The following is a 55,087-nucleotide window of genomic DNA, read 5'->3' as shown; positions in this document are numbered from 1 at the left end:
ATCCCCGTCGATTCCGAAAAGCAATGAACCGCTCTAAAGGCTCTTGGCCAGTCGCGCTTCTTCATGATGCTGCCGGCAAAGTGAAATGAGCTGGTCGTAGTCAAAGAAGACCATCCTGTTTCCGTTATGCCGCACGCGATGGTGGACAACAGTTGCCGGCTCGACTGTTTCGGTCTCAAGACAGATCTCGCAGAGCGACTGATGTGTGATCTTTTTCCGGCGTATCCGGCGCCACTCCGACGTTTGATATAGCCTTCGCGCGAAGACGCGCTCCGGCGTGAGTTCAGCCACTTTGGCGAGCCTCCCGACGCTCTTCTTCCATCCTTCTTATAGGTAATGCGCCGGCCACCGTGGTTCGATCAGCCGTGCTAACACTGTTGTGTATCCGCACGAAAGTACCATATATGGTGGGACGGCCCAGGTGCGCCCGTATGGCGCTCAGTCCTCGCCGCACAATCCAACGGAGAAATGTCATGACCAAACTAGAAGACGCTTCGGCGTCTGCGGAACCCTATGACGCGAAGACGCTAGCTAAGAAGCATCGCATCGACATCAAGGAGGCCGAAAAGATCATTGCCGAGCACGGCTCAGATCGTAAAGCCTCGGATAAAGCTGCCCGTCGCATCGCAGCCTGATAAAGCAAAAGCGGCGCGCCAACCTGCCTACGCTGCTGTGGCAATGCGCGCCTCAAAAGCCTCGATGCGCATCTTGCCGGCGAACAGCTCGCCGGATCGATAGGCCGGATCGCGACACACAGATATCTCGATGAGGTCGCAATCGGTGATGATGCGCAGTCGACCGTTCACGGTGTCCCGCCAGCTTGAAACGGGTCGCTCAAACCCAACGGAAGACCGGCTCGCGCACGGCAACGAGCATCGTGTATCGCTTGGTCGCCGGCGTCGGTATGGTTGGCCCATGCATCGACATGCAAGCCGACATCATCCTCGATAGCAAGAGGCTGCTGTTTGATTGGCTGGCGACGATGGCTCTCCGATCGTGGTCGCTGCAAAGGTTAGTCCGGCCTGCCGCTATCGATTTTGTGAACGCGCCACGTTCGAAGCGCTCCTCAAAGGATGTACCGCCACTACTGATGAAAGCCGGTTGCCGCCATTTGAGAGCGTATCCGACCATTCGCCGGCCGGTTACGGATAGGCCTTCATCCATCAGATGTCGCGCTTGCGCGCCGCAACAACCATCTTTGCGCGCGCCTTGGCCGGGCTTTTTTCATTGTTACCGGTAGAGGATCACCATTTTCTTCGCCGCCGACCTGCTTTAAGTCTGCCCGGTATCGGCAGGAGGAGGTGCAACATGAGCAGACCCAGTATTCTCGTTACCCGGCGCTGGCCTGTTGCGGTCGAGGCGGCGCTTTCCGAGCGTTTTGATGTCACGCTGAACAAGGCTGACATTGCGCTCGATACGGGGCAGTTGCGTGAGGCGCTGCGGGCTTATGATGCGGTTCTGCCGACCGTTTCCGACAAGCTTCCGGCAGCACTTTTCGAAGATGAGGCGATCAGGACGAAGATCCTCGGCAATTTTGGCGTCGGCTTCAATCACATCGATATCGCCGCCGCTCGGGCGAAGGGTATCGTTATCACCAATACGCCCGGTGTGCTGACGGATTGCACCGCCGATATCGCCATGCTGCTGTTGCTGTCCGTCGCCCGCCGTGGCGGGGAGGGCGAGCGGGAATTGCGCGCTGGCGCATGGACCGGCTGGCGGCCGACGCATCTGGTCGGCACTAAGGTTACCGGCAAGACCGTCGGCATCATCGGCTTTGGCCGCATCGGCAGGGCGTTCGCGCAGCGCTGCCATTTCGGTTTCGGCATGGATGTCGTCTTCCATAATCGCTCCGCCATCGATCCGATGGAGGCCGCGCGCTATGGCGCCATGCAATTGCAGACGGTGGAAGACGTGCTTGCAGCCTCCGACTTCGTCTCGCTGCATTGCCCCGGCGGCGCGGAAAACCGTCACCTGATGAATGCCGCCCGTTTCGCCGCAATGAAGCCGAGCGCCTTCCTGATCAATACTGCGCGCGGTGATGTTGTCGATGAGGCAGCGCTGATCTCGGCGCTCGAGCACGGCACGATCCGCGGCGCCGGTCTCGATGTTTATGAGGCAGAACCGAACGTGCCGGAGCGGTTGAGCGCGATGGACAATGTGGTGCTTCTGCCGCATCTCGGCAGCGCCACCGAAGAGACGCGCACTGCCATGGGCATGAAGGTGGTGGACAATATCACCGCCTTCTTTGCGGGGCGCGAGCCGCCAGATCGGGTGGCCTAGCTCCTTCGCCCAGTAATGCGGGAGAGGGGTGATCGCATCTAGATCTCGTGCAGCACATGGGCCGCCTTGACGGCGGCGGACGCCCGGTTTTCGACGCCGAGCTTCACGTAGATCTGCTCCAGATGCTTGTTCACCGTGCGGGCTGAAAGCCCAAGGATTTCACCGATGTCGCGGTTGGATTTGCCCTTGGCGATCCATAGCAGCACTTCGGATTCGCGTTGCGTCAGCGAGAAGTGCTGGCGCAGGATCTCGTCGTCGGCGCGTTGATTGGTTGCCGTCAGGCGAAACAGGTATTCGTCGGGGCCGATGGCGCCGAGGAAGGCGAATTGAAGGGCGGCCTGGCCGCCATTGCTGATGGAAACGATGTTGTCGCGCGCCGGGCCGAGCCGCTCGCGTTCGAGCATGAAGGCTGCAATGTGTTTCGACGCGAGATCGAGGCCGTCGTCGCTGCCGGTGGCGGCGTTGATGAGGCGGGTTGCCTGCGGTGTCGACCAATGGATCGAACCATTGCCTTTGACCGCCAGGAGATGACGGCCTGCGGCATCGAGCGCCACTCGCGCACTCTGCGCAGAGCGGGCATTGCGCAGGTGAACGCGGATGCGGGCGCGCAGCTCGTCGACATTGATCGGCTTGGTGAGATAATCGACGCCGCCGGATTCCAGCGCATGCACCACATGCTCTGTTTCGGTGAGCCCGGTCATGAAGACGACGGGAATCTGGGCGATTCCCGCATTGGCCTTCAGCCGGCGACATGTCTCGAAACCATCCATCGACGGCATGACGGCGTCGAGCAGGATGAGGTCGGGCGTGATGCGTTCGACGATGTTCAGCGCCGCCGATCCCGAGGTGGCGATCAGCACCGAGAAGCCGGATTGTTCGAGAGCATCGGTCAGGAAGCCGAGCGCCTCCGGCGAATCGTCCACCAGCAAGACTATATCGCGGGGCAAGGCGGGCTCAGCCAATCTGTTCTACCTTTTCGTTGTCGAAGGTGCGCAGCGCTTCCAGGAAACCGCCGAGATCGAAGGCCTGGACATAGGTGCGCAAAGCGTCGGTGAAGGGCTTGTTTTCGTCCAGCTTGGCGAGATCGGCAAGCTTTGCTTCGATGCCCCTGACATAGCCGATCTCGCCGAGCCGCATCAATTCGTGCACATGCTCTATCCCCGGGCTCTTCAAGGGGGACGGTGGTTTCGGGGCGACCGGGGCGGATGCGTCAGTATAGGCCCACTTGAGGCCGAGATGCAGGGCAAGCTTGTCGCGAAGCTGGCGGATGTCGATCGGCTTGGAGATTGCGTCATTGTGGCTGTCGTCGCTGTCGGCCGCGGCGGCGGCGTCGCCGATATTGGCAGACAGCATCAGGATCGGCGCCGTCTGGCCGCTTTCTCTCAGCCGCGACACCAGTTGCCAGCCGTTCATGCCGGGCATGGAGATATCCACCAGGAAAAGGTCCGGCTTGATGCCCTCGATCAGCGTCAGGCAATCGGGACCGCCGGCAGCGGTCAGCACGATAAAATCGAGCGGCGACAGCACTTCGCGCATCAGCTCGCGATGATCCTCGTTATCATCGACGACGACGATGGTGCGGCGCGGTCCCTCATAGCCGACGATGCGTTGCTCCTGTGGTGGCGGCTTCATCGGGCGGAGCACGGCCGACAGCATCAGGCGCACACGGAATGTCGAGCCCTTGTCCTTCTCGCTGGCGACCGAGATCTCGCCGCCGAGCGTATTCGTCAGCAATTGCGTGATGGTCAGGCCGAGGCCGAGGCCGGGCATGGGTCTTACGCTGTCGGCCTCGCCACGCTGGAAGGGCTCATAGATGCGGGTGAGATCCTTTTCCGCGATGCCCCGCCCCGTATCCGAAACGGCGAAGGTGGCGACCTGGTTGCGGTAGCCGACCTCGAAGCGAACGCTGCCCGTATCGGTGAACTTGATGGCATTGGACAGCAGGTTGACGAGGATCTGCCGCAGGCGTTTCTCGTCGGTGCGGACATAGTCCGGCAAGGCGCCGGAGCGCTCGTGGATGAAGGCCAATCCCTTTGCCTGCGCCTGCGGATGGAACATATCGATGATCTGGTCGAGGAAGTCGTGGATGTTGATTTCGTTGGAATAGACCTGAAGGCGGCCGGCCTCGATCTTCGATATGTCGAGCAGCCCGTCGATCAGGCCGGAGAGATGCTCGGCGCTGCGGCGGATGACCTTCAGGGAGGATTGGCGTGGAGCGGGAATGGTCTCGTCGCGCTCGAGGATCTGCGCGTAGCCGAGCACGGCATTGAGCGGCGTGCGCAATTCGTGGCTCAAGCCCACGACATAACGGCTTTTGGCGCGGTTTGCGGCTTCCGCCACTTCCTTGGCGCTCTGCAAGGCGGCGTCCGTCTTCTTGTGCGCGGCGATTTCCTTCAAGAGAAGCGTGTTCTGACGCGAGGATTCCTCCTCGGCCACCACGCGGCTGTCATGGGCAAGCACGTAGAACCAGCAGACGACGCCGGCGATGACGGCGAAGACGAAGAAGACGATGAGGATGGTGCGGTTGACCACAACAGCCGTTTCGGGCGAGGCGGCGCCGACCTGATGCGCGATCATCGCCAGGATGGCGCCGACGGCCGTCAATGCCACGGCGACCGCAATGCCATAACGACCGAGACGCGTGGCGAGCTTGGCGACGATGCTTTCGGGCAGCAGCGTCTTGGCGACGGTGCCGACTTGCGTGTTGAGCCGCGCTTTCGGCTTGCACATGTCGTGACAGCGGCTGTCGAGCGAGCAACAGAGCGAGCAGATCGGCGCGGCATAGGCTGGACACCAGGCCATGTCCTCCGGTTCGAAGGGATGCTCGCAGATCGAGCAGGTGATGCTCGTGAGATTCTTCCAGCTCTGGCGCGGCTTGCGGGCCAGATAATATTTGCCTTTGGTGGCCCAGGCGATGGTGGGCGACGCGATGAGCGCGACAATCAAAGTGATATAGGGCGCAAGCGAGGCGGCGAGAGTGCCGAAGGCACCGAAATGAGCGATCAGCGAGATCGTCGCCGAGAGTGCCATGGCTCCGAGGCCGACCGGATTGATGTCATAGAGATGCGCGCGCTTGAATTCGATGCCGGGTGGCGCCAGCCCAAGCGGCTTGTTGATGAAGAGATCGGCGGAGATCGTGCAGAGCCAGGCCATGGCGATGATCGAGAAGATGCCGAGCGTCTCCTCCAGCAGCTTGTAGATGCCCAGTTCCATCAGAAGCAGGGCGATGGCGACATTGAAGACGAGCCAGATCACACGGCCGGGATGGCTATGGGTCAGTCGCGAAAAGAAGTTCGACCAGGCGAGCGAGCCGGCATAGGCATTCATGACGTTGATCTTCAGCTGCGAGATCATCACGAAGGCGGCCATCAGCAGCAGCGCGGCATTGTGCCAGGGGATCATGTAGCCGAAGGCGGTGAGATACATCTGGGCGGGATCGGCGGCGCGATCGGCCGGTACGCCCGAGGTCAGCGTCAGGACGACGAGGAAGGAGCCGGCAAGCAGCTTCGGTGCGCCGATGATCACCCAGCCGGGGCCAGCGAGGAAGATCGCCAGGCGATGGCGCAATTTGCGGTGCCCTTCAGGCGGCAGGAAACGCAGGAAATCGGCCTGTTCGCCGATCTGCGACATCAACGCCAGAATGACGGCGGAAGCCGCACCGAATTCCACGAGATCGAAGGGCGCAGCACTTCCCGGCGCGCTCGATGCGTGATGGATGCCGGCAAAAGCCCGCCAGAGATCGAATTTCCCCCAGTCGGAAAAGGCGATGAAGACGAAGGGCAGGATGTTGAGAACGATCCAGAAGGGCTGCGTCAGCAGTTGAAACCGGCTGATCAGACGGACGCCATGCGTCACGAGCGGGATCACCATGACGGCGCTGATGATGTAGCCGATCCACAAGGGTATGCCGAGCGTCAGCTCCAATGCACCCGACATGATCGACGCCTCGATCGCAAACAGCATGAAGGTGAAGCTGGCATAGATCAGCGAGGTAATGGTCGAACCGATATAGCCGAAGCTCGCGCCGCGCGTCAGAAGGTCGATGTCGACGCCGTGGCGGATGGCATAGCGGCTGATCGGCAGACCGATCGCCAGCATGACGATGCTGGCGACGATGATGGCGTAGAAGGCGTTGGTCGTGCCGTAGGAAAGCGTGATCGCGCCGCCGATCGCCTCCAGTGCCAGGAATGAGATGGCGCCGATCGCCGTCTGCGAGATGCGCTGCGAGGAGAATTGCCGGGCGCTCTTGGCGGTGAAACGCAGGGCGTAGTCTTCCAGCGTCTGGTTCGCGACCCAGCGGTTATACTCGCGTCTCACAGGAATGATGCGTTGCCGCGCAGCCATGCTTACCCTTCAGCAGTCCTGCCCATCGTATTCCGGCAGTCTAGAGATGTCGTAACATGGATCGATACCGTGCTTAAGGGCATGAGAGCACCATAGACTGCACATTTCGCCCCGGCGCCTACGTCATATTACGTATGTGGTTTCCCCAGGGGCTGCCGGATAGTCGCTGAAGGCAACGGTTAATCTTCGTTACCGGCCGTTGCAGCAGACAAAAAGAGGGGAACCACAAATGAAACTGAAGACTCTCGTCTCCGGCGCGCTGCTTAGCGCCATCATGTCCACGACCGCATTCCACGGCGCCTTTGCCGCCGACGACACCATCAAGGTCGGTGTCCTTCATTCCCTTTCCGGCACCATGGCGATTTCGGAAACGACGCTCAAGGACGCCATGCTGATGCTCATCGACGAGCAGAACAAGAAGGGCGGCGTTCTCGGCAAGAAGCTTGAGCCCGTCGTCGTCGACCCGGCTTCCGACTGGCCGCTGTTTGCCGAAAAGGCCCGCGAGCTGATCCAGAAGGACAAGGTCTCGGCCGTCTTCGGCTGCTGGACCTCCGTGTCGCGCAAGTCAGTCCTGCCCGTCTTCAAGGAACTGGATTCGATCCTGTTCTACCCCGTTCAGTTTGAAGGTGAAGAGTCCGAGCGCAACGTTTTCTATACGGGTGCCGCTCCGAACCAGCAGGCGATCCCCGCCGTCGATTACCTGATGAAGAACGAAGGCGTGCAGCGCTGGGTGCTCGAAGGCACCGACTATGTTTATCCGCGCACGACCAACAAGATCCTCGAGGCCTATCTGAAGTCCAAGGGCGTCAAGGACGAAGACATCATCATCAACTACACGCCGTTCGGCTTCTCCGACTGGCAGACGGAAGTCTCGAAGATCAAGGCCTTCGGCGCAGCCGGCAAGAAGACCGCCGTCGTCTCGACCATCAACGGCGATGCCAACGTGCCCTTCTACAAGGAACTGGGTAACCAGGGCGTCAAGGCCGAAGATATCCCGGTCGTCGCCTTCTCGGTCGGCGAAGAGGAACTGGCCGGCGTCGACACCAAGCCGCTTGTGGGACATCTGGCCGCCTGGAACTACTTCCAGTCCGTCGACACGCCCGCCAATGCCGCCTTCATCAAGGAATGGCACGCCTACACCAAGAACGACAAGCGCGTGACCAACGACCCGATGGAAGCCGCCTATATCGGCTTCAACATGTGGGTGAAGGCCGTGGAGAAGGCCGGCACGACCGATCCGGACAAGGTCATCGACGCACTCGTCGGCGTCTCGGTTCCGAACCTGACCGGCGGCTACGCCACCATGATGCCGAACCACTACATCACCAAGCCGGTTCTGATCGGCGAAGTGCAGGAAAACGGCCAGTTCGACGTCGTTTCGCAGACCCCTGCGGTGGTCGGCAAGGAATGGTCCGATTATCTGCCCGACAGCAAGGACCTGATCTCGGATTGGCGCATGCCGATGAACTGCGGCAACTTCAACGTTTCCACCGGCAAGTGCGGCGGCAAGGGTTCCTGATTTTCGCCGACGTAACGCAAGACAGCCGCGGGCAGGCTTTTCTGCCCGTGGCAGCTTGAGGGGACAAGCCCAATGTTTGACAAATTCGTCTACCGCATGGCCTTGGCGCTCGTCGCCTGCTTCTGCCTGGTGCTGGCGTTCACGGCCACGGCCTTGCGCGCCCAGGAGGATGCCCACGGCCTCGTCAACTCGCTCGGCCAGGCCAATTTCCAGCAGGCGGCCGGCATCGTCCAGAACCTTGCAAAGACCGGCGACCCCAAGGTCGTGCCGGCATTGCAGGCCTTCTCCGATGGCGATCTCTATATCAGGAAATCCGACAACCAGGTCTTCATCGCCAAGTCCTCCGGTGACATGATGGCGCTGGTGGATCCGCTCACCGGGCAGGCGGCCGGCCAGGAAGCCACGGACAATCTCGGCAAGATCAAGATCAACAACAACCTCCGCCGCGCGGTTCGTGCGGCTCTCGGCAGTTTGACGCTGATGAGCCCGGATCGCGGTGTCCGCCTGGAGGCGGCGCAATCGGTGTTGAAATCGCCGAGCGCGGACTCGCTGGAGGCCGTCGAGACGGCGCTGCAGAACGAGAAGGACGGAGAGATTCGCACCGTCCTTGAACGGGCGCGAGCTGTTGCGGTACTCAGCTCCGACCGCCCGGTGCAAGACAAGAAGGCTGCGATCGAGACGATTAAGGTCGAGGGCGGCCGTGATGCCATCGGCATCCTCTCTTCGGTTTCCGTCGACGACAGTCTCAAGCCGGATGTCGCAGCCGCCATTGCCGGCATCCAGGAACAGTTGAAGTTCTGGGATGCCGTGCAGAATGTCTGGTACGGCCTATCGCTCGGCTCCGTGCTGCTTTTGGCGGCCATCGGCCTCGCCATCACCTTCGGGGTCATGGGCATCATCAACATGGCGCATGGCGAGATGGTGATGCTTGGGGCCTATTCCACCTTCATGGTCCAGAGTGTCATCCGCACGTCCTATCCGGAACTCTTCGACTGGTCGCTGGCGATCGCCTTGCCCGTTGCCTTCATCGTGACCGGTGCCGTCGGCCTCGTTATCGAGCGCGGTGTCATCCGCTTTCTCTATGGCCGGCCGCTGGAGACGCTGCTCGCCACCTGGGGCATCTCGCTGATCCTGCAGCAGGCGGTACGCTCGATCTTCGGGCCGACCAATCAGGAAGTCGGCAATCCCTCCTGGATGTCCGGTTCCTTCGATCTCGGCTATCTCTCCGTCACCTGGAACCGTCTCTGGATCATTGTCTTCGCGCTCGGCGTCTTCGTCGCGCTGCTGCTTCTCCTCAAGCGCTCCGCCTTCGGCCTGCAGATGCGGGCGGTGACGCAGAACAGGCGCATGGCCTCCTCCATGGGCATTCGCACGCCTTGGGTCGATGCCTTCACCTTTGCTCTTGGGTCAGGCATTGCCGGCATGGCGGGTGTCGCGCTTTCGCAGATCGACAACGTCTCGCCAAACCTTGGTCAGAGCTACATCATCGACAGCTTCATGGTCGTGGTCTTTGGCGGCGTCGGCAATCTCTGGGGCACGCTGGTCGGCGCCTTCTCGCTCGGCATCCTCAACAAATTCCTTGAGCCCTATGCGGGGGCGGTGCTCGGCAAGATCCTCGTGCTCGTCCTCATCATCCTCTTCATCCAGAAACGTCCGCGCGGTCTCTTCGCGCTCAAGGGAAGGGCGGTGGAAGCATGATTACGGCCTTCATCCTTCGCTCGCTCGACCGCCGCATCAGCATCGCCATCGCGATATTGATCGCCGTCGCCTTCCTCGTGCCGCTGTCGAACCTGTTGTTGCCGGAGACCAGCGCGCTGCATGTGCCGACCTACCTGATGTCGCTGTTCGGCAAGTATCTGACCTATGCGCTGCTCGCCTTGGCGCTCGACCTCGTCTGGGGCTATTGCGGCATTCTCTCGCTCGGCCACGGCGCTTTCTTCGCGCTCGGCGGCTATGCGATGGGCATGTATCTGATGCGGCAGATCGGCTCGCGCGGCACCTATGGCAATCCCATTCTGCCTGACTTCATGGTGTTCCTGAACTGGAAGGAGCTGCCATGGTTCTGGTACGGCTTCGATCATTTCTGGTTCGCGATGATCATGGTCCTCGTCGCGCCCGGCCTGCTTGCCTTCATCTTCGGCTGGTTCGCCTTCCGCTCACGCGTCAATGGCGTCTATCTGTCGATCATCACCCAGGCGATGACCTATGCCCTGCTGCTTGCCTTCTTCCGCAACGATATGGGCTTCGGCGGCAATAACGGCCTGACCGATTTCAAGGATATCCTCGGCTTCAACATCCAGGCTGATGGCACGCGCGCCGTGCTCTTCGCCATCACAGCGCTGATCCTGGCGCTGGCGCTGATGCTGTCCTCGGCCATCGTGCGGTCGAAGTTCGGTAAGGTGCTGGTCGGCGTGCGCGACGCGGAAAGCCGCACGCGCTTCCTCGGCTACCGCGTCGAGCATGTGAAGCTCTTCGTCTTCGTCGTATCGGCGATGATGGCGGGTGTTGCCGGTGCGCTCTATGTGCCGCAGATCGGCATCATCAACCCTGGCGAATTCGCTCCCGCCAACTCCATCGAAGTGGTCATCTGGACGGCGGTCGGCGGCCGGGCAACGCTGATCGGCCCGATCATCGGCGCCATCCTCGTCAACGGCGGCAAGACTGTTTTCACCGGCCTGTTCCCCAGTTTCTGGCTGTTCGCGCTCGGCGGCCTGTTCGTCGCGGTGACGCTGTTGCTGCCCAAGGGTATCGTCGGGACGGCGGCGCAATATATCGGCAGCGGCCGCAAGCCGGTCAGCCCGAAGCCCAAGGCCGAGGAAGATGATGCCAGCAAGACGATTCAGGCGGCGGAGTGAGCCATGATCCCGGATATCAAGCCCAACAGCATGCTCTATCTCAACAACGTCTCGGTCTCCTTCGACGGCTTCAAGGCGCTGAATTCGCTGTCGATCGTCATCGAGCCGGGGGAGCTTCGCGCCATCATCGGCCCGAACGGCGCCGGCAAGACCACGATGATGGATATCATCACCGGCAAGACGCGGCCCGACGAGGGCGAGGTGTTCTTCAATGGCCAGATCGACCTCACCAAGAGGGACGAGGCCGATATCGCCCAGCTCGGCATCGGCCGGAAATTCCAGAAGCCGACCGTCTTCGAAAGCCATACCGTCTGGGACAATCTCGAACTGGCGCTCAACCGCAATCGCGGCGTCTTCGCGACGCTGTTCTATCGCCTGACGCCGACCGATCGCGACCGCATCGACGAAATCCTCGAGACGGTGCGTCTGTCGCATCGCCGGGACGAGCTGGCGGCCAATCTCTCGCATGGGCAGAAACAGTGGCTGGAGATCGGCATGCTGCTCGCCCAGGAGCCGAAGCTGCTCTTGGTCGACGAGCCCGTTGCCGGCATGACGGATGCAGAGACGGCGGAGACGGCAGTGTTGCTGAAGGAGATCGCCAAGACGCGCTCGGTCGTGGTGGTCGAGCACGATATGGGCTTCATCCGCGACCTCGGCGTCAAGGTGACGTGCCTGGCGGAAGGCTCGGTGCTGGCCGAAGGTTCGATCGATTTCGTCAGTAGCGATCCGAAGGTGATCGAGAATTATCTGGGGCGATGACAATGCAATTTGCGCGTTTATAACGGTGCTGCCAAAATGATCGAAAGTATATTCGATTCCAGCAGTATGGGGATAACGCAATGCCTATTTTGGGGGTTCTTGTCGCGGCCATCGTCGGCGCGGCGGTTTGGTACTGGCGGTTGAAGATGGTGCGAGAAGCAGGCAGTGAAATCATCGATAGCGTTGAGCGGATGCGCGGGGCCTTTAAGCGTCGGCAATTCCGCAAGCGCGCCGAAGCCGCTCCCCTTGCATCAATCAAGGATCCGGCGATCGCTGCGGTTGCCTTTTTCTCATGTCTCGCCAACGAGAAGCCGATGTTTGTTGACGCGGCCAGGAATGTGATCCGCTCACGAATGAGCGGTATCATCGCGGCAAAGGACATGGACGAGGTCATCATCTTCGGCGATTGGGCCGCGAAGGGCGTGATCAATATCGAGGATCCGATCCGACGCTTCCGCGATTTATGGTTCAACGCACTGACGACCGATGAGCGCAGCGAGTTGATCGGCATTGCCGAACAGGTTTCAGCTGTCGGCGGAGAACCAACGGCCGAGCAGTCAAAGACGCTTCAAACTCTGAGGCGTAGCCTGTTGAATTGAGAGGGTGGTGAGTTCATGCTGACAGTCGAAAACGCAAATCTGCATTATGGCGCCGCACAGGCGCTGCGCGGCATCTCCGTCAAGGCCGAGATGGGCAAGATCACCTGTGTGCTCGGGCGCAACGGCGTCGGCAAGAGTTCGCTGTTGCGAGCCGTCACCGGCCAGCATGCGCTATCGGCGGGCACGGTCGCTTTTAACGGCGTGACGCTGAACGGCATGGCGCCCTTTACCCGCGCCAGGCAGGGCATCGGCTATGTGCCGCAGGGCCGTGAGATCTTTCCTCTGTTGACCGTGAAGGAAAACCTGGAGACCGGCTATGCGCCGCTCTCTCGCCGCGACCGCAATATCCCCGATGACATCTACAGCCTGTTTCCGGTGCTGAAATCCATGCTGTCGCGACGGGGCGGCGATCTTTCCGGCGGGCAGCAGCAGCAATTGGCGATCGGGCGGGCCATGGTGACGCGGCCGAAAATATTGGTGCTGGACGAACCGACGGAGGGCATTCAGCCCTCGATCATCAAGGATATCGGCCGGGCGATCCGCTATCTCAGGGATTCCACCGGCATGGCGATCCTGCTGGTCGAGCAATATCTCGATTTCTGCCGCGAGCTTGCCGATTACGTCTACATCATGGATCGCGGCGAGATCGTGCATGAGGGCCTGGCGGAGTCGCTGGATACGCCGGAAGCCCGTAGACATCTGACCGTCTGAGGCGAATGCCTTTCTTTTCGGCGTCTGGCGAAAAATGCAGCTGACGCAGCCTATTGCAGATCGCCATTGCAGGCGATTGCATAAGGCACAGAAATTGCTTGCCTTTATTTCCTGCCGGGTTTCAATGCCTAGGCATTGGCATGGTGTGTTGAGCGGAGAGACGGAATGGCAATGGCAGCGGCGAGCACAAGACCGCAGAGGGCGCGGGGTCGCGGCCATCTGGCGGCCAAGTCGCTTGGCGGTCGCACGCGTCTTGCTGAGCTGTTCCAGGAAGGGGCGGCGAAGATCCGGCTGCCCGAGACCTTCGACAGTTCCATGGAAGCGGTTATCATCAATACGGCCGGTGGTCTTACCGGCGGTGACCGCATGGATTGGAGCGTCGTTGCCGGGCTGGGCACGCGCATCGACGTGACCACCCAGGCCTGCGAGAAAATCTACAAGGCTTCGGCCGATACCGCCGTGGTGGAGACATCGATCAGGGTCGGTGCCGACGCGCGTGTCGATTGGCTACCGCAGGAAACCATTCTGTTCGACCGAGCCTCGCTTTCGCGCAAGCTGGATGTCGAGCTTGACGAAACAGCCGAATTTCTCGCCGTCGAGGCGATCCTGCTCGGGCGGAAGGCCATGGGCGAGACGATGGCGCAAGGGCTGTTCCACGATCGCTGGCGCATCCGCCGCAATGGGCGCCTGATTCATGCCGAGGAACTGCGGCTTGATGGCGATATCGCGGCTTTGACGGCCGAGAATGCCGTGCTCAGCGGCCAGGTCGCCTTTGCGACACTGCTTTATGCCGGGCCGCTGGCGGAAACCTATCTGCACCAGGTCAGGCCGCTCGTCGAAAGCCATATGGGAGGCGTCAGCCACTGGAGAGACAAGCTCGTGGTGCGGCTTGCGGCCTCCGATGGTTTCGCGCTCAGAAAAATCCTGATCCCGATCATTTCCGCCTTGCGCAATGGAGCGCCTGTGCCGAAAGTCTGGAACCTGTAGTCCGAGAAAACAGCAATTACATAGGTAGGCGATGAACCTCACTCCGAGAGAAAAAGACAAGCTGCTGATTTCCATGGCGGCAATGGTGGCGCGGCGGCGATTGGAGCGCGGCGTCAAGCTCAATCACCCCGAGGCCATCGCACTGATCACCGACTTCGTGGTCGAGGGTGCGCGGGATGGCCGTCCGGTTGCCGAGCTGATGGAGGCCGGCGCCCACGTCATCACCCGCGATCAGGTGATGGAGGGCATTGCTGAGATGATCCATGACGTACAGGTTGAGGCGACGTTTCCGGACGGAACCAAGCTGGTGACCGTGCACGAACCAATCCGGTGAGGTTGCGATGCTGGAACTCAGACCCAATTGCGAATGCTGCGACAGAGATCTACCGCCGGAAAGCCGCGCGGCAATGATCTGTACTTTCGAGTGCACGTTCTGCGTTAATTGCGTCGGTAATGTTCTCGGCGGCATCTGCCCGAATTGCGGTGGCGAATTCGTCCCGCGTCCCATTCGCCCGGCGGCGCTGCTCGCCAAATACCCTGCGTCGACCAAACGCGTTCTGAAAACTGAGGGATGTGCGCCCGTCCGGGCTGCATAAGGAGAGAGACCATGATCCCAGGCGAAATCATTGCCGCAAGCGGCGATATCGAACTCAACGTCGGTGCACCCACAGTGACGCTGGAGGTTTCCAATACCGGCGACAGGCCGGTGCAGGTCGGCAGCCACTATCATTTTGCCGAAACGAACGGCGGCCTGTCCTTTGATCGTGACAAGGCGAGGGGCATGCGGCTGGATATTCCCGCCGGCACCGCCGTGCGTTTCGAGCCTGGCCAAACGCGCTCGGTGACGCTCATCCCACTTTCCGGCAAGCGGGAAGTCTACGGCTTCCGCCAGCAGGTCATGGGCAAGCTCTAAGCTCGCGGGGGGAGCGACATGTCTTTGAAATTGATTGCATTCGGTCCGTTTGTTGCGGCGGTTTTGATCTGCGGTCAGGCGCTTGCGCAAAGCGACGCGGATCAACCGAAAATCGATTGCAAGAATGCCCAGACGCAGACGGATATGAACACCTGCGCCGCCCTCGATTTTCAGAGGGCCGACAAGGCGCTGAACGAGCAATACAAGAAGACCCGTACCGCTATGGTCGCGATAGATGCCGACCTCGACGCCGATCTCAAGGGCGCGGAAAAGGCATTGGTGAAGGCACAGCGCGCCTGGATCGATTTCCGTGACAGCCAATGCGAGGCGGAAGGTTTCGAAGCCCGGGGCGGAACGATGGAGCCGCTGCTCGTTTCCGGTTGCAAGGCGACATTGACGCAGCAGCGGACCAAGGAGCTGAAGGTGCTGGCGGATGGATCGGAGGGCGCGCAGTGAGCGCGAAGCGCACGATCATGATCGTCGGCAACGGCGAGATTGCGGAAGGGTTGGCGAAAGAGATCGACGCCGCCGACCTGGTCGTGCGTTTCAACGATTGCCGCTCCATGGGTGCCGGCGGCAGCCGGACCGATGTCGTCGCGGTCTGCAATACCGGCCGGCCGGCGCGTGCCATGCTCGGCTCGGCCGAATGGCGCAAGAGCCCTGCCGTTTCGTCAGCGTCCGAAATCTGGAGCGTGCGCGATCCCAGTAAATTCGCTGCCCTGCGTGCGCCACTGGCGCTGTCGCATCCGGAACTCGATGATTTCTGCGACGATTATACCGATCAATTCACCGCCTTCTGCCATGCGACGGGCAAGCGTCATGTCGTGATCGACCAGTCCGTTCACGACGGTGTCGATGCGGCGCTCGCGGCCTATGAGCCCCGCGCCTATGTGGTGCCGAGCAGCGGCATGATCGTGATCGCCGATGTGCTCTTGCGCCACCCCGACGACGACATCGCCATTACCGGCTTCAGCCATACGGGCTGGGACGGCCATCCCTTCGCCGCCGAGAAACGGCTGGTGGACGGCTATGTGTCCCTGGGCCGCCTGAAGCGCCTCGCCGATACGAACCCTATCTCTGCCTCCCAAGGAGACTGATTCATGCCCTACAAGATTTCCCGCGCCGCCTATGCCAGCATGTTCGGACCGACCGTCGGCGACAAGGTGCGGCTGGCCGATACAGAACTGTTCATCGAGGTGGAGAAGGACTTCACCACCTATGGCGAGGAAGTGAAGTTCGGCGGCGGCAAGGTCATTCGCGACGGCATGGGGCAGAGCCAGGTGACGCGCGCGAACGGCGCTGTCGACACCGTCATCACCAATGCTTTGATTCTCGACAATTGGGGGATCGTGAAGGCGGATATCGGCTTGAAGGACGGCCGCATCGTCGCGATCGGCAAGGCCGGCAATCCGGATACCCAGCCGGGTGTCAACATCATCGTCGGGCCGGGCACGGAAGCGATTGCGGGCGAGGGCAAGATCGTCACCGCCGGCGGCATGGACAGCCACATCCATTTCATCTGCCCGCAGCAGATCGAGGAAGCGCTGATGTCTGGCATCACCACCATGCTCGGCGGCGGCACCGGGCCGGCGCATGGCACGCTGGCGACCACCTGCACGCCAGGCCCTTGGCATCTGGCGCGTATGATCGAGGCCTTCGACGCCTTTCCGATGAATATCGGCCTTTCGGCCAAGGGCAATGCCTCGCTGCCGGCGGCCCTGGAGGAGATGGTGCTCGGCGGCGCCTGTTCATTGAAGCTGCATGAGGACTGGGGCACCACGCCGGCGGCGATCGACTGCTGCCTGAGCGTCGCCGACGAATATGACGTGCAGGTGATGATTCACACAGATACGTTGAACGAAAGCGGCTTCGTCGAGGATACGATCGGTGCCATCAAGGGTCGTACGATCCATGCCTTCCACACGGAAGGCGCAGGCGGCGGCCACGCGCCCGACATCATCAAGATCTGCGGTCAGTCGAACGTCATTCCGTCTTCGACCAATCCGACGCGGCCCTATACGGTTAATACCATCGCCGAACATCTCGACATGCTGATGGTCTGCCATCACCTGTCGCCATCGATCCCGGAGGATATCGCTTTTGCCGAAAGCCGCATCCGCAAGGAGACGATCGCGGCTGAGGATATCCTGCATGATATCGGCGCCTTCTCGATCATTTCATCCGACAGCCAGGCCATGGGCCGCGTCGGCGAAGTGGCGATCCGCACCTGGCAGACCGCCGACAAGATGAAGCGCCAGCGCGGCCGCCTGGCCCAGGAGACCGGCGATAACGACAATTTCCGCGTGAAGCGCTACATCGCCAAATATACGATCAACCCGGCTATCGCCCATGGCGTCAGCCATGAAGTGGGATCGATCGAGGTCGGCAAGCGTGCCGATCTGGTGATCTGGAACCCGGCCTTCTTCGGCGTCAAGCCGGAGATGATCCTGCTCGGCGGCTCCATAGCGGCTGCACCGATGGGCGATCCGAACGCCTCGATTCCGACGCCGCAGCCGATGCATTATCGCCCGATGTTCGGTGCCTATGGCAAGAATCGCACGAATTCCTCGGTGACGTTCGTCTCCCAGGCCGCATTCGATGCAGGGCTTGCCGGCAAGCTCGGCATCGCCAAGACGCTCCTGCCTGTCAGGAACACGCGTGGCGGCATCTCCAAGGCTTCGATGATCCACAATAGCCTGACGCCGCATATTGAGGTGGATCCCGAGACCTATGAAGTTCGCGCCGATGGCGAGCTTCTGACATGTGAACCGGCGACGGTGCTGCCGATGGCGCAGCGTTATTTCCTGTTCTGACAGGTTTTCTGACGGCCGATCATTGGCAGCTGAAAAAGCCCCGGTTTCCGGGGCTTTTTCAGCTCTACGCAGTTAATGCTGCGTTATCATAGGCTTGTGGCGGCAACTTTGCGCATCGCCTTTCGACTTGCGAAAGAGACTTGCCAGACGGCCATTTCTGACTGTTCACAACTTGGGAAATGCCACGCATTTTAATCGTTACATTAAAGACCTGGAAGCGTCTTCACCCCTATTTCACATGATTGAAATGGTGGCTGAGGAAGGTGAATCGCATGAGACAATGGATTTCGCTGCAAGCCGAGCTCGGTAATTTTCAGCAGCGGAGTGCGATCTATATTTTCGCGCTAAAGATGAGTTTTGCAGCCGTCATCATGTCACTTATGATCATGCTTGTAATGCTGCCCGTGCTGCAGTGGCTCGATCTCTTGCCAGTGCCGATTTCGGAGGCGATGCGTCTCGGTGTCCTGTTGGCATGGATCATCGGCGGTACCGTTTCCGGCGCGCTGGCGGTGCTGGCAGGTTGTTCCATTCACAAGCTTGCCGTCTCCCGCGCCGAGTTCCAGCTGCTGAGCCGCACCGACATGCTGTCCGGCTTGCTCAATCGTCGTGCCTTTACCGAAGCATTGGATCAGGCCGAGGAGGGTGCGTCACTTGTCATCTTCGACGTCGATCGATTCAAGACGATCAACGATCGCTTCGGACATGCATCCGGCGATGCTGTCATCGTTGCCGTATCGCAGATATTTGCGGATGTCTTTGCCGGCGAAGACGTGATCGCCCGTCTCGGCGGCGAGGAATTCGGCGCCATCGTTCATGGCGGCGACATGGCCGAACGCGTTGCCCGCATCGAGAACATCAAGGCTGAGATCGCCGATCATCCCATCGCCGTCGAAGGTGGTTCGGTGAAGATCACCATTTCTGCGGGAATCGCCGATATCGGCAAGGACCGCAAGTCGGAAGCCGTCTATGCGGCAGCCGACAAGGCGCTCTATCTCGCCAAGACGCTTGGCCGTAACCGCGTGATCCATGAATACGAACGGCTCAACCACGTCTGGCATCGTTGCGCAACCGAACAGGAGCGTGAAGCCACGACGGAGCATGTGGAACCGCAGCGCTACGCGCAACGGATATAGGTCTTGCGAAAGCGGCATTGGCGCTTGCGCCGGAAGCGACTATTTTGCATGGTCTGACAAAGCTTTAAATTGGACCCGCCATGCAACATGTTACCTCCTATCTGCCGGCCGGCACCCCGTCCTCCAATCCGATCGATCGTGTGGTCCTGCCGCATGATCTTCGGCATCTGCGCCGCAAGCTGCTACATCTCGAAAACGGCGACATGGTCATGCTCGACCTGAAGGAGCCGGTCCTGTTTGCCAATGGCGACCTCTTGGTGCGCGAGGACGGCGAGTTGATCGAGATCGTCGCGGCGGACGAAAAGCTTTTCGAAATCAGGCCGCGCGATCGCAGGCATCTGATCCAGCTCGCCTGGCATCTCGGCAATCGCCATCTCCCGGCGCAGATCGAGGAGGAACGCATCCTCATTCTGCGCGATCACGTGATCCGCTCCATGCTCGAAGGGCTCGGCGCGACGGTTACCGAGGTCAGCGAGCCTTTCCAGCCCGCTCGTGGCGCCTACCACTCCCATGGCGGCCATTCGCATGGCCATGCCGATCATCACGATCATGGGCACGATCACCATTCGCACGATTGAACGCCGATGAGCGAAGGGCTGGCAGCGGACGATCGCAATCTACAGGCGCTGTTGCGGCTGATGGCCTGGTTGTCGCCGGCTTTTCCGGTGGGGTCCTTTGCCTATTCCGGCGGGCTCGAGCGTGCGGTGCATGACGGGCTGGTTCACGATAGCAAGAGCCTGCGGGATTGGATCGTGACCCTCATCCAGCATGGCCCTGTCTGGAACGATGCCGTCCTGCTTGCCGAGGCACATCATGCCGGCGAGGATGCGCTGCGGCTCGCCGCGGTAGCGGAGCTTGCAGAAGCGCTGGCGGGCTCGAAAGAGCGCCACAATGAAACGATGCTGCTTGGCGAAGCCTTTCTGTCGGCCGCCGCCGCCTGGCCACACAGGATCTTTTCGATGCTGCCGGCAAAGACTGCCTATCCAATCGCCGTCGGCGCCGTTGCCGGCGCGCATGAGGTATCCGTCGACAAGACGCTTGCCGCCTTCCTGCATGCCCTGGCGTCGCAGATGCTGTCGGCCGGCATCCGGCTCGGCGTGACCGGGCAGAAGGATGGGGTTGCGATCCTGGCGGCCTTGGAGGATATCATCGCCGAAGTGGCGAGGCGGGCAGCGCAATCTAATCTCGACGATCTCGGCGCTGCAACCGTGCAGGCCGATATTGCGAGCCTGCGTCATGAAACCCAGGGGACGCGGCTCTTTCGCTCATGATCCGCGCCTTTGGGGAAATGCTACAATCGAGGCACGCCCTACGTCATTCGCCGCTGTGCGGCAGGCCGACGCTTCGCTATGCTGCTATTTTATCGGAGTTTCCAGCATGAAATCGAGAAATGGACCTTTGCGTGTCGGCATCGGCGGCCCCGTCGGTTCGGGCAAGACGGCGCTGACGGAAAAGCTGTGCAAGGCGATGCGCGACGACTATTCCGTCGCCGTCGTCACCAACGACATCTATACGACTGAAGATGCGGAGGCGCTGGTGCGGATGCAGGCGCTGACGTCGGATCGCATCGTCGGCGTCGAAACCGGCGGCTGCCCGCATACCGCCATTCGCGAGGATGCGACGATCAACCTGCAGGCCATTGCCGGCCTCAACGAGCGGCTTCCTGATCTCGACGTCGTCTTCATCGAATCCGGCGGCGACAATCTGGCCGCGACCTTTTCGCCCGATCTCGCCGATATCACCATCTATGTGATTTCGGTGTGCCAGGGTGAGGAAATTCCCCGCAAGGGTGGCCCGGGCATCACCAAATCGGATCTGCTCGTGATCAACAAAAAGGATCTGGCGCCCTTCGTCGAGGTCGATCTCGAGGTGATGGATCGCGATGCCACCCGCATGCGCCAGGCTCGCCCCTTCGTGTTCTCAGACATGAAGCGAGGCGAGGGCGTCGGTACGATCGTCAGCTTCCTGAAGGAACAGGGCGGCCTCTAGGCCGCCCCGTCACTTATCGGTTTCGCTAGGTCTGCCGACCGCTATTCGGCCGCGAATGGCGGCAGCTTCAGCACATTCGTACCGGTCGCCTTGCGACCCCTGACATCCTTGTTCTCCATGTCGTCCAGGCGCTCTTCCAACGTGGCCAGCGACTTGCGGTTTTCGTCGACGGCCGCCGCCAGGCCTTCCTTGGTCAGGACTTCATCATTGGCGTCTTTCTTGCCGACGAGGCGACCGAAGAGCCAGCCGAGCAGGCGCGAGAGGTCGTCCATGATCAGGAAGAAGGACGGCACGACCACCAGGCTGAGGACGGTCGACACGATGATGCCGCCGATCACGGCAATCGCCATCGGCGCGCGGAAGGAGCCGCCTTCGCCGACACCGAGTGCGGACGGCAACATGCCGGCCGACATGGCGATCGAGGTCATGATGATCGGACGCGCACGCTTGCGGCCGGCTTCGATGACCGCTTCCAGCCTCGGCATGCCGTGATGCATCATCTCGATGGCGAAATCGACCAGCAGGATGGCGTTCTTGGTCACGATCCCCATCAGCATCAGAATACCGATCATGACCGGCATGGACAGCGCGTTGCCCGTCATGATCAACGCCAGCGCCACGCCGCCGATCGCGAGCGGCAGCGACAGCAGAATGGTGAAGGGCTGGATGACGTCCTTGAACAGCAACACCAGCACGGTCAGAACCAGCAGAAGGCCGAGCAGCATGGCGTTGCCGAAGCTCTGCTGCATTTCCTTCTGGACCTTGGTGTCGCCGCTTTCGGCCAGATGTACGGTAGCCGGGATCTTGGCACTGTTGACGATATCGATGAAGTGGCTCGATGCCGTATCCAGCGCCACGCCCTGCGGCAGGTCAGCGCCGATGGAAACGACGCGGTAGCGGTTGTTGCGCTTGATCGAAGACAGACCCTCGGAATAGTCGATGTCGGCGACACTCGACATCGGCACGGTCGTGCCCGAGGCGGTCTTGATGCGCAAGGCACGGATCGCCGCCAGATCGCGACGCATGCCGAGTGCAGCCTGGACGCGGATCGGTATCTGGCGATCGTCGAGCGAGATCTTCGCGAGCGAAGCGTCGATATCGCCGATGGTGGCCACACGAACCGTATCGGAAATCATCTGCGGCGTGATGCCGAGGCGTGCGGCTTCGTCCTTGCGCGGATAGATCTGCAATTCAGGGCGCGGCAGGGCGCCGTCGGCGCTGACATTGGCGAGCGCCGGATCGGTTCGCAGCTTGGCTTCGAGAATGCCGACCGCCTGGTTCAGATCCTTCTCGTTGCGGGAGAGGAAGTTGTAGGTGAGGTCGCGGTCGCCACGGTCGTTGAGCTTGGTGATGCGGACGTCCGGGATCGAACGCAACTTCGCGAAGACTTCCTTTTCCACATCCCATTGCGGGCGCACGCGGCCATGCACGGTGACCTTCGGCAGGTGAGGGCCGATTACGGTCAGCGAGCCGAGGACGTCGTTTACCAGCTTCTTGACGAGCGACTGGTCGAGCTTGCCTAGCGTCAGCGTCACGGTCGCGCGGCGCAGCTCCAGATCGCCCTTGGGCGACGCGCCGCCTAGAACGAAGACGCTTTCGACGCCGTCGATGCCCTTGACGCGCCGGTAGATCTCGTTGGTCGCCTGTTCCGTATCCTCGAGCCGCGCATTCGGCGGCAGTTCGGCTGACAGAACAATACGCGACGAATCATCAGGCGGAATGAAGCTGCCGGGGACGAACATGATCAGCGCAAACACCGAGGCGATGGAAAAGGCGAAGGCCGCCAGCAGCGTCGGATAACGCGTATACCATCGCTTGGTCGTCAGCCGCACCAGTGCGCTGTAGCCGCGCATGAAGCGGCCGTCATTGTCTTGGTGATCGTCGACGGCATCTTCGGGGCGCATGAGATAGGCGGCCATCATCGGTGTGATCAGGCGCGCCACAAGCAGCGAGAAGAACACCGAGAAGGCGACCGTGAGGCCGAACTGAATGAAGTACTGGCCCGGAATGCCCGGCATGAAGGAGACCGGCACGAAGACCGCGATGATGGTGAAGGTCGTCGCGATGACAGCCAGGCCGATTTCGTCGGCGGCATCGATGGCGGCGCGGTACGGCGTCTTGCCCATCTTGATGTGGCGGGCGATGTTCTCGATCTCGACGATGGCGTCATCCACGAGAATGCCGGTTGCCAGCGTGAGCGCCAGGAAGCTGACGAGGTTCAGCGAGAAGCCGATCTGGTTCATGACCCAGAATGTCGGGATCGCGGAAAGCGGCAGCGCAACCGCTGATATCAGCGTCGCGCGCCAATTCCGCAGGAAGAGGAAGACCACGATAACCGCGAGGAGCGCACCTTCGAGCAGCGTATGCATCGCCGCTTCGTAGTTGCCGTAGGTGTAGTAGACGGAGTCGTCGATCATCTCGATCGAGACGTTCGGATTTTCGGCGCGTACCTTGTCGAGGGTATCGCCAACCGTCTTGGCGACCGTCACTTCGCTGGCGCCCTTGGCGCGGAACACGCCGAAGGTGACGACAGGAGCGCTATTGAACCGCGAGAACGACTTCGGCTCCTGATAGGTATCCTTGATGACGCCGAGAGCGGAGAGCTTGACGAAGCGGCCGTTAGTCAGCGCGATCGTGGTGTCGACGAGCTGCGCGACCTCGCGGGCGTCGCCAAGCACGCGGATCGCCTGTTCGCTGCCCGCAACCTGGCCGCGGCCGGAACCCAGGTCGATGTTGGTGCTGCGCAACTGCTGGCTGACCGAAAGCGCCGTGATGCCATAGGCATTCAGCTTGTTCGGATCGAGCTCGATGCGCACCTCACGGTCGGCGCCGCCGTAGCGATCGACGCGGCCGATGCCTGCCTGACCCTGCAGCGCGCGCTTGACGACGTCGTCAACGAACCAGGACATTTCCTCAAGGGTCATGTTCGGCGAGGAGACGGCGAAGCTCTGGATCGCCTGGCCTTCGACATCGACCTTCGAGACGATCGGCTCATCGATCGTGGACGGCAGATTGCCGCGGATGCGATCGATAGCGTCCTTGGTATCCTGAACGGCCTGTTGGGTCGGCACTTCCAGGCGGAAGATCACGACGGTCTGCGATTGGCCGTCGGTGACGGTCGATTGTATTTCGTCGATGCCGTTAATGCCGGCAACGGCGTCTTCGACCTCCTTCGTCACCTGCATTTCGAGCTCGGCGGGCGAGGCGCCGCTCTGCGTCACCGTGACGTTGACAACAGGCACGTCGATGTTCGGGAAGCGCGTGATGGGTAGATTGAAGAAAGCGTGCGCGCCCACCACCATCAGCAGGAAAAAGCCGAGGAGCGGGGCGATCGGATTTCGGATGGACCAGGCGGAGAAGTTCATCTTGCCATTCTCGCTCAGTTGGAGGCTTGCGGCGCTTCGCGCACGGGCGTGATGTGATCGCCGTCGCGGACATAGGCGCCGGCCTTGGCGACGACATCTTCGCCGGCCGTCAGGCCTTTGAGGATCTCGACATAGGCTCCGTCCTGAATGCCGGTCTCGACATTGACGAACTTGACGACGCCGTTCTCGACCTTACGAGCGGAAGAGCCGTTTTCGTCGCTATTGACGGCCGTCAGCGGCAGGGAGACACCCTCTTCCTGCCGGATGACGATCTCGGCGCTGCCATACATGCCGGCACGCGCCTTGTCGCCCTCGTCGATGGTGATGTGCACCGCGCCGAGGCGGGTGACGGAATCGACGATAGGCGCGACAAGGCGGACGGTGCCGGTAAGCTTTTCGCGGCTGCCGGACAACGAAATCAACGCTTTCTGCCCGATAGCGATCTTGGTGATGTCGCTTTCGGAAACGTCGACCACCAATTCAAGCTGGCTGTCGCGGATGATGGTGAAGAGCGGATCGCCGCTGCCGTTGGCGATGGCACCGACGCGGGCGTTGCGCGATGCAACCGTGCCTGCGACCGGGGTCTTGATGCCGGTACGGGCAAGTTTCAGGTCGGTGTCGGCGATCTGGCTGTCGGTGACCTTGAGATCGGCTTCGGCAACCGCGATTGCCTGTTCGGCCGAGCCAACGCGGGCCTTGTTGGCCGCGGCCGACGCGTTTGCCTGTTCGACTGACGAGGTCGACATCGTGCCCTTGGCGCCCATCATGACGGCGCGGACGCGTTGCAATTCGGCCTCTTCCGCGTTGGCGTGAGCCTCGGCGAGCTGCGCGTGCAACTGGGCAAGGCTTGCCTCGCCCTTGGCCCGCGTGGCCCGCATCTGGCTCTTCTGCAGGATCAGCGCGTCTTCGTTCAGCGTGGCGAGCGTGCTGTTCGCCTCGACCTTGTCGCCGACATCGGCATTGAGCGAGCGGATCGAGAGGCCATCCACCTGCGGCTGGATGTAAACTTCTTCGACCGCCTTCACAGTGCCAGTCGCGACGACCCTGTCGATCAGCTTGCGCATCGTGGCGGAGGTAATGACGATCGCCGGCAGGTTCTGCTTCGGGGTCGTGACGACAGGCTCCTCGGCCAACGCGGCAGGCGCGGCCAGTAGGGAAAGCATGATTGCGGTCGTGCTTAGAAATCTAAACGGCGTGAGGGCCATGCGTCAGGTTCCAGTTCGGCATCTAGGTAAAAGGATTTCGCTGTTTCCGTCGCGAACACGGGGGATCAATGCATGCGGGCCGGCTACTCCGGCGGATCAATATCCGTCTGTCATGCCTGCAGGTCCCTCATCCTAAATTCGCTCCTGTAGATGGGAGCGGTTTCCAAATCTCGCAAGATCACGAGAAAATGATTTCGCGGGTAATTTTACCCGTCGCAACTTTGCGAAGCAATCACGGCATTGTGATGTCAGCATTCGAATAGTTGATGGCTGAGGGCTTTTCGGGCAAATGCAGCGATAAGGCCAGCGTTTTGTTGCTGCTGTTACAAAATGAAAAAAACGCGCGAGGCATGAACCTCGCGCGTTTCGGTTGTTCGCGGTGCCTGAGACTATTTCAGGGCCGCGTCCGTGATCTCGTGCGTATAAGCGCCAGTCGGCTTCTTGTTGATGATCTTCTGGTCAAGCAGCGCCTCGACGGTGCGCTCATAGAGCTTCGTGTCGAGCTTGCCGCTGCCGATCAGCTTGGCGACTTCGCCCATCATGCGCTTCTGGTGATTTTCGTCCTGGCCGCCATTGTCCATGACGATCCCGGCGGCTTCATCCGGATGCTCGACGGCATATTTCCAGCCTTTCATCGAGGCGCGGACGAACTTGACCATATCGGCCTTGAACTTCGCATCCTTCAGCTTGTCTTCCTTGACATAGAGGCCGTCTTCCAGAAGGTCGACGCCGAGCTTGGTATAGTTGAAGACGGTCAGGTCTTCCTGCTTGAAACCGGCATCGATTGCCTGCCAGTATTCATTGTAGGTCATGACCGAGATGCAGTCGGCCTGCTTCTGGACGAGCGGCTGCACGTCGAAGCTCTGCTTCAGCACGGTGACGCCGTCCTTGCCGCCATCGGTCTTCAAGCCGATCTTGTGCATCCACGCGAAGAACGGATATTCGTTGCCATAGAACCAGACGCCGAGGGTATGTCCCTTGAAATCCTTCTCCGTCTTGACCGGGCCATCCTTCGGGCAGATCAATTCCAGGCCGGACTTTTCGAAGGGCTGGGCGATGTTGATCAGCGGTACGCCCTTTTCGCGGGCAACCAGGGCGCCACCCATCCAGTCGACGATGACATCAGCGCCGCCGCCGGCGATCACCTGTTCCGGAGCGATATCCGGGCCGCCCGGCTTGATGTCGACGTCGAGGCCCTCTTCCTTGTAGAAGCCCTTGTCCTTGGCGACGAAATAGCCGCCGAACTGGCCCTGGGCCACCCATTTCAGCTGTAGCGTCAGCTTGTCGGCGGCCATCGCGGCCTGCGTGGCGGCCAGCGTCATAGCGCTTGCCATCAATACGAACATCAGTTTTTTCATGTTTTCACCCTTTCCCTCTGAAGTTATGCCTTGATCCCTTGAGGAGATCCCGGATTACGTCTGCCCACTGCGGATAGACGGATGCCAGAACGTCGTCATTCTCTCGATAATGGCGACGATACCGTAGAAGACCGAGCCTGCGACCGCGGCGACCGCGATCTCAGCCCAGACCATGTCGAGATTCAACCGGCCGTTTTCGGTCGAGATGCGAAAACCCATGCCCGACATGGGAGTGCCGAAGAACTCCGCCACGATGGCACCGATGAGAGCCAAGGTCGAGTTGATCTTCAGCGCATTGAAAATAAAGGGAGCGGCAGCCGGCAGGCGCAGCTTCAGCAGCGTCTGCCAGTAGTTTGATGCATAGGTGCGCATCAGGTCGCGCTCGATGTTGCCGGCTGCGGCCAGGCCGGCCACCGTGTTCACCAGCATCGGGAAGAAGGTCATAACGACGACGACGGCGGCCTTGGACTGCCAATCGAAGCCGAACCACATGACCATGATCGGCGCAACGCCGATGATCGGCAATGCCGAGACGAGATTGCCGATCGGCAGCAGGCCGCGGCGCAGGAATGCGAAGCGGTCGGCGAGGATGGCAACGATGAAGCCGCTGGCGCAGCCGATGGTGTAGCCGATCAGGACCGATCGGAAGATCGTCTGCTGAACATCGGTCCACAGGATCGAGATGGAGCCGGCAATCCGCGCGCCGATGGCGCTCGGCGGCGGCAGGAGGATGAAAGGGATGCCGGCCCCGCGTGTCACCGCTTCCCAGATGATGATGATCCAGACGCCGAAGATCGCGGGAATGAGCAATCGTAACGTATAGCTGTCGGCGGTCGAGTGCACGCGGATGGCCGACAGGATGGAGACGCAGCGCCAGGCAAGCAGCCAGGCAGCGGCAAGCAGGATAAAAAACGACGCAAGCGCGTTGCCTTCATTGCCCGATATTCCGGCCAGCAGCAGCCAGGCCGCTGCGTGCGCGGCAAAGAAGAGGATCGCCGCGCTGAGCGTTGCGGACAGGTTCATGAAAGAAATCGCGGCCGCGGCAGCAATGAGAATGAAAATGACGAAAGTGGTTCCGCTGCTGATGGGTGCGGCGGCATCCGCGGCAAGCAGCGGCAGCGCCGGGAGCGCCATAAGGCAGAGAAGAAGGGAGAGTGTGCCCTGCCACGACAGATGAAAAATCTTCATGCCGCCCGACCTCCCATTGCACGATCGATGATACGCGCCGCGATGCTGACGACGGCAATCAACACGGCGGCTAGTATCGAGCCGGCGACGAGCGCTGCCCATATATCGATCGTCAGGCTTTGATAGGAGCCTGCGAGAAGCTTGGCGCCGATGCCGGCGACTGCGCCCGTTGGCAGCTCTCCAACGATCGTTCCGGTCAGGCTCGCTGCGATTGCAACTTTCATCGAAGTGAAGAGGAATGGGACCGACGCGGGGACGCGCAGTTTCCAGAAGGTCTGCATGGCGCTGGCATTATAGGTGCGCATCAGATCGAGATGCATGGTTTCCGGCGATCTCAGTCCCTTGACCATGCCAACGGCGACGGGGAAGAAGGAGAGGTAGGTCGAGACCAGCGCCTTGGGAATAAGGCCGGTAACGCCAATCGAACCCAACACAACAACGACCATCGGTGCGATAGCGAGGATCGGTATGGTCTGCGATGTGATGATCCAGGGCATGAGGCTACGGTCCAGAGTCACCACATGCACGATGCCGACCGCGATCAGGATGCCGAGAACCGTGCCGAAGGCGAAGCCGACTGCCGTGGAGGACAAGGTCACCCAGGCATTGTAGACAAGGCTGCGGTTGCTGGTCAGCGCCCGAAGAAAGGTGTTTTCGAACACATTCTGCGCCACTTGATGGGGTGCCGGCAGGATCGGCTTCGGCTGGGCCAGCGTTTTGCCGATGAATTCCATCGTTGTCGAGGTGACATTACCGCGGCGATCGAGATCGCGCTGGAACGGCGCGTTGAGAATGACGGCGAAGACATACCAGAGCAGCAGGATCGCCAGCACGATGGTTGCGACCGGCACGAACTTGTGTCTGAAGAATTGCTCCTTCTCCACGATCATGGCCTCCCTTGTGCCGGCAGCAGCATCAGCGCCATGGCGACGATGCCGAGCCCCACCCCGGCAAGCTGCGGCAAGCTCAGCCGTTCGCCGAAGACGAGGAAGGCGATGATGTTGACGACGATGAGCTGGGCAATGGAGGAGGCTGATATCGCTAGACCCAGCCCGCCCTCGCGCATGAGCCGCACCATCATCAGGTTGCCGACGCAATAGAGGATGAGCGCCAGGATCAGGACCAATATGTTGTTGTTGGCGATATAGGCGCGCGAGGCGGTCGCCCCACTGATGAAGATCGCCATCGCGCCGGTGAGCCAGAGGAGGAACTGCGGGTTCATGAGGCACCTCCTGTCGCAAGGCGGCCCCTCATCCGGCCTCCTGAGTTTTTATCGAGGGGCGGCCACCTTCTCCCCGTTCTGACGGGGAGAAGGGGATAGAGGCGCCCGCAGCCTTCCCACCAGCGAATGACGTTGGCGAGCATGCCCAGGTCGTTCCCTCTCCCCGTGCACGGGGAGAGGGCTAGGGTGAGGGGCCGCCGCGCGACGGAGCTGTCCAACATCCTATTCCTCATAGCTATGCCCCGCTCTCAGGCCTTCGCGGACGCGATGGGCGATCTCCAGGAATTCCGGCGTTTCGCGAATGCCGAGCGGGCGTTCGAGCGGAAGCGTGGATTCGATGACATCCGTGACGCGGCCCGGGCGAGGGGACATGACCACGATCTTGGTGGAGAGATAGACCGCCTCGGGGATGGAATGCGTGACGAAGCAGATGGTCTTGTTCGTCCGCTTCCAGAGCTTCAGCAACTGTTCGTTGAGGTGGTCGCGAACGATCTCGTCGAGCGCGCCGAAGGGCTCGTCCATCAGCAGGAGATCGGCATCGAAGGCAAGCGCGCGGGCAATGGAGGCGCGCTGCTGCATGCCGCCCGAAAGCTGCCAGGGGAATTTCTTCTCGAAGCCGGCGAGATTGACGAGGTCGAGCGTCTGGGCGATGCGCTTGGCCTGTTCGCTCCTGGCATAGCCCATGATTTCCAGCGGCAGGGCGATGTTCTTTTCGATGGTGCGCCAGGGATAGAGGGCGGGTGCCTGAAAGACATAACCGTAGGCGCGGGCCTTGCGCGCCTCCTCCGGCGTCATGCCGTTGACGGTGATATCGCCTGAGGTTTTCCGCTCCAGATCGGCGATGACGCGCAGGAAGGTGGTCTTGCCGCAGCCGGAAGGGCCGATGAAGGAAATGAAATCGCCTTTGCGAACATCGAGATCGACATTGCTCAGCGCATGCACAGGCCCGTCGTTCGTATCGTAGGTGAGACAGAGGTTCCGCGCGGAGACGACGGAGGAAGCGGACGACGTCATTAACACCTACCAGTCCTATTTTCGCCGCACAGTTGGGGCGGATTGCTTGTTATGCTGTTTGGCATTGCGGTAGCTTTGGAAGAGAAGGGCGCCGCGCGGCTGCCGGATCCAGAGGAGCAATGCCATGAGTTTGTCATCGAAGCCCACCTGTCGTGTCGTGCGGCCCGGCAGCACCTATGCCGGAAAACAGGGCTTCAGCTATTTTGAGGGAATCGCCGCCGAGACAGTGGGTTCGACGGGCATCTGCATGCATCTTCTGACCATCCCGCCGGGCGGCCGCGCCAAGGCGCATCTGCATGCGTCGCACGAGACGGCGATCTATGCGCTTTCCGGCGAGACGCATTGCTGGTTCGGCGAGCAGCTGGAAGAGCATGTTGTCGTTCGCGAGGGCGAGATGTTCTACATTCCGGCCGGCGTCCCGCATCTTCCCGCCAATCTCAGCGACCGGCCGGCGACAGCCGTCGTCGCCCGCACCGATCCGAACGAGCAGGAAAGCGTCGTCCTGCTGCCGGATCTGGAGCGGTACGTGCCGCGTTGAGCAGCCGATGGGCCGAAGCGCCTGCGCCAAGCGTCATACCCCGCTTGCGGGGATGCCGCTGCGCTGAACCTTGCGCGGCGCGGTGACTTCCTTCCAGGTCGAAAGCGCCCGGTTGGCGGCGGTGAACGGCTCGCGCTTGACGAACTCGCCGTGGCCTTGTTGCGTCTTCACCGTGCCTTCCTCGATGGCGACGACGCCACGGGTCAGCGTGTAACGCGGCAGGCCGGTCACTTCCTTGCCTTCGAAGACGTTGTAGTCGATCGCCGACTGCTGCGTCTTGGCGGTGATGGTCTTCGAGCGATTCGGATCCCAGACGACGATATCGGCATCGGCGCCGACGAGGATCGCGCCCTTCTTCGGATAACAGTTGAGGATCTTGGCGATGTTGGTGGAGGTGACAGCGACGAACTCGTTCATGGTCAGGCGACCGGTCTTGACGCCATGGGTCCACAGCATCGGTAGGCGATCCTCTAGGCCGCCGGTGCCGTTCGGGATCTTGGTGAAGTCGTTGAGGCCGAAGCGCTTCTGCTCGGTCGTGAAGGCGCAGTGGTCGGTTGCGACCACCTGCAGCGAGCCGGAGGCAAGACCCGCCCAGAGGCTGTCCTGATGCTGCTTGTTGCGGAAGGGCGGCGACATGACGCGGCGGGCAGCGTGATCCCAATCGGGGTTGGCATATTCGCTTTCGTCGAGCGTCAGGTGCTGGACCAGCGGCTCGCCATAAACGCGCATACCCTTCTGGCGGGCGCGGCGGATGGCCTCGTGCGCTTGCTCGCAGGAAGTATGGACGATGTAGACGGGCGAGCCTGCCATATCGGCGATCATGATGGCGCGGTTCGTCGCCTCGCCCTCGACCTCGGCCGGGCGGGAGTAGGCATGTGCCTCCGGACCGTTGTTGCCCTCGGCCAGCAGCTTTGCCTGCATCTGCGCAACCACGTCGCCGTTTTCGGCATGGACGAGCGGCAATGCGCCGAGCTCGGCGCAACGCTGGAAGGACGAGAACATTTCGTCGTCATCCACCATCAGCGCGCCCTTATAGGCCATGAAATGCTTGAAGGTGTTGATGCCCTTGTCGCGGACGATGGCCTCCATCTCGTTGAAGACCTGTTCTCCCCACCAGGTGATCGCCATGTGGAAGGAATAGTCGCAATTCGCCCGCGTCGACTTGTTGTCCCACATGGTCAGCGCCTCGAGCAGCGATTGGCCGGGCGAGGGCAGCGCGAAATCGACCACCATCGTCGTGCCGCCGGCAAGGGCGGCGCGGGTGCCGCTTTCGAAATCGTCTGAGGAATAGGTGCCCATGAACGGCATTTCGAGATGCGTATGCGGATCGATGCCGCCGGGCATGACATAACAGCCGGAGGCATCCAGCACCTCGTTGCCCGATAGGTTCTGCCCGATCTCGACGATCTTACCGCCTTCGACCTTGATATCCGCCTTATAGGTCAGGTCGGCCGTGACGATGGTTCCACCCTTGATGACTGTGCTCATGGCGCATGCTCCAGATGTGTGAAATTTTCGAAATGGGAATCGTGGCGGTCAAGCCACGATCTCCGCCGTCTCGATCACCGCGTGGAACAGGACATCCGCGCCGGCGGTCGCCCATTCCTTGGAAATCTCTTCAGCCTCGTTGTGCGACAGGCCGCCGACGCAGGGGCACATGACCATGGTGGCAGGCGCCACCTTGGCGGCCCAGCAGGCATCGTGGCCGGCGCCGGAGATGATGTTCATGTGGCTGTAGCCGAGCCTCTCGGCGGCAGTACGCACTGCGGTTACGAGCTTCGGATCGAAGGTCACGGGCTCGAAATGGCCGATCGCCTCGACGGAGCAGCCGACGCCGAGGGCGTCGCAGATGACAGGCGCTTCGGCCTCGATCCTGGCGCGCATGCGATCGAGCTTTGCCTTGTCGGGCGTGCGGATGTCGACGGTGAAGACGACCTTGCCGGGCAGCACGTTGCGCGAGTTCGGCGAGAAGAACACCTGGCCGACGCCGCCGACAGCGCCCGGCTGGTTTTCCATCGCCACGCTCTGCACCATCTCGACGATCCGCGACATGGCGAGGCCGGCATTGACGCGCAGGTTCATCGGCGTCGAGCCGGTGTGGGCTTCCTTGCCGGTCAGCGTGAACTCCAGCCACCACAGGCCCTGACAGTGTGTGACCACGCCGATGGTCTTCTCTTCGGCCTCGAGGATCGGGCCTTGTTCGATATGATATTCGAAATAGGCGTGCATCTTGCGGGCACCGACCTCTTCGTCGCCGAGCCAGCCGATGCGCTTCAGCTCCTCGCCGTAGGTCTTGCCCTCCGGATCCTTGCGGCCATAGGCATAATCAAGCGAGTGCACGCCGGCAAAGACACCCGAGGCCAGCATGGCTGGAGCAAAGCGCGCACCCTCTTCATTGGCCCAATTGGTGACCACGATCGGATGCTTGGTGCGGATGCCGAGATCGTTCATGGTGCGAACGACTTCGAGGGCGCCGAGCACGCCGAGCACGCCATCATATTTGCCGCCGGTCGGCTGGGTATCGAGATGGGAGCCGACATAGACGGGCAGCGCGTCCGGATCGGTGCCGGCGCGGGTCGCGAACATAGTACCCATCTTGTCGACGCCGACTTTCATGCCAGCGTCTTCGCACCATGTCCTGAAAAGGCTGCGTCCCTCGGCGTCGGCATCGGTCAGCGTTTGACGATTATTGCCGCCGGCAATGCCGGGGCCGATCTTCGCCATGTCCATCAATGCGTCCCAAAGGCGATCGCCATTGATGCGCATGTTCTCTCCTGGCGCTGCCACCATGATGCAATCCTCACCTGTTTGTCCTGGGGCATGCAAGGCGCATGCCCAATTGTTCCCGTTGGTCTTATCCGGCGCGTCGTCTTGTTTTTATCGCCCCGGAAAATCGCCGGTTGCCTTTAAGAGACATCTGACAGATAATTTGACCGATTGGTAAACATTACAACTTCCGTGGCGCGGCTCAAGACGAAAAGCACGAAAAATTCCGATAAAATTTCAGGCGATTGCCTAAATCCGTAGCATTGACAGGGTGAACGAGAGCTCGGCCGAAAGGCTTGGATTTCAAGGAGAAACAGAGCAGATATGGCCATCCCCAGAGCCGCCCGGACCCAACGCCGTACCCGCATTCAGGAAGAAAAAGAGGAAATCATACTCGAGGCCGCGCTGGACGTATTTTCCGTGAACGGCTTTCGCGGCTCGACCATCGATCAGATCGCCGAAGTGGCCGGTATGTCGAAGCCCAATCTGCTCTACTATTTCCGAACGAAAGAGGCCATGCATCGGGCGCTGATCGACCGGGTGCTGTTTACCTGGCTGGAACCGCTGCGTGCCTTCGATGCCAACGGCGATCCCGAAAGCGAGATCCGCTCCTACATCCGCCGCAAGCTCGAAATGGCCCGCGATTTCCCGCGCGAAAGCAGGCTCTTCGCCAATGAGATGCTGCAGGGGGCACCGCATGTCGAGGATGAGCTGCGCGGGCCGCTGAAGAGCCTTGTCGACGAGAAAGCGGAGGTCATCCGCGCCTGGGCCAAGGCCGGCAAGATCGCCAAATGCGACCCCTATCACCTGATCTTCTCCATCTGGTCGACGACGCAGCATTATGCGGATTTCGACGTGCAGGTGCGTGCGGTGCTGGGGCAGGAGCATTCGGGCGAAGGGCGTTTCGAGGATGCCGCCCGCTATCTGGAAAAGCTCTTCGTCGATGGGCTCGGCATTCGCCACACTTGAACGGCGGCGCAATCTCCGAAGGACCGCGCCGCACATAGATGCTGGTTGAAGTCAGCTCCGCTCCCTAAAAGTAGTAGTCCCGGTCAATACCGTCGTACTGCCCCGATTTCAGGCAACAGTTCTTGAAACCGCCTCCGCGAGCCGCAGGGGCAGGGATCGTTGCGACCGAGCTTTTCGATCAGCTCGACATCGCCATGGACGAATTGCGAGCCGGTTTTAACCTTGGTTTCGGAGGGGAAAGACTTGCGTCGCTTGGACGTGACCTCAAAAGCTCACGTCGTGGAGGGTTTTGGACTTGCGTGACATGGTAGCCTCCTGTCGTTCGGCGCTGCCATTCAGGGCAGCACGCATCCTGTAGCCGATCGCTTTTGCCTTCGCCAGCGGATAATTGCGCGCGCAGGTGGTGGGGCTGGCTTCCGCTCTCTTGGATTTCCGGCAATCAAAGCAGCAATGGCGGTCGCAACAACTACGACCGCCATGCAGTTTCTCGGTTACTCGGCTGCCTGCTGCGCCATCGGATTATTCGGATGGGTCGTCCAGTTGGCGTAGTTCGGGTCGACGATCTTGCCGGTGCGCTTGTCGAGGCTACCCGCCGGCAGTTCCTCCATGGTGATGCAGTTCTCGACCGGACAGACGCTGACGCAGAGGTTGCAGCCGACGCATTCCTCGTCCATCACCTCGAAATGCCGGACGCCGTCAACCATGTTGGTGATTGCCTGGTGCGAGGTATCCTCGCAGGCAATGTAGCAACGGCCGCACTTGATGCAGGCGTCCTGATCGATCTTGGCCTTGGCGATGTAGTTGAGGTTGAGGTACTGCCAGTCGGAGACATTAGGCACGGCGCGGGCGATGATGTCGTCCAGGCTGCGGTGACCCTTTTCGTCCATCCAGTCGGAAAGGCCCGTGATCATCTCTTCGACGATCTTGAAGCCGTAGGTCATCGCCGCCGTGCAGACCTGCACGTTGCCGGCGCCGAGCGCCAGGAATTCGGCCGCATCGCGCCATGTGGTGATGCCGCCGATGCCGGAGATCGGCAGGCCATAGGTTTCGGGATCGCGGGCGATCTCGGCCACCATGTTGAGCGCGATCGGCTTGACCGCCGGGCCGCAATAGCCGCCATGGCTGCCCTTGCCGCCGACGGTCGGGTTCGGTGCGAAATTGTCGAGATCAACAGACACGATCGAGTTGATCGTGTTGATCAGCGATACGGCGTCAGTGCCGCCGGCCTTGGCGGCGCGGGCGGGCTTGCGGACGTCGGTGATATTAGGCGTCAGCTTGGTGATGACGGGCATGCGGGTGTATTGCTTGCACCAGCGCACGACCATCTCGATATATTCCGGCACCTGTCCGACCGCAGCACCCATGCCGCGCTCTGACATGCCGTGCGGACAGCCGAAGTTCAATTCGATGCCGTCTGCTTCGGTTTCCTCCACCAGCGGCAGGATCGCCTTCCAGGCGTCCTCGACGCAGGGAACCATGATCGAGGCAATCAAGGCACGATCAGGCCAATTCTTCTTCACCTGCTTCATCTCGCGCAGGTTGGTATAGAGGTCGCGGTCGGTGATCAGCTCGATATTGTTCAAGCCGAGCAGGCGGCGGTCGGCGCCCCAGATGGCGCCGTAGCGAGGGCCGTTGACATTGACGACCGGCGGGCCTTCCTCGCCGAGCGTCTTCCAGACGACACCGCCCCAGCCGGCCTTGAAGGCGCGTTCGACGTTGTAGGCCTTGTCGGTCGGCGGCGCGGAGGCCAGCCAGAACGGGTTCGGAGACTTGATGCCGACGAAATTATTGCGGAGATCAGCCATTTCGATTCTCCTTTCAGGCGACTGCAGCGGCCGACTGGGCGGCAGCGAGCGCATGGTTGATGGATTCGGCCGCGTCGCGACCCTGTGCTACGGCTGAGACCGTCAGGTCGTCACCGCCGAGCACGCAGTCGCCGCCGGCCCAGACACCTTCGACCGAGGTGCGGCCTTCGCCGTCGATGGCGATGCGGCCCGCTTCCGTGCGCAGGGCGCCGAGGCCGGATGCCTCGAAGGTCTGGCCGATCGCCTTGAAGATCTGGTCCGCGGCGATGACGCCGACATCGCCGGTGCCTGTCAGCTTGCCGTCACGCAGCTCGGTGTACTCAACCTCGATGCCGGCGACCTTGCCGTCCTTGTCGAGGATGCGCTTCGGGGCGAGCCAGTGGCGGATGATGACGCCCTTGGAAGCAGCAAGATCCTGCTCGTATTCCGAGGCGTTCATATGTTCCTTGCCGCGGCGATAGCAGATGGTCACCTCTTCGGCGCCGAGCAGCTTTGCCTGCACGGCCGCATCGATCGCGGTCATGCCGCCGCCGAGAACGACGACGCGGCGGCCGATAGCGATATCGGCCTTGTCGTTCGCCTGGCGCAGATCGGCGATATAGGCAACGGCATCGGCAACGCCGTCGAGATCCTCACCTTCGGCGCGCAGCGCGTTGACGCCGGCAAGACCAAGGCCGAGGAACACGGCGTCATATTGCTGGGAGAGGTCGGAGAGGCTGAAGTCGCGGCCGAGCGCCTGGCCGTTCTTCACCTCGATGCCGCCGACGGCGAGCACGTAATCGACTTCCTTCTGGGCGAAGTCATCGACCGCCTTGTAGGTGGCGATGCCGTATTCGTTCAGGCCGCCGGCCTTTTCGCGGGCGTCGAATATGGTGACGTCATGGCCTTTGACGGCGAGGCGGTGAGCGCAGGCAAGGCCGGCAGGACCGGCGCCAATGACGGCGATCTTCTTACCGGTCGCGTCGGCCCGGGCATAGAACTGCTTGTTCTCGGCCATTGCCGCATCGGTCGCATAGCGCTGCAGCCGGCCGATTTCCACAGGACGCTCTTCGGCAGTGTTGCGCACGCAAGCCTGCTCGCAGAGCTGTTCGGTGGGACAGACGCGGGCGCACATGCCGCCGAGGATGTTCTGATCGAAGATCGTCTTGGCCGAGCCGATCGGATTGCCCGTCGAGATCTGGCGGATGAACATCGGAATGTCGATGGAGGTGGGACAGGCCGTCATGCACGGCGCGTCGTAGCAGAAATAACAGCGGTCGGCTGCGACCAGCGCCTCGTGATTGTTCAGGCGCGGGTGAAGATCGGAAAAGTTTGCATCATATTCGGCTGGCGTCAGCCTGCCTTTATGAATCCCAGTTTCCAGTCGTCCCATTGAAGTTCCCTCTTATAGTAAACGGCTAGTGGCAAGAACGGTAACTCAGGATAAAAAATTTATCAAACGGTAAAATTTTTGACCCTTGAAATTGCGGGAGCACACATTTCGGCCATGGCGGGCAAGCGTCCGGGATGGCTGCGTGAGGTCGTTCAACTATATGTTTTTGATATGTTTTCTTGTGATCTTCAGATGAGGGGCGTTCGAAGGCTGCTCGGTTTCGCCATGGGGCGGGACAGCTGCCGGAACGCGGTCGGCATCATTTTCGCCGTTGCGATGGATGTGAAGAAAAAATGAATTTTTTTGTGATCGCGTGGAACCAAGGCTCTGCTGCCCCGTTAATTAAGGGTCCGGATGATGATCGCATCTCCTGATGCGCGCCCAAAGCCATCATCGGACTTCTACTCACGGTCCCCTCCCGATGAGTGTAAAGCAGCCAGTGCGTCGCCCTCGCACTGGCTGTTTTCTTGACCCCGTCAGCGGCGTCTCAGTATTTCATACTCTGTCTCTGGAATGGTGAGGTGATAGCCGATATTGCCATCGCTGATGGTGAACTGGGCCCGCCCGTTCATGGAGGTCGGCACGACTCGTTCGAGCACCGTGCGGCTGAAGCTGTTATCCTCAAATTCATGGGTGGCAGGCGCGTGGAAACGCTCCAGCCAAGCCACTTCTATGGCTTTCTTCCCGTCCAGCTCGGCTTCCTTGCAATTCAGCGTGATGCTGGTTGCGCCCGATGAAATGGCTCCGTGCGATGCGGAGTTGACGATCAGTTCATGCAGGGCAAGCCCGAGATGCACGGCGGCATTGGGGGTCAGATGCGCATTGATGCCGTAGATCGGCATCGGGACGCCGGCATCTGGCCAATAGGGAGCGAACTGCTTCTCTGCAAGCTCGAACAAATAGGCGCCGCGCCAGCTGGAGTCGGTAATGAGATCCTGGGAATTCGACAGCGATTGCAGGCGGCCGCGGAACTTGATCAGGAAATTGTCGAGGGAAAGCGTGTGGCGCGCCGTCTGCGTCGCTATGCCCTGGATGATCGCCAGGAGATTCTTGGAGCGGTGCGACAGTTCGCGCAGCAGCGACTTCAGAACTTTTTCGCGGTGGCGGCTTTCTGTGACTTCTGAGATGACAGACAGTACGCCTTGCGCCTTGCGGGCGCCAACGCGCTCCATTTTCAGCTCATAGATGCGCACGCCGTCGCCGTTTGCAATTTCCACCTCGGCGGCCACGGGCCTGCCATTTTCAAGCACGCCCCGCTTCAGCCGCGTGAGGTGCTCGCCATCCTTCTCGCCGAACAAATGGTAATCGTTGCCGCCGATCAGCAGAGATGGCGTGAGATGATCGGGCAGGTTATCCGCAAAGCGGATTGCAAGGGTCGTGTCCTGAAACAGGACGGATACATTGGCGCTAATAAGCGCCCGCTCCATCAGAGCGGCTTTGCCTTCTAAACTCAAAGGCGCGCCGGACAATGGTTCAGACGTATTCACGGCTTGCCTTTCACTCGAATTTCGAGATGTCCACCGACGGGGACATTCTCAATCGGAAGAACTCGGACCGATCTATAAAATCGTGCGGGATAACAGTCGGTAAACCGATCGCCGCGGACCAAAACGTCCGGCTATCACCTTTGTTCCGCGGCGAAGGTTTCAATTGGATCAGGCGGCCACCTTTGTGGTTTCGTTAAAGAAAAGAGCCTGGCTGATGAGAGCCTTCACCATATCCGGATTGAATGGCTTGGTGACAAGGAAGGTCGGCTCCGGCCGCTCGCCGGTCAGGAGGCGCTCTGGAAAGGCGGTGATGAAGATGACCGGGATGTTTGCAGTCTTGAGGATATCGTTGACGGCATCGATACCCGAGCTGCCGTCGGCAAGCTGAATATCGGCAAGCACCATGCTGGGCTTGGTGGCATTATGCAGCGCCACCGCTTCGGCATGGGTGCGAGCGATGCCCGTGACCCGATGTCCAAGGCTTTCCACCATCTGCTCGATATCCATGGCGATCAGCGGCTCATCCTCGATGATCATGATATCGGTCGCTACCTGCCGCGAAATTTCCTGCGATGCCACATCAAGCAGATGCATTGTGTCGTTTTCCGATACATCGAGAATATCGGCGATCTCGCCGAGGCGGAAACTTTCAACGGAGGCAAGCAGAAACGCCTGACGCGCGACCGGAGAGACCTTGGACAGGTTTACCGAGGCGCGCTGTTCCCACGCGTAGGGCGAGTTTGGTTCAGGAATCTGCAGGGTCAGGGAACCGAACAGCTTTGTGAACAGTTTATAGAGTGCAACGCGGTCGTTGTCCGTATCCGGGAATATGGAAATATCGGCAATGATGGCTTCCAAAACCGCAGCAACATAGGCGTCCCCCGACGTCTGAGTTCCGGTCAATGCACGTGAGTAGCGACGCAAATACGGAAGGTGCGGCGCAATGCGTGTGGAAAGTGTCATCAATGGCTCCCGCCTTTTATCACATTCTAATTAAAATACAGCCCGGAGGCCGCAATGACTAACAAACGTCAATTGAGTAAAAAAGTTCCTCTTTGTCGGAACTTTTTTTAGGCAGTCGCATTACAATGCTTACAAACGGTTGGCTTCATCCTTTACGATTCGTTAGGAAACAGTTCTGGAGAGGGTCACCGGTCTTCCGGACGGGGAGGCAGCAAGCATACCCGACCCACGAACGCGACACATGAGAAGCGAGCAGGTTAAATGACAATCCAGAATAATGAGGAAGCGGACAACAAGGCATCAGACCTACGCGTGATGGATATCCTCGACCCCAATAATCAGATCGGCAACCGCCTGCGTTCCTTTTACGCTGCCATGCAGGACGAAGTCATTCCCGATCGCTTTCTTGATCTGCTTGAGAAGTTGGATCAGGCAGAGCGCATGGCTTCCGTAAAGGTGTCCGAATAGGGGTGGGCGTGATGGAAACGGAATCGAGCTTCAAGCGCGAACTTCTCGCGGCTCTGCCAAGTCTTCGTGCTTTCGCCATTTCGCTGACCGGGCGCCATGATCGTGCCGATGATCTCGTGCAGGATACGATCATGAAAGCCTGGGCCAAGCAGGATCATTTCGAGATGGGCACGAATATGAAGGCCTGGCTCTTCACCATCCTGCGCAACGAACTTTATAGCCAGATGCGCAAGAGCGGGCGCGAGATACAAGACAGCGACGGCATCTTCACGGAATCGATGGCGACGCATCCCTCGCAATATGGCGCGCTCGACTTGCAGGACTTTCGCAAGGCGCTGGATCAATTGCCGCCGGATCAGCGGGAAGCCATCATCCTGGTGGGCGCTTCCGGCTTTTCCTATGAAGAGGCTGCGGAGATCTGCGGCTGCGCCATCGGCACGATCAAGAGCCGCGTCAACCGCGCTCGCCAGCGCCTGCAGGAGTTGCTGGATATCTCCGGCGAAGCCGACTTTGGGCCTGATGCGACATCGGCGCCGCTTACCTCCAAGGCATTCGCTTTCTGATAGCGAAAAGCCCGGCCGTATTTGATACGACCGGGCGTCCCTCGCATTTTTTATTGTTTACACCTGCTGCGTTTTCTCAAGCAGGCTGCTGCGTCAGCTTCTTTCTACGTGAGGCGTCAATCGTCGTCGTCGTTCGATCCGAATACATTGCTAAACACGAGCGCGGCAGCAATGGCCGCTGTCATCAGCGGTTGCTTCCTGACAAGGCCGAGTACCGCTGCTGCCGCGGACTCCAATGCAAGCCGCCGTTCGCGGGCTCGGCGTTGCTCCTGTTTGTTGACGATCGCCATGACGACGAGGACAATCAAGCCTAGCAAGAGTGCGCCGGCTGCGATCAGAAGTGCCGCGACCGCGGCGCCATAGATGGTCGCCAGCGATATCGCGGCGGCAATCAGCGCAAAGGCGTAGCCCGTCAGCAGAAGAAGGACCGCTATGGCGACGAGAATACCGTTGCGCTTGGTTCGCGCAACGGTGCGGTTGAAGGAGCCTGATAGCAGCAGGCCGAGGATCGGAGCGAGCATGCCGGCTCCCTAGCGGCGTGACAGAAGCAGGGCGATTGCAAGTCCGAATGCCGCAGCCGCGCCGACCGTGGCGACCGGATGCTGGCGAACGGTCCTGCGGACCTCGCGAGAGCCTCGTGCATAACTCTTTTGCAGGTCACGCAGCAATTCCTCGCCGCGAACCGTCAGGTCATCGAATCCCGACTCGGCGCTCGCGCGCAATTTCTTGCCCTGCTTTGCACCGTTATCGCCAATCAGTTTGGCGAAGGCTGCAACTTCTTCGCGCAGGGATTCGATCTGGTCTTCGATGCTTGCCTCGACGTCGTGCAGGCTGCTGCCGTTGCGCTTGCGCGTCGAATGGAGAATGGATGAAGCCATGTTTGAGCTCCCTTTCGTCGTTTGCTGCGTTACTTGGCGCCTGTGGAGCGCGCCATATCGTTATGACCGGATATTGCGCGGCGCACTAAGCGAGTGGGCGTGCGGAACATTTATTCCCATCACTGAACCTCAACGCGTGGATGCAATGAAAAGTTCCAAAGCGCGTGACTTAAGGGAAGGTCAGCCGAGGATGGCGCTGTGGGCGAGGACGAAGGGTACACCGTCGGCGGGAATGCGATTGACCCTTAGATTGCAGCCGAAGACGTCCTGCAGATGTCGGTCTTGCAAGACCTCCTTCACCGGGCCGGCGGCCCGCAGCTGACCTTCCTTGAGCAGAACCATCCGGTCGGCGAAGAGGGCGGTCAGATTAAGATCGTGCATGACAGCGATAACGCCGCCGCCGCGTCGGCAAAATTGCCGGGCAAGCGTCATGATGGTCAGCTGGTGGCTGATGTCCAGGCTGGAAACCGGTTCGTCCAGAAGCAGCCAACAGGGTTTGCCGTCGATGACGGGCTCGGAAATCTGGCAAAGCACGCGGGCGAGCTGCACGCGCTGCTGCTCGCCGCCGGAAAGCTCCTGGTAGAAGCGTCCCTCGAACCCGGTGAGATCGACGGAGGCCAGCGCCTCCGCGGCTATGCGGTCAGCCTGTTCCGGACGACTGTTGCGGCCGCTGGTCAGGCCCATGCGGACGATTTCACGAACCGTGAAAGGAAAGGAGATGGAGCTTGCCTGCGGCAGCACGCCTCGCATTTCGGCGAGCTGCCACGCCTGCAGGCTACCGATTTCCGAGCCGTTCATATGCACCGAACCCTGGTAGGGCAGCTCGCCTGAAATGGCCTTCATCGTCGTCGTCTTGCCGGAGCCGTTCGGCCCGCAGATCGCCGTCAGCGTTCCCGGCTCAGCCGCAAAGGAGACTTCCTGCACGACGGCTTTGCCGCCGAGCCGGATGACGAGGTTGGAAACATCGATCATCGCTGGCTCACAGGCTGAGGCGCGAGCGCTGCCGCAGCAGCATCCACAGGAAGAACGGCCCGCCGACGCCGGCCGTCAGAATGCCGATGGGCAGTTCGGCCGGGGAAACGATAGTGCGGGCGACGACATCGGCAACGATCAGCAGCGAGCCGCCGAGCAGAGCCGAGGCGGGCAGCAGGAAGCGATGATCCGGCCCGATCAACATGCGCAATATGTGCGGCACGACGATGCCGACGAAGCCGATGCCGCCGCTGACGGCGACGGAGGCGCCGACGGCCGCAGCCACGCTGACGATCGCGACATTCTTCAGCCGCTGCACGGCGACACCCATGTGGAACGCCGCCGCTTCGCCGAGCGTCAGAGCGTTGAGGCCACGTGCCATGAAGGGGAGCGGCAAGAGGGAAAGAATAATGATCGGTCCGGCACCGATCACCTTGCTCCAGGTCGAGCCGGCCAGCGATCCCATGCTCCAGAAGGTGAGATCGCGCAATTGCCGGTCGTCGGCCATGTAGATCAGGATCCCCGTCGCTGCCAGGGCAAGCGAGCCGAGGGCGATGCCGGCCAGCAGCAGGGTGGCTATGGATGTCTGGCCATGCCGGGTCGCCACCTTGTAGAGCAGCACCGTCGTCACCAGACCGCCGATGAAGGCGGCGATCGGCAGGGAAAAAATGCCAAAGAGGTGGGCGATCGGCGCAAGGACGCCGCCACCGAGAACGATCATGGCGACCGCGCCGAGGCTGGAGCCGGCGGAAACGCCGATCAGGCCAGGATCGGCCAGCGGATTGCGGAACAGCCCCTGCATGACCGCGCCCGAGACCGCCAGCCCGCCGCCGATCAGGAAGCCCAGGATGGCGCGGGGCAGGCGGATATCGAAGATGACGATACGGTCGCGATTGCTCAGCGCGCTATCGGCACTGCCGGTCGCCATGCCGGCGATCACGTCGATGATCGAAGCATGCGACGCGCCTGTCGTGATCGAGAAGGCGAAAGCAACAGCCGAAACGAGAACGAGGCCGACGAGAACGAGAACCGCAAGCGCGGTACGATCCCCATCGCGACGGCGTGTCGTGCGTTGCGACATCTGCTTCAGCCCCGTCACGGCATCGTTGAATGCCACCTCAGCCTCCGTAGACGGCTGCGTTGAGCTCGCGAACGGCGCTGGCGGTGCGCGGTCCGAACCCGAGCAGATGCAGACCGTCCATGCGCACAATCGCCTTGTGGCTGGCGGCGGGCGTCAAGGAAATCGCCGGCTGCTTGAGGAGGTCGTCATTCGTCATCGACAATGGCCCCTCGCGATCCATGATGAGGATGACATCAGGCTTGGCTTCGATGATCGCTTCGTCCGTCAGTGACTTGTAGCCGGTGAAGCCGGTGATCGCGTTGACGGCGCCGGCAAGCTTGATGATGCCGTCGGCGGCGGTATGGGTACCCGAAGCGAGGATCTTGCCGTTCTGGTTGCTGAGCACGAAGAGCACCCGCTTGCGCTCGGCCTCCGGCCGCTTGGCGGAATCGGCGATGGCAGCGTCCAGATCGGCGGCGACCTTGTCTTCGAGCGCCTTCGTCTTTTCCGGCACGCCGAGCAGCGAGCCGACGACCTCTATCTTCTTCAGGATGCCATCACGATCATAGGTTTGCGGCACGGTCTCGAAAGGCAGGCTGGCATTGCGCAGCACGGCCAGCGCTTCCGGCGGACCTGAGCCTTCGACGGCGATGATCGCGGTCGGGTTGACGGCCAGAATTCCTTCCGGCGACAGCGCACGCATATAGCCGACATCGGGTAGCTTGGTGGCCTCCTTCGGATAGAGGCTAGTCGAATCGCGAGCGATCAACCGCTTCTCTTCGCCGAGCGCATAGATGATCTCGGTGACGTCGCCCCCGATGGAGACGAGGCGCGCGGTATCCAGCTTCTTTGGTGTTTCGGTTGCTTGAGCGTGCCGTACGAGGCTACCATATCCGGCGATCGGATTTGCCGGCACGAGCGGCAAGGCCATGACCGCCATGGTCAGCGCGACTTGCCACGGCCTGATGCGTTTGAAATTCCTAAACATCGTCATAGGCCATCTCTCATGCAGCGACGCTGGCGCCGGCTCTTGTCAGATTTTCGATGATGGCGCGCCAATCGCGGCGCTCGTCGAAGCCTTCCTTCCGCTTGCCGAAGAATTGGATGATCATCTCGCCCTTGGCATTGTAGGCTTCCAGCGAAGTGACGTGGCCGTCCTTGGTCGGCTTGCGTACGGCCCATGCCTCGGCAATGTGGTCCTGGCGCAGATGCAGGTGGAAGGTGGGGTCCATGACATTGATCCAGGGACCCATGGTCTGCACGTTGAAGATGGGGCCGGAGTGGATCTGCACCGTGCCTTCGTTGGCGACGAAGCACATGATCGGCAGGCCTTCACGCACCGAAGCATGCATCATCTCGGCGACCGCGCCGGTTTCCAGCTTCCAGGCATAGTCGTCGCCGACGGTGCGGATGGCTTCCTGACGGCCGATCTTCAGCTTCTTCAGCATGCCGAAGAATTCATGCGTATCCGTCATGCGGCTCCAGTGATCGCGGAGTTCGTCACGGCTGACGTCGCCATCGGTCTCGCCATTGTCATAGCCAGAGCGATCCTCGGCGAACTCCTGCGACTGATCTTCGAGCCGCAGCTCGGCAACGATGGCGTGATAGGCATCGACGTTCGAATCGGGGCGTAGATGCACCTTGTGAACCGCGTCGCCGGCCTTGTCGAAGAACTGCAGGCTCAGCTTCTGCTGATCGCCATCGGTCTTGGTGATGGCGAAGGCATGCGCCCAGCGCTTGGGGAAGATACGCAGATCGATGTTCTCGCCAAGGACGATCGCAGCCTGCACACCAGACTTGATGTTTTCATAAACGCCGATCTTTTCATGCACGGCGCTTTCATTGCGCGACAGGGCCATGACTTCGCCGAGCGAGGCGACCCGCTCCAGAAAGCGGTTGGCGTCGGCATCAATACGGATGGCTGAAATGCCGACTTCGGCCGCGACCAGGGCAGCTTCGGAAATATCGAGGCGGGCGGCGATGTCGCGCTCACGCATCTTCGGGTTTTCTGCGCGGAAGGCGCGAATGGCGGCGGGCGTTGGTCTGGTCGTCTCAGTCATTTGTCATGCCTATTTGTTGAGTATGAGCTTGCCTTGGCGCGTGATCTTCATGCGGTAGATGACGCCCTCGTGCTTGATCATGATTTCGGTCTGGCCCCGGAAAATATCCGTGCTCTCGACAATTCGTATGTCTTGGGCGGCCGCGTAATGCACCGGCTGCGTTGGGGTCTTCTCAGCGATCATCCTGTTTAGTTTTGCCTGAAAATTCATCGGAGGCCGAACAGCGTTGCGGCCAAATTTAACTTGACTCACATACTCATGGTTCCATAAAGACGCAATAGAAGACTGATAAAGTCAAGTTTAAAAATTTCGACGATGCACGCTTAGGCGGAACGCCCGGGCAGGGCTCGTCAGGACATATTCGGGAGACATTGCCGATGCTGACGAAAACGATTCTGGCGCTCGCTATTTCGGGGCTTTTTGCCACAGCATCCTGCGTCCCGGTCTTTGCCCAGGATGCGAACGCAGCTCCGGCAACGGCAACGGCCGTGCACAAGCTCAACGTCGAACTCAATGCGCTGGCGCCGTCCCAGAAGGGATGCATGATGACCTTCGTCGCCGAAAACGACATGGCGACACCGATCAACAAGATCTCCTTCGAGCTCGCCTTCTTCAACGACAAGAACGCGGTCGATCGCGTCACCGTGCTCGATTTCCGCGACCTGCCGCTCGGCAAGAAGCGGGTGCGGCAATTCGATATGCCCGGCGTGAAGTGCGAAACCGTCTCCCGCATCATCATCAACGATACGCCGGTGTGCGATGGCCCGGCGGCGGGCGAGTGCAAGGCCGCGTTGACGACCCGCTCGCAGACATCAGTTCCTTTCGAAGGCTGAGGCCATGGCGACGCGCTCGGCCAAGGTTTCCATGGAGCGCCGCCGCGCCGGCGGTGGCATGAATGACAACTATCCGAGTGTGCTTGAGGGCCACGAGCTAACCGGCTTGGACGGCGTACCGCGTCCGCCGGCCGGCGAAGCGGTGATGCATTATAGCCGTTTTACGCAGATCGGCTCTTTTCCGAACCATCCTGCAGAACCCATTTCCGCTGAGACGGCGGAACCGCTGCCGATGGATGCGCTGCCTGAGAGGCCGAGCAAGACGATAGCGGCACGCACGACGTCCCTTCTTTTCTCCGGCATGGGGTCCTGCCTGTTTCATGCCGTCGTTGTCGTAATATTGCTGCTAACCTTCGTTGCGACGCCGGAAGATGCGCAGGAGGAGGCGGGCGATACCGTCAGCGTTATCATGATCGGTAATTCCGATGCCGATCAGATGGCGGCGGGCGAAGACAATCAGCAGCCCGAGCCGGAGCAGATGACGGCAGAGGCTGTTCAGCCGCAAACGGTTCAACCCACCGAAGTCACGCCCGAAGAGACCCAGGCGCCTCAGCCCGATGTCGTGCAGCCGCAGGCCGCGGAAACGCAGCAGGTACAGACGGCCGAGCCCATCGAGCAGGCTCAACCTGAAACGGTCACGCCCGGGCAGCCGCAGATATTAGCGACGCAGGTACCGGCCGAGACGACGGTGGTGCAGCCGGCCGAGCCGGCGCCGGAAGTCGTGACGCCTGTTGAAAAGCCGAAGCCTGTCGAGAAGCCGAAGGAAATCAAGAAGCCGGTCGCAAAGATTGTGAAGGCGAAGTCGGGATCGAGGGGTGAGAGCCAGCAGGATTCGAAGAAGGGGTCCGTCGACGGGACCGAGACGGCTCAGTCCGATACCAATTCGCAGCTCAATGCTCGTCGAACTGGCTCGGGTGATGCGGCAGTTGCGAATTACAAAGGTAAAGTGCAATCCCGCATTAGACGCTACGTACAACGAGTGTCCTCGAAATATGAGAAGGGCCTGACGCTTGTGGTGAACTTGTCGATTGGTTCTGGTGGCGAGCTTCGATCTCTTTCCCTGGTGCGCAGCTCTGGAGATTCCGGGTTGGATCAAGCTGTAATGGAGCAAATCCGTAACGCTGCGCCGTTTCCGCCGCTGCCTCCGGAGTGGGGCAAGCCGACCTGGCCATTCATGCAGGCGGTTCAGGTCGGGGGGCGTTAATCTTCAGGCCCGTACCACATTAAAATATGACGAAAACTCTCAACTTTATACTTTACTCCAAAACTCATGTTTAATATGGTCGCCTCGCGCTCGATGGAATCGAGCACGCAAGAGCAACCAGCAAACGGGTGATGCATGGCGCGTAAGGGGAAGAAGGATTTTGGCCGCGAGAGCCGCCAGGCACAGGCGCCGGCGGCGGTTCCGGGGAAATCCAGTCTCGACGGGCGCAGTTTCCTCTATGTCGGCGGTCGCGATTGCCAGGTGGCGCATCTGCGGCAGATCGCCAGCAACTTCGGGGCCGAGCTGATCCATCACGACGGCGGTCTACGTGAGGCAGTGTCGCGCATCGACACCGTGCTGCCTTCCGTCGATTGCGTCTTTTGCCCAATCGACTGTATCAGCCACGATGCCTGCCTGCGGGTGAAGACCGGCTGCAAGAAATTCGGCAAGGCGTTCATTCCCTTGCGCAACGGCAGCAAATCCAGCCTCGAGCGGGCGCTGCAGACCATGAAAGAACGAGACGTTTCCCAATGATCGATGGTGGCCCTGACGGGTTTATGCTGATCGGCCTGCACAAGCTGGCCGCGCAGAACGGCGACGGGCTGGTGCCCGAACTTTATGAGCTGCTGACGCGTCGCGCCGAGGAACAGCAGCGCGCTCCGAACGTGATGACGTTCCCCGCGTGGAAGGCGCGGTTTCCGGGCGAGATGGCGGATCGCCCATTGGTCGAAGCGACCCGGGACGGCGCGAATGTCATTGCCTTTGCGCCGGGCGTCGATAAGATTGTCGCTCGCCGCAAGAAGGTCTGATCGTCGAACGAGGTTGCCATGTACATCGCCATGAACCGCTTCAAAGTCGTCATCGGTTTGGAGGGCGAATTCGAAGCGGTGTGGCGGGAGCGGGATTCGCGACTGTCCGAAGTGCCCGGCTTTCTCGAGTTTCGCCTCCTGCGTGGCAAGACGAATATGGATGAGGGCTACACCCTATTTTCTTCGCACACCACCTGGCGCAGCGAAGAGGATTTCATCAACTGGACGAAATCCGAAAACTTCCGCCTGGCACACCGCAGCGCGGGCGAAAACAAGAGGCTCTATTGGGGGCCGCCGCAATTCGAAGGCTTCACTGTGGTTCCCGGGATTTGAGAGGGCGTAGCTCAGCTCGCCCATGGTAGCGGTAATTGGCGCTGCCCGTTCATGCCTTTGCCCTGCCCATACCGAAGAAGGCACCAAGCGCTATCGCCGCCCAGCCCGCAATCATGCCGAATCCTCCCGTCGGAGCGGCCAGGGGAAACAGGGAGCTGCCGCCGAGGTGGCGGCTGATCAGATCGCCGGCGAAGATCAGCGTTCCAAGTCCCAGCAGCAGGGCCGCGACCGGTGCCGTACGAATGCGGTCGTAGCCGGCATAGAGCGCCAGCAGGGCAGGGGCATGCGCCAGGCACATGGTGGAGGCGGCGCCGAGAAAATGCGTATCGCCGCCGTGGGTAGCCGCCGCAGCGAGCGCCACACCACCGCCGCCGAGGATCCCGGCAACAAACAGGGTGGCTGGACGGATTATGGTGCCAATGCTCATGTCTTTCTTCATTCCCTGTTTTGCATATGGAAGGCCAACCGCTCGATCGGCTCCCAGATGATCGCTCTCAGCCTCTCGTTTTCGACGGTCTCGTCCATGGCGCGGCGGAAGCACAGCAGCCACTCGTCGCGCTCCCTGGGGCCGATGGCGGCGACGAAATGCCGGCTGCGCAGGCGCGGATGGCCGCGCTTCTCGATGTAGAGCTGCGGCCCGCCAAGATAGCCCGTCAGATATTCGTAGAATTTCTCCTGAGAGCCTTCGAGGCTCGGCGGATGCACGGCGCGGCAGTTGGCCGCTTCCGGCAGCGTGTCCATCAGCTGGTAGAAGCGCGCCGTCAGCGCCCGCACGGTTCGATCGCCGCCGATCGCCTCGTAAAGTGTGATGGTTTCTTCGCTCAAGTCCCGGTCCCTGTTTGCGATGTCCTACATGGCAACCGGCAGACCATGCCGCAACCGTTGAAATGGCCGGTGCGGCGTTTCGGCGCTGTTTTATTTGGTGGTCGCCAGTTGAAAAGAGTCGCTTTCCCCGGGAATGAGTTCGAGCGACCAGATCGTCTGGCGCCTCGTCTTGGGGTAGATATGGCCGTAGGCGGGCATGGCGGACAGTAGGATCTCCGCCAGTTCGACACCGAGATCGTAGAGCGATGTGCGGAAGCAGGTCAGCGGCGGTTGCAGGAATTTGGCGCGTGGCGCTTCGCGAAAGCCCACGACGGCAATATCACGCCCTGGAATGATGCCGGCCTCCATCATCCGTCTATAGAGGCCGATGGCCATCAATTCGTAGATCAGGATCACAGCCGTCGGCCTCTCTTCGAGGCTAAGCAATTCATCGGCGACCTGATAGCCACCCTGTTCGCTCGATTTGGCGCGGATCACCAGCGCCGGGTCGTAATGGATGCCATGCCGCTCCAGCGCGCGACGATAGCCCTCCACGAAGACGAAGCCGAGATTGATGTCGCTGGCGGGGGTGCTGATGGCAATACGGCGATGCCCATGTGCCACGAGCCGATCGACGGCACAATTGGCGACGCCGTCGAAGTCGAGGTCGGCCCAGGGATGCTGCCCGATTGAGAGGCTTCGACCAAGTGCTGCGAAAGGGATTTTCGCTTTGGCGAGCAGATCGAAGCGCTTGTCGATACGCTGCGTCTCCGAAATGATCATCGCATCGACGACGCGTCTCGCCACCATGCGCTTCAGATACTCGTAGGGATCCTCATCATTGGGGCAGGGGAGCATGATCAGATCGAGGTTGTGGCGCGAGAACACACTCTGCAGGCCGCCTGTCACAGTCAGAAAGAAGTTGTCGCTGTTTTCAACCGTTTCCCTGCTGGATTGGATCATCAGGCCGATGACATTCGTGGTGCCTTGCCGCAGGCTGCGTCCGGATTGGTTGGCCACATAGCCCAGCTGTTCAGCGGCGGCGAGTACGCGCTTGCGGGTCTCCTCGTTGACATCAGGCTTGCCGTTCAACGCGCGTGATACTGTGCCGATCGAGATATCGAGATGGTCGGCAAGCTGACGAATTCCCTTCATCGGCTGCGGTTTTCCTCCATACGCCATTTTCCGTAGTCCTCTTCTATTGACACAGGAAAATCTTTTCGCATAGTATCGTAAACGTTTACGGAGCGCGTGTCATGAGGGGTTAGACACAGCCCGCTGGAGGATATCGTGAAATTCAATGCCATTCTGTGCGGGTGCGGAGCCATGTCCAAGGGCTGGCTCAGGGCCATCGCCTCGACACCCGTGCTTGCCCAATCCATTCAGGTCGTTGGCCTGGTTGATCTCAACCGCGCGACCGCGGAGAATCTTGCCAAGGAATTTTCTCTCGACAATGCCGTCATCGGCTCGGATTTGGCCGAGGTCATCGCCGCGACCAAGGCCGACCTGGTCTTTGACGTTGTCATTCCGGCCGCGCGTTTCGGCGTGGTCTCGACGGCGCTGAAAGCCGGTTGCCATGTGCTGAGCGAAAAGCCGATGGCAACCTCGCTTGCCGAGGGTGCAGCCCTTATCGAGCTTGCCGAGCAAGCGGGCAAGGTCCATGCCATTATCCAGAACCGCCGCTTCATCTCGGGCGTGCGCCGTATGCGCCGCTTCGTGGAGGAGGGTGTGATCGGCGAGCTCACAGGTATCCATTGCGATTTCTTCCTCGGCCCGCATTTCGGCGGCTTCCGCGAGGAGATGGACAATGTGCTGCTGCTCGACATGGCGATCCATACGTTCGACGCCGCCCGTTTCGTTTCCGGCAAGGTGCCGGTCTCGGTCTATTGCGTCGAAAAGAATCCCGTGGGCTCCTGGTACAAGCATGGCGCTTCGGCCCATGCGCTCTTCGATTTCTCCGACGACGTCGTTTTCAGCTATCGCGGCTCCTGGTGCGCTGAGGGACGGCGCACGAGCTGGGAAAGCCAATGGCGGCTGACCGGCAGCAAGGGCATGCTGACCTGGGATGGTGAAGAAAATTTCGAGGCCACCATTGCCGGCCATGAGCCGGGGCTGCTGCATGGCTTCACGCCCATCGAGGTACCTGGCCCGAAGCATGAAGAGGAGACGCATGGTCATGCCAGCGTCATCGCCTCCTTCATCGAGGCGATCAGGACCGGCAAGCCGCCCGAGACCGAAAGCCGCGACAACATCCGCAGCCTCGCCATGGTTCTCGGCGCGATCGAAAGCGCGAAGACCGGCCGGCGCGTCGACATTTCAGCACAAGGACAGTGACATCATGACTAATCCGGCAAAGGCCATTCGCATCGGCACGATGATCAGGGCGACGAACGAGGATGCCGCCAAGGGCATAGCCAAGATCGCCGATCTCGGCTTCGAAAGCTTCGAACCCTTCTTCTGGCAGACGACCAACGGCCAGAACCTAGGCGAGCTCGGCAAGCGCTGCCTCGACGCCATCGGCGGTCGCGACATCACCATCTCGACCCTCGGCATGTTCGGCAATCCGCTCGAAGAGCGCGAGCTCGACCAGCAGACGCTGCAGGGCTGGAAGGATTGCATAGACAACGCCCATCATTTCGGCGCGACCTGCGTTGCCGGTTTTACCGGACGCATCCGCAACAAGCCGCTCACCGACAGCCTGCCACGCTACAAGCAGGTCTGGAGCGAGCTTGCCAAGCGGGCCGCCGACAAGGGCATCAAGATCGCCTTCGAAAACTGCGCCATGGACGGCAACTGGGCGACCGGCGATTGGAACATCGCGCATAACCCCGATGCCTGGGAACTGATGTTCAACGAGACCCCGGACGACAATATCGGGCTGGAGTGGGAGCCGTGCCATCAGATGGTCTATCTGATCGAGCCGCTGCCGCAGATCCGCAAATGGGCCAGCAAGATCTTCCACGTCCACGGCAAGGATGCGACGATCCGTTGGGATGTCATCAAGGAGCACGGTATTTTCGGCAAGGAGAAGTTTGTGTTCATGCGCACGCCTGGTTTCGGCGACAGCAACTGGACCGATATCATCTCCGAGCTGCGTCTCGCCGGCTGGTCCGGCTCGATCGACATCGAAGGCTGGCATGATCCGGTCTATCGCGATGCGCTCGAAATGACTGGTCAGGTTCATGGCCTGAACTATTTGAAGAAGAGCCGGGGTGGCGAGTTCGTCGAATAACGCATGCGTTTCAGAATCTGAATCGATTTAGGCGACAAGTTATGCCTTAATTCAAAGGCCCGAAGCGGAGAGGCGCTTCGGGCAAGACGGACACCCAAACGGAGGAACTGCCGCGCGTCTACTCCTGGTCCCATCGGACAGTCGGTCGCTCGGTAAAAGCAAGAGGAAAACGCCGACGACAGCGCGGGCCATGTCGTCGGACTGATACCGTCACGGTTCGCAGGTGGAGGAGAATGTATGAACATGTTTTCGAAGCTGGCGCTCACCGCCGGCATGTCGCTTCTGCTGGCTGCCGGTGTGGCGCAAGCCCAGAGCAAGACATTTAATGTCTGGTGGTACGAACTGCCCGACACGCCTCAGGCCGTGGCCTGGACGAAGGCACTCGGCGTATTCAAGACCAAACATCCCGATGTAACCGTCAATTTCGAACAGAAGACCTTCGATCAATTGCAGAAGGCAGGCAGTCTTATTCTCAATTCGGACCAGGCGCCCGACGTGCTCGAATACAACAAGGGCAACGCCACGGCCGGCCTCGTCGCCTCGCAGGGTCTGCTGACGCCTCTCGATGATCAATTCAAGGCGCGCGGCTGGGACAAGGTCCTGAACGAAACCAACACGCAGCTCAGCAAATACGACCAGAATGGCGTCTATGGCTCTGGTCCGATCATCGGCATTCCGGCCCTCGGCGAGTTCGTCTCGGTCTTTTATAACATCGACATGTTCAAGGCCGATGGTGTGAAGGTGCCGACGACGCTGGCCGAGTTCGAGGCTACTCTCGACCACTTCAAGCAGAAGGGCATCACGCCGCTTGCCTACGGCACGGTGGATTCGAATGCACAGCATCTGCTCTACACGCTGGCACTGACGCAGGCCGACGACACATGGGTCAAGAACTACCAGGGCCTCAAGGCGCCGCTCGACACCAAGCCCTTCCTGTTCGCCGCTCAGAAGATCGCCGACTGGGTGAGCAAGGGTTACATCTCCAAGGATTCGACCGGTCTCAAGGGGACGGATGCCGCCAACGTCTTCTCTTCGGGCAAGGCGCCGATGTTCGTCAGCGGTACGTGGAACAACGGCAATTTTGCGAATACCATCAAGACGTTCAAATGGAGCCAGTTCCTTTTCCCGACGCCGAAGTACACCGTCGGCTCGACCGGCAGCATGTTCATGGTGCCGAAGAGCGCCAAGAACAAGGATCTCGCCTATGAGTTCATCGATCTGGTACTGAGCAAGGAAAATCAGAACGAGCAGGCAAACCTTGGCGGCGTCGCCATCGGTGCCGATCCGGCTGCAATCACCGACGAGGTCGGCAAGCGCAACGTCCAGCTCTTCAACCAGATTTCCAGCAAGGGTGGCCTCGGCTTCTACCCGGACTGGCCGGTGCCCGGCTATTACGAACTGCTGATCCAGGCGACTACCGGTCTGGTCAACGGCTCGACCACGCCTGATCAATTCATCGTACGCCTGAAGAAGGCCTATGATGACGTGCAGGCGGCCCAATAACACCATCGGCGACAATCACAACGGCGGGACGGCTTTCAATGCCGCCTCGCCGTATCGGACTGGAGGATTTCGATGGAGAAATCGAAGAGCGCCGGCAAAGCGGGGTACTATTTCTACATGATCCCCGGCATGCTGGGGTTTGCGGTAGTGGTGCTCATTCCGCTGATTGCCAATTTCGTGATTAGCTTCACGACATGGAAGGGCGGCGTCATCC

At 60.7% G+C, this 55,087-nt stretch carries 62 protein-coding genes (1 of these 62 only partly in view); 33 read left to right on the top strand and 29 right to left on the bottom strand.

The features are described from left to right. Positions 1 to 33: 33 nt before the first annotated feature. Positions 34 to 291, bottom strand: coding sequence for an HNH endonuclease signature motif containing protein (locus JTP94_RS33365; protein ID WP_204854622.1), 258 nt, complete (start codon positions 289 to 291; stop codon positions 34 to 36). 182 nt (positions 292 to 473) lie between these two features. On the opposite strand from JTP94_RS33365, the gene JTP94_RS33360 reads away from it, so the two are divergent. Continuing rightward, positions 474 to 635, top strand: a complete 162-nt coding sequence (locus JTP94_RS33360) for a hypothetical protein (RefSeq protein WP_204854621.1) — start codon at positions 474 to 476, stop codon at positions 633 to 635. 27 nt (positions 636 to 662) lie between these two features. Here JTP94_RS33360 and JTP94_RS35865 read toward each other — a convergent pair whose 3' ends face one another. Both JTP94_RS35865 and JTP94_RS36110 read right to left on the bottom strand, forming a co-directional pair. After that, entirely contained in the window at positions 663 to 917 is a 255-nt protein-coding gene (locus tag JTP94_RS35865) for an HK97 family phage prohead protease (protein ID WP_271025228.1), read from the bottom strand. Further along, a complete protein-coding gene (locus JTP94_RS36110) occupies positions 835 to 1,131 on the bottom strand; it encodes an HK97 family phage prohead protease (RefSeq protein WP_409456656.1) in 297 nt (98 codons plus the stop codon). Before JTP94_RS36110 ends, JTP94_RS35865 begins: the two co-directional genes overlap by 83 nt. A 177-nt stretch (positions 1,132 to 1,308) precedes the next feature. Between JTP94_RS36110 and JTP94_RS33345 the strand changes: the two genes are divergently transcribed. After that, positions 1,309 to 2,280, top strand: coding sequence for a D-glycerate dehydrogenase (locus tag JTP94_RS33345; protein ID WP_204854618.1), 972 nt, complete (start codon positions 1,309 to 1,311; stop codon positions 2,278 to 2,280). Positions 2,281 to 2,318: 38 nt separating this feature from the next. On the opposite strand, the gene JTP94_RS33340 is transcribed toward JTP94_RS33345, so the two are convergent. Together JTP94_RS33340 and JTP94_RS33335 are read right to left on the bottom strand one after the other, a co-directional pair. Next, complete coding sequence (locus tag JTP94_RS33340) at positions 2,319 to 3,242, bottom strand: response regulator transcription factor (protein WP_204854617.1); 924 nt, start codon at positions 3,240 to 3,242, stop codon at positions 2,319 to 2,321. Next, positions 3,235 to 6,624, bottom strand: coding sequence for an ATP-binding protein (locus JTP94_RS33335; protein WP_204854616.1), 3,390 nt, complete (start codon positions 6,622 to 6,624; stop codon positions 3,235 to 3,237). Before JTP94_RS33335 ends, JTP94_RS33340 begins: the two co-directional genes overlap by 8 nt. A 229-nt stretch (positions 6,625 to 6,853) precedes the next feature. Here JTP94_RS33335 and urtA point away from each other — a divergent pair, with 229 nt between their 5' ends. From urtA to ureG, 17 genes are all read left to right on the top strand, one after another. After that, entirely contained in the window at positions 6,854 to 8,143 is a 1,290-nt protein-coding gene (gene urtA / locus JTP94_RS33330) for an urea ABC transporter substrate-binding protein (protein ID WP_204854615.1), read from the top strand. Between the two features lie 72 nt (positions 8,144 to 8,215). Further along, positions 8,216 to 9,841: an urea ABC transporter permease subunit UrtB gene (gene urtB, locus JTP94_RS33325; RefSeq protein WP_409456648.1), complete on the top strand. Its 1,626-nt coding sequence runs from the start codon at positions 8,216 to 8,218 to the stop codon at positions 9,839 to 9,841. After that, the gene (urtC, locus tag JTP94_RS33320) at positions 9,838 to 10,998 is read left to right on the top strand and encodes an urea ABC transporter permease subunit UrtC (protein ID WP_204854614.1); all 1,161 of its coding nucleotides are present in this window, start codon (positions 9,838 to 9,840) and stop codon (positions 10,996 to 10,998) included. Before urtB ends, urtC begins: the two co-directional genes overlap by 4 nt. 3 nt (positions 10,999 to 11,001) lie before the next feature. Beyond that, positions 11,002 to 11,757, top strand: coding sequence for an urea ABC transporter ATP-binding protein UrtD (gene urtD / locus JTP94_RS33315; protein ID WP_204854613.1), 756 nt, complete (start codon positions 11,002 to 11,004; stop codon positions 11,755 to 11,757). 80 nt (positions 11,758 to 11,837) lie between these two features. Further along, positions 11,838 to 12,356, top strand: coding sequence for a hypothetical protein (locus tag JTP94_RS33310; protein WP_204854612.1), 519 nt, complete (start codon positions 11,838 to 11,840; stop codon positions 12,354 to 12,356). Positions 12,357 to 12,371: 15 nt separating this feature from the next. Then, positions 12,372 to 13,067, top strand: a complete 696-nt coding sequence (gene urtE, locus JTP94_RS33305) for an urea ABC transporter ATP-binding subunit UrtE (protein WP_204854611.1) — start codon at positions 12,372 to 12,374, stop codon at positions 13,065 to 13,067. Positions 13,068 to 13,232: 165 nt separating this feature from the next. Continuing rightward, on the top strand, positions 13,233 to 14,054 hold the full coding sequence (locus tag JTP94_RS33300) for an urease accessory protein UreD (protein ID WP_204854610.1): 822 nt from the start codon (positions 13,233 to 13,235) through the stop codon (positions 14,052 to 14,054). A 31-nt stretch (positions 14,055 to 14,085) separates the two neighbouring features. Then, complete coding sequence (locus JTP94_RS33295; protein ID WP_034503828.1) at positions 14,086 to 14,388, top strand: urease subunit gamma; 303 nt, start codon at positions 14,086 to 14,088, stop codon at positions 14,386 to 14,388. A 7-nt stretch (positions 14,389 to 14,395) separates the two neighbouring features. Continuing rightward, positions 14,396 to 14,650, top strand: a complete 255-nt coding sequence (locus JTP94_RS33290) for a DUF1272 domain-containing protein (protein ID WP_204854609.1) — start codon at positions 14,396 to 14,398, stop codon at positions 14,648 to 14,650. Between the two features lie 11 nt (positions 14,651 to 14,661). Beyond that, a complete protein-coding gene (locus JTP94_RS33285) occupies positions 14,662 to 14,967 on the top strand; it encodes an urease subunit beta (protein ID WP_007689919.1) in 306 nt (101 codons plus the stop codon). Between the two features lie 18 nt (positions 14,968 to 14,985). After that, entirely contained in the window at positions 14,986 to 15,423 is a 438-nt protein-coding gene (locus tag JTP94_RS33280) for a lysozyme inhibitor LprI family protein (RefSeq protein WP_204854608.1), read from the top strand. 17 nt (positions 15,424 to 15,440) lie between these two features. Further along, positions 15,441 to 16,064 carry a Urease operon accessory protein gene (locus tag JTP94_RS33275; protein ID WP_204854870.1) on the top strand — a complete coding sequence of 208 codons (624 nt, stop codon included), beginning with the start codon at positions 15,441 to 15,443 and terminating at the stop codon, positions 16,062 to 16,064. A 3-nt stretch (positions 16,065 to 16,067) separates the two neighbouring features. Continuing rightward, a complete protein-coding gene (ureC, locus tag JTP94_RS33270) occupies positions 16,068 to 17,780 on the top strand; it encodes an urease subunit alpha (RefSeq protein WP_034503831.1) in 1,713 nt (570 codons plus the stop codon). Between the two features lie 272 nt (positions 17,781 to 18,052). Then, the gene (locus tag JTP94_RS33265; protein ID WP_204854607.1) at positions 18,053 to 18,913 is read left to right on the top strand and encodes a GGDEF domain-containing protein; all 861 of its coding nucleotides are present in this window, start codon (positions 18,053 to 18,055) and stop codon (positions 18,911 to 18,913) included. A gap of 80 nt (positions 18,914 to 18,993) precedes the next feature. Then, positions 18,994 to 19,491 (top strand): urease accessory protein UreE, encoded by a 498-nt coding sequence (gene ureE / locus JTP94_RS33260; RefSeq protein ID WP_204854606.1) that lies wholly within the window; start codon positions 18,994 to 18,996, stop codon positions 19,489 to 19,491. A gap of 6 nt (positions 19,492 to 19,497) precedes the next feature. Continuing rightward, positions 19,498 to 20,184, top strand: coding sequence for an urease accessory protein UreF (locus JTP94_RS33255; protein ID WP_204854605.1), 687 nt, complete (start codon positions 19,498 to 19,500; stop codon positions 20,182 to 20,184). Positions 20,185 to 20,290: 106 nt separating this feature from the next. Continuing rightward, positions 20,291 to 20,902, top strand: coding sequence for an urease accessory protein UreG (gene ureG, locus JTP94_RS33250; protein WP_037195171.1), 612 nt, complete (start codon positions 20,291 to 20,293; stop codon positions 20,900 to 20,902). Positions 20,903 to 20,943: 41 nt separating this feature from the next. On the opposite strand, the gene JTP94_RS33245 is transcribed toward ureG, so the two are convergent. From JTP94_RS33245 to JTP94_RS33215, 7 genes are all read right to left on the bottom strand, one after another. Continuing rightward, a complete protein-coding gene (locus JTP94_RS33245) occupies positions 20,944 to 24,267 on the bottom strand; it encodes an efflux RND transporter permease subunit (RefSeq protein ID WP_204854604.1) in 3,324 nt (1,107 codons plus the stop codon). A 14-nt stretch (positions 24,268 to 24,281) separates the two neighbouring features. After that, positions 24,282 to 25,472: an efflux RND transporter periplasmic adaptor subunit gene (locus JTP94_RS33240; protein ID WP_204854603.1), complete on the bottom strand. Its 1,191-nt coding sequence runs from the start codon at positions 25,470 to 25,472 to the stop codon at positions 24,282 to 24,284. 389 nt (positions 25,473 to 25,861) lie between these two features. Further along, complete coding sequence (locus tag JTP94_RS33235; protein WP_204854602.1) at positions 25,862 to 26,830, bottom strand: ABC transporter substrate-binding protein; 969 nt, start codon at positions 26,828 to 26,830, stop codon at positions 25,862 to 25,864. Positions 26,831 to 26,884: 54 nt separating this feature from the next. Then, positions 26,885 to 28,018, bottom strand: coding sequence for an ABC transporter permease (locus JTP94_RS33230; protein WP_204854601.1), 1,134 nt, complete (start codon positions 28,016 to 28,018; stop codon positions 26,885 to 26,887). Further along, entirely contained in the window at positions 28,015 to 28,908 is an 894-nt protein-coding gene (locus tag JTP94_RS33225) for an ABC transporter permease (RefSeq protein ID WP_204854600.1), read from the bottom strand. Before JTP94_RS33225 ends, JTP94_RS33230 begins: the two co-directional genes overlap by 4 nt. Further along, complete coding sequence (locus JTP94_RS33220) at positions 28,905 to 29,240, bottom strand: hypothetical protein (RefSeq protein WP_204854599.1); 336 nt, start codon at positions 29,238 to 29,240, stop codon at positions 28,905 to 28,907. Before JTP94_RS33220 ends, JTP94_RS33225 begins: the two co-directional genes overlap by 4 nt. A gap of 222 nt (positions 29,241 to 29,462) precedes the next feature. Next, the gene (locus tag JTP94_RS33215; protein ID WP_204854598.1) at positions 29,463 to 30,254 is read right to left on the bottom strand and encodes an ABC transporter ATP-binding protein; all 792 of its coding nucleotides are present in this window, start codon (positions 30,252 to 30,254) and stop codon (positions 29,463 to 29,465) included. A gap of 124 nt (positions 30,255 to 30,378) precedes the next feature. Between JTP94_RS33215 and JTP94_RS33210 the strand changes: the two genes are divergently transcribed. Beyond that, positions 30,379 to 30,792 (top strand): cupin domain-containing protein, encoded by a 414-nt coding sequence (locus tag JTP94_RS33210; protein ID WP_204854597.1) that lies wholly within the window; start codon positions 30,379 to 30,381, stop codon positions 30,790 to 30,792. A gap of 33 nt (positions 30,793 to 30,825) precedes the next feature. Here JTP94_RS33210 and hydA read toward each other — a convergent pair whose 3' ends face one another. Together hydA and JTP94_RS33200 are read right to left on the bottom strand one after the other, a co-directional pair. Beyond that, the gene (hydA, locus tag JTP94_RS33205; protein ID WP_204854596.1) at positions 30,826 to 32,280 is read right to left on the bottom strand and encodes a dihydropyrimidinase; all 1,455 of its coding nucleotides are present in this window, start codon (positions 32,278 to 32,280) and stop codon (positions 30,826 to 30,828) included. Between the two features lie 48 nt (positions 32,281 to 32,328). Beyond that, positions 32,329 to 33,582 (bottom strand): Zn-dependent hydrolase, encoded by a 1,254-nt coding sequence (locus JTP94_RS33200; protein WP_204854595.1) that lies wholly within the window; start codon positions 33,580 to 33,582, stop codon positions 32,329 to 32,331. A 300-nt stretch (positions 33,583 to 33,882) separates the two neighbouring features. On the opposite strand from JTP94_RS33200, the gene JTP94_RS33195 reads away from it, so the two are divergent. Beyond that, the gene (locus JTP94_RS33195; protein WP_204854594.1) at positions 33,883 to 34,527 is read left to right on the top strand and encodes a TetR family transcriptional regulator C-terminal domain-containing protein; all 645 of its coding nucleotides are present in this window, start codon (positions 33,883 to 33,885) and stop codon (positions 34,525 to 34,527) included. An 83-nt stretch (positions 34,528 to 34,610) separates the two neighbouring features. On the opposite strand, the gene JTP94_RS35725 is transcribed toward JTP94_RS33195, so the two are convergent. The 3 genes from JTP94_RS35725 to JTP94_RS33180 form a co-directional block, all read right to left on the bottom strand. Beyond that, positions 34,611 to 34,706, bottom strand: coding sequence for an SEC-C metal-binding domain-containing protein (locus JTP94_RS35725; protein WP_271025597.1), 96 nt, complete (start codon positions 34,704 to 34,706; stop codon positions 34,611 to 34,613). A 312-nt stretch (positions 34,707 to 35,018) separates the two neighbouring features. Further along, positions 35,019 to 36,332: an NAD-dependent dihydropyrimidine dehydrogenase subunit PreA gene (gene preA, locus JTP94_RS33185; protein ID WP_204854593.1), complete on the bottom strand. Its 1,314-nt coding sequence runs from the start codon at positions 36,330 to 36,332 to the stop codon at positions 35,019 to 35,021. A gap of 13 nt (positions 36,333 to 36,345) precedes the next feature. Continuing rightward, positions 36,346 to 37,704, bottom strand: a complete 1,359-nt coding sequence (locus JTP94_RS33180; protein WP_204854592.1) for an NAD(P)-dependent oxidoreductase — start codon at positions 37,702 to 37,704, stop codon at positions 36,346 to 36,348. A gap of 78 nt (positions 37,705 to 37,782) precedes the next feature. Here JTP94_RS33180 and JTP94_RS33175 point away from each other — a divergent pair, with 78 nt between their 5' ends. Next, positions 37,783 to 38,001, top strand: coding sequence for a hypothetical protein (locus JTP94_RS33175; RefSeq protein WP_204854591.1), 219 nt, complete (start codon positions 37,783 to 37,785; stop codon positions 37,999 to 38,001). A 179-nt stretch (positions 38,002 to 38,180) separates the two neighbouring features. Here the strand turns inward: JTP94_RS33175 and JTP94_RS33170 are convergent, their stop codons facing one another. Both JTP94_RS33170 and JTP94_RS33165 read right to left on the bottom strand, forming a co-directional pair. Continuing rightward, positions 38,181 to 39,173 carry a sensor histidine kinase gene (locus JTP94_RS33170; RefSeq protein ID WP_204854869.1) on the bottom strand — a complete coding sequence of 331 codons (993 nt, stop codon included), beginning with the start codon at positions 39,171 to 39,173 and terminating at the stop codon, positions 38,181 to 38,183. A 186-nt stretch (positions 39,174 to 39,359) separates the two neighbouring features. Further along, a complete protein-coding gene (locus JTP94_RS33165) occupies positions 39,360 to 40,154 on the bottom strand; it encodes a response regulator (protein ID WP_034503850.1) in 795 nt (264 codons plus the stop codon). A 261-nt stretch (positions 40,155 to 40,415) separates the two neighbouring features. Here JTP94_RS33165 and JTP94_RS33160 point away from each other — a divergent pair, with 261 nt between their 5' ends. Together JTP94_RS33160 and JTP94_RS33155 are read left to right on the top strand one after the other, a co-directional pair. After that, on the top strand, positions 40,416 to 40,622 hold the full coding sequence (locus tag JTP94_RS33160; protein ID WP_037195131.1) for a NepR family anti-sigma factor: 207 nt from the start codon (positions 40,416 to 40,418) through the stop codon (positions 40,620 to 40,622). An 11-nt stretch (positions 40,623 to 40,633) separates the two neighbouring features. Then, a complete protein-coding gene (locus JTP94_RS33155; protein WP_204854590.1) occupies positions 40,634 to 41,185 on the top strand; it encodes an RNA polymerase sigma factor in 552 nt (183 codons plus the stop codon). 116 nt (positions 41,186 to 41,301) lie between these two features. On the opposite strand, the gene JTP94_RS33150 is transcribed toward JTP94_RS33155, so the two are convergent. From JTP94_RS33150 to hemP, 7 genes are all read right to left on the bottom strand, one after another. Further along, positions 41,302 to 41,706 carry a hypothetical protein gene (locus tag JTP94_RS33150; protein ID WP_204854589.1) on the bottom strand — a complete coding sequence of 135 codons (405 nt, stop codon included), beginning with the start codon at positions 41,704 to 41,706 and terminating at the stop codon, positions 41,302 to 41,304. A gap of 9 nt (positions 41,707 to 41,715) precedes the next feature. Then, positions 41,716 to 42,063: a glycine zipper domain-containing protein gene (locus tag JTP94_RS33145; RefSeq protein ID WP_034503853.1), complete on the bottom strand. Its 348-nt coding sequence runs from the start codon at positions 42,061 to 42,063 to the stop codon at positions 41,716 to 41,718. Positions 42,064 to 42,243: 180 nt separating this feature from the next. Then, the gene (locus JTP94_RS33140) at positions 42,244 to 43,035 is read right to left on the bottom strand and encodes a heme ABC transporter ATP-binding protein (protein ID WP_204854588.1); all 792 of its coding nucleotides are present in this window, start codon (positions 43,033 to 43,035) and stop codon (positions 42,244 to 42,246) included. A gap of 7 nt (positions 43,036 to 43,042) precedes the next feature. Then, on the bottom strand, positions 43,043 to 44,116 hold the full coding sequence (locus JTP94_RS33135; protein WP_204854868.1) for an iron ABC transporter permease: 1,074 nt from the start codon (positions 44,114 to 44,116) through the stop codon (positions 43,043 to 43,045). A 37-nt stretch (positions 44,117 to 44,153) separates the two neighbouring features. Further along, positions 44,154 to 45,089 carry a hemin ABC transporter substrate-binding protein gene (locus tag JTP94_RS33130; protein WP_204854587.1) on the bottom strand — a complete coding sequence of 312 codons (936 nt, stop codon included), beginning with the start codon at positions 45,087 to 45,089 and terminating at the stop codon, positions 44,154 to 44,156. A gap of 10 nt (positions 45,090 to 45,099) precedes the next feature. Then, positions 45,100 to 46,155, bottom strand: coding sequence for a hemin-degrading factor (locus JTP94_RS33125; RefSeq protein ID WP_204854586.1), 1,056 nt, complete (start codon positions 46,153 to 46,155; stop codon positions 45,100 to 45,102). A gap of 9 nt (positions 46,156 to 46,164) precedes the next feature. Further along, the gene (hemP, locus tag JTP94_RS33120) at positions 46,165 to 46,338 is read right to left on the bottom strand and encodes a hemin uptake protein HemP (RefSeq protein WP_204854585.1); all 174 of its coding nucleotides are present in this window, start codon (positions 46,336 to 46,338) and stop codon (positions 46,165 to 46,167) included. A 194-nt stretch (positions 46,339 to 46,532) separates the two neighbouring features. Here hemP and JTP94_RS33115 point away from each other — a divergent pair, with 194 nt between their 5' ends. The 5 genes from JTP94_RS33115 (at position 46,533) to JTP94_RS33095 (ending at position 49,334) form a co-directional block, all read left to right on the top strand. Beyond that, positions 46,533 to 46,988: a hypothetical protein gene (locus JTP94_RS33115; protein ID WP_204854584.1), complete on the top strand. Its 456-nt coding sequence runs from the start codon at positions 46,533 to 46,535 to the stop codon at positions 46,986 to 46,988. 4 nt (positions 46,989 to 46,992) lie between these two features. Beyond that, a complete protein-coding gene (locus JTP94_RS33110; RefSeq protein WP_204854583.1) occupies positions 46,993 to 48,192 on the top strand; it encodes a cell envelope integrity protein TolA in 1,200 nt (399 codons plus the stop codon). A gap of 135 nt (positions 48,193 to 48,327) precedes the next feature. Continuing rightward, positions 48,328 to 48,726, top strand: coding sequence for a DUF2325 domain-containing protein (locus tag JTP94_RS33105; RefSeq protein WP_204854582.1), 399 nt, complete (start codon positions 48,328 to 48,330; stop codon positions 48,724 to 48,726). Then, on the top strand, positions 48,723 to 49,001 hold the full coding sequence (locus tag JTP94_RS33100) for a hypothetical protein (protein ID WP_204854581.1): 279 nt from the start codon (positions 48,723 to 48,725) through the stop codon (positions 48,999 to 49,001). Before JTP94_RS33105 ends, JTP94_RS33100 begins: the two co-directional genes overlap by 4 nt. Positions 49,002 to 49,019: 18 nt before the next feature. Beyond that, positions 49,020 to 49,334 (top strand): antibiotic biosynthesis monooxygenase, encoded by a 315-nt coding sequence (locus JTP94_RS33095; RefSeq protein ID WP_204854580.1) that lies wholly within the window; start codon positions 49,020 to 49,022, stop codon positions 49,332 to 49,334. A 49-nt stretch (positions 49,335 to 49,383) separates the two neighbouring features. On the opposite strand, the gene JTP94_RS33090 is transcribed toward JTP94_RS33095, so the two are convergent. From JTP94_RS33090 to JTP94_RS33080, 3 genes are all read right to left on the bottom strand, one after another. Further along, positions 49,384 to 49,761, bottom strand: a complete 378-nt coding sequence (locus JTP94_RS33090; RefSeq protein WP_204854579.1) for a DUF423 domain-containing protein — start codon at positions 49,759 to 49,761, stop codon at positions 49,384 to 49,386. 8 nt (positions 49,762 to 49,769) lie between these two features. Next, positions 49,770 to 50,159 (bottom strand): group II truncated hemoglobin, encoded by a 390-nt coding sequence (locus JTP94_RS33085; RefSeq protein ID WP_204854578.1) that lies wholly within the window; start codon positions 50,157 to 50,159, stop codon positions 49,770 to 49,772. Between the two features lie 90 nt (positions 50,160 to 50,249). Continuing rightward, complete coding sequence (locus JTP94_RS33080; protein WP_204854577.1) at positions 50,250 to 51,293, bottom strand: substrate-binding domain-containing protein; 1,044 nt, start codon at positions 51,291 to 51,293, stop codon at positions 50,250 to 50,252. A 135-nt stretch (positions 51,294 to 51,428) separates the two neighbouring features. On the opposite strand from JTP94_RS33080, the gene JTP94_RS33075 reads away from it, so the two are divergent. The 4 genes from JTP94_RS33075 to JTP94_RS33060 form a co-directional block, all read left to right on the top strand. Next, positions 51,429 to 52,472 carry a Gfo/Idh/MocA family protein gene (locus JTP94_RS33075; RefSeq protein WP_204854576.1) on the top strand — a complete coding sequence of 348 codons (1,044 nt, stop codon included), beginning with the start codon at positions 51,429 to 51,431 and terminating at the stop codon, positions 52,470 to 52,472. Between the two features lie 4 nt (positions 52,473 to 52,476). Next, complete coding sequence (locus JTP94_RS33070; RefSeq protein WP_204854575.1) at positions 52,477 to 53,370, top strand: sugar phosphate isomerase/epimerase; 894 nt, start codon at positions 52,477 to 52,479, stop codon at positions 53,368 to 53,370. Positions 53,371 to 53,607: 237 nt separating this feature from the next. Further along, positions 53,608 to 54,873 carry an ABC transporter substrate-binding protein gene (locus JTP94_RS33065; RefSeq protein ID WP_204854574.1) on the top strand — a complete coding sequence of 422 codons (1,266 nt, stop codon included), beginning with the start codon at positions 53,608 to 53,610 and terminating at the stop codon, positions 54,871 to 54,873. A gap of 72 nt (positions 54,874 to 54,945) precedes the next feature. Then, a protein-coding gene (locus JTP94_RS33060) for a carbohydrate ABC transporter permease (protein ID WP_204854573.1) crosses the window boundary here: on the top strand, positions 54,946 to 55,087 show its 5' end (the start). 764 nt of this gene lie beyond the right edge of the window; the window shows 142 of its 906 coding nt (coding positions 1-142); the start codon lies at positions 54,946 to 54,948; its stop codon lies off the right edge, out of view.

The organism is Martinezella lusitana (assembly GCF_016901135.1).
Classification (GTDB): Bacteria; Pseudomonadota; Alphaproteobacteria; order Rhizobiales; family Rhizobiaceae; genus Rhizobium; species Rhizobium lusitanum_D.
Note: the sequence above shows the minus strand (reverse complement) of the source record. Positions and strands in the feature narration are given on the sequence as shown.

Coding starts and splice junctions, on each gene's coding strand:
- JTP94_RS33145 (WP_034503853.1), bottom strand. CDS start 42,063: ATGGCTTCATCCATTCTCCATTCGACGCGCAAGCGCAACGGCAGCAGC.
- JTP94_RS33255 (WP_204854605.1), top strand. CDS start 19,498: ATGAGCGAAGGGCTGGCAGCGGACGATCGCAATCTACAGGCGCTGTTG.
- JTP94_RS33155 (WP_204854590.1), top strand. CDS start 40,634: ATGGAAACGGAATCGAGCTTCAAGCGCGAACTTCTCGCGGCTCTGCCA.
- JTP94_RS33150 (WP_204854589.1), bottom strand. CDS start 41,706: ATGCTCGCTCCGATCCTCGGCCTGCTGCTATCAGGCTCCTTCAACCGC.
- JTP94_RS33290 (WP_204854609.1), top strand. CDS start 14,396: ATGCTGGAACTCAGACCCAATTGCGAATGCTGCGACAGAGATCTACCG.
- JTP94_RS33300 (WP_204854610.1), top strand. CDS start 13,233: ATGGCAATGGCAGCGGCGAGCACAAGACCGCAGAGGGCGCGGGGTCGC.
- JTP94_RS33335 (WP_204854616.1), bottom strand. CDS start 6,624: ATGGCTGCGCGGCAACGCATCATTCCTGTGAGACGCGAGTATAACCGC.
- JTP94_RS33345 (WP_204854618.1), top strand. CDS start 1,309: ATGAGCAGACCCAGTATTCTCGTTACCCGGCGCTGGCCTGTTGCGGTC.
- JTP94_RS33160 (WP_037195131.1), top strand. CDS start 40,416: ATGACAATCCAGAATAATGAGGAAGCGGACAACAAGGCATCAGACCTA.
- JTP94_RS33110 (WP_204854583.1), top strand. CDS start 46,993: ATGGCGACGCGCTCGGCCAAGGTTTCCATGGAGCGCCGCCGCGCCGGC.
- JTP94_RS33210 (WP_204854597.1), top strand. CDS start 30,379: ATGAGTTTGTCATCGAAGCCCACCTGTCGTGTCGTGCGGCCCGGCAGC.
- JTP94_RS33135 (WP_204854868.1), bottom strand. CDS start 44,116: ATGTCGCAACGCACGACACGCCGTCGCGATGGGGATCGTACCGCGCTT.
- urtC (WP_204854614.1), top strand. CDS start 9,838: ATGATTACGGCCTTCATCCTTCGCTCGCTCGACCGCCGCATCAGCATC.
- JTP94_RS33180 (WP_204854592.1), bottom strand. CDS start 37,704: ATGGGACGACTGGAAACTGGGATTCATAAAGGCAGGCTGACGCCAGCC.
- JTP94_RS33165 (WP_034503850.1), bottom strand. CDS start 40,154: ATGACACTTTCCACACGCATTGCGCCGCACCTTCCGTATTTGCGTCGC.
- JTP94_RS33125 (WP_204854586.1), bottom strand. CDS start 46,155: ATGACTGAGACGACCAGACCAACGCCCGCCGCCATTCGCGCCTTCCGC.
- JTP94_RS33285 (WP_007689919.1), top strand. CDS start 14,662: ATGATCCCAGGCGAAATCATTGCCGCAAGCGGCGATATCGAACTCAAC.
- JTP94_RS33275 (WP_204854870.1), top strand. CDS start 15,441: ATGATCGTCGGCAACGGCGAGATTGCGGAAGGGTTGGCGAAAGAGATC.
- JTP94_RS33245 (WP_204854604.1), bottom strand. CDS start 24,267: ATGAACTTCTCCGCCTGGTCCATCCGAAATCCGATCGCCCCGCTCCTC.
- JTP94_RS33105 (WP_204854582.1), top strand. CDS start 48,328: ATGGCGCGTAAGGGGAAGAAGGATTTTGGCCGCGAGAGCCGCCAGGCA.
- JTP94_RS33225 (WP_204854600.1), bottom strand. CDS start 28,908: ATGATCGTGGAGAAGGAGCAATTCTTCAGACACAAGTTCGTGCCGGTC.
- urtA (WP_204854615.1), top strand. CDS start 6,854: ATGAAACTGAAGACTCTCGTCTCCGGCGCGCTGCTTAGCGCCATCATG.
- urtE (WP_204854611.1), top strand. CDS start 12,372: ATGCTGACAGTCGAAAACGCAAATCTGCATTATGGCGCCGCACAGGCG.
- JTP94_RS33065 (WP_204854574.1), top strand. CDS start 53,608: ATGAACATGTTTTCGAAGCTGGCGCTCACCGCCGGCATGTCGCTTCTG.
- JTP94_RS33195 (WP_204854594.1), top strand. CDS start 33,883: ATGGCCATCCCCAGAGCCGCCCGGACCCAACGCCGTACCCGCATTCAG.
- JTP94_RS33280 (WP_204854608.1), top strand. CDS start 14,986: ATGTCTTTGAAATTGATTGCATTCGGTCCGTTTGTTGCGGCGGTTTTG.
- ureG (WP_037195171.1), top strand. CDS start 20,291: ATGAAATCGAGAAATGGACCTTTGCGTGTCGGCATCGGCGGCCCCGTC.
- urtD (WP_204854613.1), top strand. CDS start 11,002: ATGATCCCGGATATCAAGCCCAACAGCATGCTCTATCTCAACAACGTC.
- JTP94_RS33130 (WP_204854587.1), bottom strand. CDS start 45,089: ATGACGATGTTTAGGAATTTCAAACGCATCAGGCCGTGGCAAGTCGCG.
- JTP94_RS33310 (WP_204854612.1), top strand. CDS start 11,838: ATGCCTATTTTGGGGGTTCTTGTCGCGGCCATCGTCGGCGCGGCGGTT.
- JTP94_RS33230 (WP_204854601.1), bottom strand. CDS start 28,018: ATGAAGATTTTTCATCTGTCGTGGCAGGGCACACTCTCCCTTCTTCTC.
- hydA (WP_204854596.1), bottom strand. CDS start 32,280: ATGAGCACAGTCATCAAGGGTGGAACCATCGTCACGGCCGACCTGACC.
- JTP94_RS33200 (WP_204854595.1), bottom strand. CDS start 33,582: ATGGTGGCAGCGCCAGGAGAGAACATGCGCATCAATGGCGATCGCCTT.
- JTP94_RS33295 (WP_034503828.1), top strand. CDS start 14,086: ATGAACCTCACTCCGAGAGAAAAAGACAAGCTGCTGATTTCCATGGCG.
- JTP94_RS33080 (WP_204854577.1), bottom strand. CDS start 51,293: ATGAAGGGAATTCGTCAGCTTGCCGACCATCTCGATATCTCGATCGGC.
- JTP94_RS33215 (WP_204854598.1), bottom strand. CDS start 30,254: ATGACGTCGTCCGCTTCCTCCGTCGTCTCCGCGCGGAACCTCTGTCTC.
- JTP94_RS33070 (WP_204854575.1), top strand. CDS start 52,477: ATGACTAATCCGGCAAAGGCCATTCGCATCGGCACGATGATCAGGGCG.
- JTP94_RS36110 (WP_409456656.1), bottom strand. CDS start 1,131: ATGGTCGGATACGCTCTCAAATGGCGGCAACCGGCTTTCATCAGTAGT.
- JTP94_RS33100 (WP_204854581.1), top strand. CDS start 48,723: ATGATCGATGGTGGCCCTGACGGGTTTATGCTGATCGGCCTGCACAAG.
- preA (WP_204854593.1), bottom strand. CDS start 36,332: ATGGCTGATCTCCGCAATAATTTCGTCGGCATCAAGTCTCCGAACCCG.
- JTP94_RS33235 (WP_204854602.1), bottom strand. CDS start 26,830: ATGAAAAAACTGATGTTCGTATTGATGGCAAGCGCTATGACGCTGGCC.
- JTP94_RS35865 (WP_271025228.1), bottom strand. CDS start 917: ATGGGCCAACCATACCGACGCCGGCGACCAAGCGATACACGATGCTCG.
- JTP94_RS33095 (WP_204854580.1), top strand. CDS start 49,020: ATGTACATCGCCATGAACCGCTTCAAAGTCGTCATCGGTTTGGAGGGC.
- JTP94_RS33140 (WP_204854588.1), bottom strand. CDS start 43,035: ATGATCGATGTTTCCAACCTCGTCATCCGGCTCGGCGGCAAAGCCGTC.
- JTP94_RS33115 (WP_204854584.1), top strand. CDS start 46,533: ATGCTGACGAAAACGATTCTGGCGCTCGCTATTTCGGGGCTTTTTGCC.
- urtB (WP_409456648.1), top strand. CDS start 8,216: ATGTTTGACAAATTCGTCTACCGCATGGCCTTGGCGCTCGTCGCCTGC.
- JTP94_RS33265 (WP_204854607.1), top strand. CDS start 18,053: ATGAGACAATGGATTTCGCTGCAAGCCGAGCTCGGTAATTTTCAGCAG.
- JTP94_RS33220 (WP_204854599.1), bottom strand. CDS start 29,240: ATGAACCCGCAGTTCCTCCTCTGGCTCACCGGCGCGATGGCGATCTTC.
- hemP (WP_204854585.1), bottom strand. CDS start 46,338: ATGATCGCTGAGAAGACCCCAACGCAGCCGGTGCATTACGCGGCCGCC.
- ureC (WP_034503831.1), top strand. CDS start 16,068: ATGCCCTACAAGATTTCCCGCGCCGCCTATGCCAGCATGTTCGGACCG.
- JTP94_RS33240 (WP_204854603.1), bottom strand. CDS start 25,472: ATGGCCCTCACGCCGTTTAGATTTCTAAGCACGACCGCAATCATGCTT.
- JTP94_RS33090 (WP_204854579.1), bottom strand. CDS start 49,761: ATGAGCATTGGCACCATAATCCGTCCAGCCACCCTGTTTGTTGCCGGG.
- JTP94_RS33360 (WP_204854621.1), top strand. CDS start 474: ATGACCAAACTAGAAGACGCTTCGGCGTCTGCGGAACCCTATGACGCG.
- ureE (WP_204854606.1), top strand. CDS start 18,994: ATGCAACATGTTACCTCCTATCTGCCGGCCGGCACCCCGTCCTCCAAT.